Genomic DNA, 41,681 nt, shown 5'->3' with positions numbered 1-41,681 from the left:
CCGAGGTGCCCGACCGGGAGAACACCAACTTCAAGTACGCCGAATGGGACGACATCGCCGACGAACTCGACCTCGACGTCGACACCGACGGCTGGGACCCGCGCGACTAGCCGTCGCCGCCGGGGCCGGGAGACGTCCGTCTCCCGGCCCTGCCTCAGTCTTGGACCAGCAGCGTGGCCAGCAGGTCGTCGAGGGTCACCAGGCCGCGCAGCGAGCCCTCGCCGACCAGCGCCACCTGGCTGTGCGCCGCCCGCATCGTGCTCAGCGCCGCCGACACCGTCGTGCCCGGCGCCAGCACCGGCACCGGATGCACCAGCCGCCGCGCCGGGACGGCCGAGCCGCGCACCCGGGCGAGATAGGCGTCGCGCACGTGCAGCACGCCCAGCGGCCTCCCGTCCTCCCAGACGATCATCCTGGTCCGGTCCGCCTCCGCGGACAGGTCGATCACCTCCTGCGGCGAGGCCGCCGCCGGGACGCCCACGATGTCGGCCACCGGCACCACGAACTCGTCGATCGCCACCGTCGGCGCGGCCAGCGCGCGGCTGAGCACGCCGTGCTCCTCCGGCTCGATCAGCCCCAGCCGCCGTGACTCGGCCACCAGATGCCGCAACTGCGCCGGGGTGCGCGGGTTGCCGCCGTCCTCGCGCGGCCGGACCCGGAACAGCCGCAGCAGCAGGTCGCTCATCCCGTTGAGCAGCTTCAGCAGCGGCCGGACCACCACGGTGAACCCGCGGAAGGGCAACGCCAGCACCGTCGCCGAGCGCTCCGGATGGGCGATCGCCCACGACTTCGCCATCATCTCGCCGATCACCATGTGCAGGAAGGTGACCAGGCCCAGGGCGAGCACGAAGGCCACCGCGTGCGCGGCGGCCGACGGCAGGCCCAGGCCGTGGAAGAGCGGGGCCAGCGTGCCCGCGATCACCGGCTCGGACACCACGCCCAGGCCCAGCGAGCACAACGTGATGCCGAGCTGCGCGCCGGCCAGCATGAGCGACAGCTCCCTGATGCCGTTCACCGCCGCCCTGGCCGCCCGGCTGCCGCGGGCCGCCTGCTTCTCCAGCCGGTGCCGCTTGGCCGCGACCAGGGCGAACTCGGCGGCCACGAAGAAGCCGTTGCCCAGCAGGAGGGCGAGGGTGACGGCCAGGCCGGCGCCGAGGCTCATGCCTGCTCCTCCCGCCCGGACACCGGCGTCAGCCGTACCCGCTCGGGGACGTGGTGGTCGAGCGTGAGGACCTCCAGGCGCGCGTGCGTCGGCGCTTGCTCGTCCAACGTCGGCGCCAGCGCCACGGTCAGCACGTCACCCGGTACGGCGAAGCGGCCCAGCTCGTTGAGGATGAGCCCGGCCAGGGTGTCGTAGTCGTCCTCGTCCGGCAGCTCCAGGTCGGTGGCCAGGGCGATCTCGTCGATGCGCAGGGCGCCGTCCACCTCCCAGCCCTCGCCCCGCCGGACGATCGCCGGCTCGTCCACGTCGTTCTCGTCGGCGATCTCGCCCACCAGCTCTTCGGCGATGTCCTCCCAGGTCACCAGGCCGGCCAGGCCGCCGTGCTCGTCCACCACCACGGCCACCTCCTCGCCCTGCGCGTGCAGCTCGGCGACCAGGTCCGGCAGCGAGGTCGAGAACGGCACGACGATCACCGGCCTGGCCAGCTCCCGCAGCCGGGTCGTCGCGGCCCGCTCGGGCGGCAGCGGCGTCAGCTCCTTCAGCCCGACCACCCCGACGACGTCGTCCAGGCGGTCGCCCAGCACCGGGTAGTGGGTGTGGCCGTAGGTGGCGATCAGCCGGTCGAGCGCCGGGACGGTGGCCTCGGCGTTGACCGTGATCACGTCCACCCGGGGCACCATCACCTCCTCGGCGGTGTGGTCGGCGAAGGCCAGCGCGCGCTCCAGCACGTCGGCCTGGCTGCCCGGCAGGTGGCCGTGCGCCTCCGACTCGCCGATGATGTGCCCCAGCTCCTCCAGCGTCGCGCCGTGATGCAGCTCCTCGACCGGCTCGATGCCGATCGCGCGCAGCAGCCTGGTCGCCGCGCCGTCGAACAGCCGGACGACCGGCCCCGCGACGGCCAGGTAGACCAGCGTGGACCCGGCCAGCGCGCGGGCCAGCCGCTCGGGCCTGGCCAGCGCGAGGTTCTTCGGCGCCAGCTCCCCGAGCACCATCTGCACCACCGTCGCGACCACGAACCCCAGCGTCAGCGCCAGCCCGCCGACCACACCCGCCGGCACGCCCAGCGCCTCCAGCCCCGGCGCGATCAGCTCGGCCAGGGCCGGTTTCGCGATGAACCCCACCACCAGCGCGGTCACCGTGATCCCGAGCTGGGCGCCGGACAGCATGAACGACAGCCGCTCCATCACCCGGACCGCCTTGCCCGCCTTGCCGTCCCCCTCTGCCGCCCGCTGCGCCAGCAGCAGCCGATCGGCGCTCACGAAGGCGAACTCCTGCGCCACGAAGTAACCCGTGGCCAGCGTGAGGACGACCACGGCCAACAGCCCCAGGGCCACGTTCACCTCTGCCGTCCCCTCTTTCCGGCGAGTGTTCCCAGACCAGACGCTATCCGATCAGTCGGAGACCACCCGCGAAGGGCCACCTGCCCCGCCTGTCCCCCCGGAACCACCCCTGGCGGGCAGCGCACCGGGCGAAGTGTCGGTGGCGGCTGCCATGCTCGCGCCATGAGCTCGATCGCCGCCTTCTGGGACGCCGCCGCGGCCACCTTCGACGAGGAAGCCGACCACGGTCTCCGCGACCCGGCGGTCAGCGCCGCCTGGGCGGCGCGCCTGCGCTCCTGGCTGCCACCCCTGCCGGTGGACGTCCTCGACCTCGGCTGCGGCACCGGCTCCCTGACCCTGCTCCTCGCCGGGCAAGGCCACCGCCCGGTCGGCGTGGACCTGTCCCCGCGGATGGTGGCTCTGGCCAGGACCAAGCTCACCGCCGCCGGGTTCGAGGCCGGCGTGGTGGTCGGCGACGCGGCTGACCCGCCGGTCGCCGGCCCGTTCGACGTGATCCTCGCCCGCCACCTGCTGTGGACCCTCCCGGATCCGGAGGCCGCCCTGCGCCACTGGGTCACCCTCCTGCGCCCCGGCGGCCGCCTGGTCCTGATCGAGGGCCGCTGGGCGACCGGCGGTGACTACGTGGAGAGCGGGTTTCCCTGGTCGGGCGGCGTGGAGGCGGACCGTCTCGTCCCGGCGCTGCCGCCCGGGCTGGCCGACGTGTGGGTCGACCCGCTCGCCGACCCCGCGCTGTGGGGCCGGTCCGTCGATGGTGAACGGTATGCCGTCATCGCGCTCGCCCCTCCGGACTGACCTCCGTTCCGGGGAGACCGGTGGTGAGCGACAGCCGCAGCAGGCCGCGGATGGTGGCGTGCTGCGGCTCGGGCGCGGCCCGGACGGGCATGCGCAAGGCGGTGGACAGCCGCGTCACCAGCGCGCTCTCGTGGGCGCCGCCGCCGGTGACGACCAGCCCGGCCTCCCGCGCGGTGGCGCGGGCGCGGCCGGACAGGCGGTGCAGCAGCGCGGCGGTCATGGCGACGACGCTGTCCTGGGCGTAGGAGACCAGTCCGGCGGAGGTGGTGGCGGCGAGCTGGAGCGCGGTGGCGTCCTCGATCGCGCCGCCGCGCAGGGTCACGGCCTCGACGATGCCCGCGCCGACGTCCAGCAGCAGCCGCGGGCGCGGGTCGGCGAGGTCGAGCCCGGCGCCCGCCGCGGCGGCCAACGGCTCCTCGATCAGCGTGACCGGGCAGCCCGCCGCCGCCCCGACCGACTCGCGTACGGCCCGCCGGTCGTGGGAAGAGGCGGCCAGCGGGATCCCGGCCACCACGTGCGCGACCGGCCAGCCGCCCGACAGCCGGGCCTCGCGCATCACCAGCCGGGCCAGCTCCAGGCAGGAGCCCCGGTCGGCGACCATGCCGTGCCGCAGCGCCTGCCCCGAGCGTGGCGGCCTGGCGGAGAGGTGGGAGGGGAGGTGGGAGGGGCGGTCGGCGATGGCCGGGCTGGCCGAGCACAACGAGCGGGTCCGGGCGGTGCCCAGGTCGAGCGCCACGAAGCTGACCCCGCCGGGAGCGGCTCGCACGGCGCTCACGCCGCCTCCCGGGGCCGCGGCGGAGTGGCGCAGGAGACGCAGGTGGGACGGTCGGGCGTGCGCAGCAGGTGGGCGAGCGGGATGAGCGCCCCGCAGAGCCGGCACAGGCCGTAGTCGCCGTGGTCCATCCGTTCGAGGGCGGCCTCGGCGGCGCGGGCGGCGGGCGTGCCGGCGCGCAGCTCGTACAGCAGGGCGCGCAGCTCTTCCAGGCGGTTGAGGTGGCGGTCGTAGTTCTGCAGGTGGGCGTGGACTGATCTGGTTTCGGCCATGACGAGACCGGCTCCTAGCGTGGGAAAGGGACGCGGCTGGAGTGGGTCAGATCAGCGGCGGGCTGCGCGGCCCGGCGATGCGGTGGGCGAGCTGCTGCGGGTCACGCAGGGCGTCGGCGCGCAGGCCGGGGCCGGGCAGCAGGACCACGTGGGCGGGCAGGGTACGGTCACCGGCCGGCCACAGGATGACGGCGCCGGCCTGGGTGCGCGGCGGCGGCGTGGAGAGCTGGGAGTCCCAGCCGTCCCAGCTCACCGTCTCCTGCGCGTCCCGTGCCTGCTCGCCGCCGGTGCCGGCGGCGCTGCCGTACAGCAGGCCGCCGAGCAGCAGAAGCAGGCCCATCACGCACGGGAGCGCGATGGCGCCGAGCGGTCGGGTGCCGGAGCCTGCCACAAGGCCGACCATAGCCCACTTCCGGCTGATCCCGCCCGTCCAGGTCCGGGCCGAACACGAAGGTCCCGCCGGGCGAGCGTGCTCGCCCGGCGGGACCCGGATCACGAGGTCAGGGAGGAGTCCTCCCCGGAGGTACGGCTAGCCGCAGTGCTCGAAGGGGCTGGTGTAGGAGCTGCTGCCGACCGAGCCGCCCCAGCGCACGCACTGCCCGGCGGCGTGCAGGCGGACCGGGCCGGCGTAGTACCCGAAGTTCCCGGCGTCGGTCACCCGGCTCTCGCCCTGCGGCTCCAGGAAGGCCGAGACCGCGGTGTTGACGCCGAGGTTGGTCGACTTCATGGTCACGACGCAGTTGTAACCGTTGCCGGAGTTGTACAGCAGGTAGGTGGTGCCGCCGCTCAGCCCGGCCGAGTCGACGACCGCGTAGCCGCTGCCGCACGCCTCCTGCGGGGTGTACGGGTTGGTGCCGCCACCGCAGGCGTTGGTGCTGGTGATGGCCTTCTTCTGGCCGAGCGAGACGGTGACGCCCTCGACGGTCGGGCTGGTGTCCATCCCGCCGCCGGAGAACCGCTGCTCGTAGTGCAGGTGCGGGACGGAGGTGCCGGTGGCGCCCACGTTGCCGATCTGGGTGCCCTGGCTGACGCCCATCGAGGCCCCGGCCGCCCGGACCATGCTCGACATGTGCGCGTAGCGGGTGCGGGAGCCGTCGGAGTGGTGGATCTCGACCCACTTGCCGTAGCTGGTGTTGCCGTAGTCGTAGAAGTAGGCGGTCCCGGCGGCCGTGGCGCGCACGGGCTCGCCGTTGGTCTCGTCGCCGCCGTAGTTCTGCCAGTCGATGGAGCCGTTCGGGTTGTGGCCGCCGGTCCAGTTGTTGGCGTAGAAGGTCTTGCCGCAGTTGAAGGGGCTCTTGTGCGAGACCGCCAGCAGGGCCGTGGCGTCGGCCGGCTGGTCGGTGGACTGCTCGGTGGACTGCTCGGCGGCGGGGTCGGCGGGCGGGTCGCCGGCGGCGCTGGCGGGCACCGCGGGCAGGAGGGCCACCACGCAGGCGGCGAGGAAGGGGATCGCGGATCGAAGGGCCTGGGGAAGTGTCACCATGCTCGCCTCTCAGGCATGTGAGGGGGGTTTAGAGGCCGATCATGAACGTAACTCCGAAGGATCCCTTCATCAATACTGATGACGTGAAATTTTTCGCCCCTCCGGGAGGGGCCGTTAGGACAGCCAGACGTGCACGAGACCGACCAGCGCGCCCGCGGCGATGTACCAGGCGTTGTTGAGCCTGGTCCGCCAGAGCAGCACCAGGGTCACTATGGCGATGGCCGCGGTCGGCGGGTCGACGATCGAGGCGCGGCCGAGCTGGAGCGAGACCCCCGCCATCAGCGCCAGCGCGGCGGCGTTGAGCCCGTCGAGCAGCGCCGAGGTCCACTCGCTGGAGCGCAGCCGATCGGTGATCCGGGTGAGCAGGCCGACGAAGACGAAGGAGGGCAGGAAGATCGCCACCGTGGCCAGGAAGGCGCCGAGCGGCCCCGCCACGAGGTAGCCGATGAACGTCGCCGTGGTGAACACCGGCCCAGGGGTGACCTGGCCGATGGAGACGGCGTCCATGAGCTGCTGCTCGGTGATCCAGCCGAGCCGTTCCACGAAGTCGCCGCGCAGGAAGGCCAGCAGCACGTAGCCGCTGCCGTACAGCACCGAGCCGATCTTCAGCATGGTGAGGAAGAGCTGCTCGTTCACCCCAGACCCCAGCAGCGGTACGGCCAGCAGCCCGTGCGCCCCCGGCCGCCGCGCCAGCCGTACCCCTGCCGCCAGCAAAGCCCCCGCCGCGAGCACGACCAGCTCGTTGACGCCGAGCAGGTAGGCGGCCAGCGCCGCGGCGGCCAGCACGCCGAGCCAGACCGTCTTGATCACCGTGCGCAGCAGCCCGAAGAGCGCGTGCGCGATGATCGCGATCACCGCAGGGACGATCCCGTACAGCAGCCCCTCGACCGCGGGCGTCTGCCCGTAAGTGACGTACGCCCAGGCCAGGGCGGTCACGATCAGCGCCGCGGGAAGGATGAAGCAGACCCCCGCCGCCAGCAGCCCGCGCCGGCGAGCGCGGTCGTAGCCGAGGTGGATGGCCAGCTCGGTGGAGTTGGGCCCGGGGATCAGGTTGGTGGCGCCCATCAGGTCGGCGAAGCGCTCGTCGGTGACCCAGCCGCGACGGCGCACCAGCTCGTCGCGCATCATCGCGATGTGCGCCGCCGGGCCGCCGAAGGCGATGGTTCCCAGCTTGAGGAAGAGCAGCGCGACCTCGCCCACCCCGTGCGGCTTCACCCGGTCCCCTTGTCGTGCGTGTGGTTCTGCCGGGCCATCCTGTCGCAACGCGAGGGCGTGCGGAGGCCGGGGAGGGGCGCTCGGCGGGCGTGGCGGCGAATCGTCCGCTGATGTCCTTCCGGCGGTAACCCGGCGTTCAACCGCCGGGCCAGGTCGCGGGCGGGCGCCAGGCGAGCGTGGCCGCCGCCGCGGCCACGAACAGGCCGGCCAGTACGGCCCAGCTCGGCCCGCCGAGGAACTGGAGCAGGCCGGTGACCAGGATCGGCCCGAGCACGTACCGGGAGAAGGAGCGTCCCATGCCGAACACCGCCAGATGCTCGGCCCTGCCCTCCGCCGGCGCGAGGGCGTAGGACAACGTCCAGGCCGCGCTGACGGCGAGCAGCTCGCCGAGGGTGAGCAGGACCGTGGCCGCGGCGAACCAGCCGGCCCAGTAGCCAAGGCAGGCGGCGGCCAGCAGTACCGCGCCGGCCGCCTGCCGGCGGCGGGCCGCTTCGGGTGTGGCGGTCAGCCGGGCGGCGGGGAACTGCAGCAGGACGCAGAGGACCGTGTTGATCGCGTACAGCGGGCCGATCCAGGGCCGCAGGGCGGGCTCCTGGAGGGCCAGCCAGAGCGGGAAGCCCAGGTTGAGGACCGGCTGCCAGAGCTGGAGCAGGGTGTCGAGCCCGGCGAGGGTCAGCAGCCGCGGGTTCCGCCACGGGCTCGGCCTTTCCAGGTCTCCGGGCGGGCTCGGCTTCTCCAGGCCGTCGGGCGGGCTCGCACGGGGTGCGGTGCGGAGGGTGAGCAGGAGCGCGGCGACCACGACGTACGCCGCGGCGTTGGCCAGCAACACGACCTGGAAGGAGTCCCGGGTGCCCGAAGCGGTCAGCACCCCGCCCAGCAGCCCCCCGGCACTGATCGCCAGGTTCGCGACCGTGCGGTAGTGCGCCATGACCCGCTCCCGGCGGCCCGCCCCGGCGAGCTCGGCCGCCAGCGCCTGGGTCAGCGTGACGATGCCCTGGTCGGCCACGGTGACCAGGCACGCGGCGGCGAGGAAGGACGGCCAGCCGCCGACCACCATGTACCCCGCGGTCCCGGCGGCCCGGGCCAGATGCAGGGCGACCAGCACCCGCCGGGTCCCCAGCCGGTCGGCGAGCCGGCCCACGGGCGCCGAGCAGAGCAACGCGAGCGAGCCACCGAGGCCCAGCCCCGCCCCGACCTGCCAGGCGGGTAAGCCGGCGTGCTGGGTGAAGTAGACGGCCGACAGCGCGAGGAACAACCCGGAGCCCAGGTAGTCGACGAATCCGGCCCCGACCAGCAGACGTACAGAATATTGTGTCTCCGGCATACTATAATGGTCTCATGGAAGAGGTGACGCGCACTCTGGCGGCCAACGTGCGGGCGGCCCGGCAGGCCCTGGGCTGGCGGCTGGAGGACCTGGCCACCAGGTCCGGGGTGAGCCGCAACATGGTCCAGCAGATCGAGACGGCCAGGACCAATGCCAGCGTCGCCACGCTGGCCAGGCTCGCGGCCACGCTGGGCGTGCCGATCGGCGTGCTGGTCGAGCCGCCCGAGGAACTGGGGTATGTGGCGCGGGCGGCGGAGGTGCTGGAACGGCCCGCCGGCCGGGCCAGCCGGTCCAGGCTGCTGGTCAACGACGGGCAGGCGCCGTTCGTGGAGGTGTGGGACTTCGTGATCGCGGCGGGGGACGAGATCCGCTCGCCCGGGCACCCGGCGGGCACCCGGGAACTGCTGCACCTCTATGAGGGGGAGCTGCAGGTGGGGGTCGGGGGAGCGGAGTTCGAGCTGCGGGAGGGCGACGCGTTGCGGATGCGCGGTGACCGGCCGCACGTGTACCGCAACCCGGGGACGCTCGTCGCGCGGCTGGGCATGACGGTGGTGTACTCCGGTGAGCGCGACCCGCGCTACGCCTGACCCGGCGGTCCTCGGCCGGTGCGGTGTCACACTCGGGCGGCGGGCGGTGTCTGCATGGGGAGAGCAGATCCGAGGAGGAGACGCATGACCGGAAACCGGATTCCCCACGCCGAGATCACCGGCCTGTACGGAGCCGTGCTGAAGCGGGCGAGCAAGCGGATGCTGGGCGAGGTGCCCGATTCGCTCGGGGTGCTGTGGCACCATCGGCCCGTGCTCGGCGCCACCCTCGGGATGGGCCGCAAGGCCACCAGGTGGGACCGGTGCGACGAGAACCTGAAGTCCTACGCGCACCTGGCGGTGGCCGCCCTGGTCGGCTGCTCCTTCTGCCTGGACTACGGGTACTTCCGCGCGCACAACGAGGGGCTGGACATGGCCAAGGCGCGTGAGGTGCCCAGGTGGCGGGAGTCGGCGCTGTTCACGCCGCTGGAGCGGGACGTGCTGGAGTACGCCGAGGCGATGTCGCGGACGCCGCCCACGGTGACCGACGAGCTGTCGGCCCGGCTGCTGGACCGGTTGGGGCCGGCGGCGCTGCTCGAACTCACCGCCTTCGCCGCACTGGCCAACCAGACCGCCCGGATGAACGTCGCCCTCGGCATCGAGGCGCAGGGCTTCGCCGCGGCCTGCGGCCTGGAGCCACTGGCCCGGCCGAGCGGCGCCACCCCGGCCCCATGACCGAGCCCTGCGATCCCGAGCACCCCCGGCCCGCCGACGGCCCGCGTCACCAGCCAACCCCCGCCGAGGATCCGTTCGTCGGTCACCGCAGGTTGCTGTTCACCGTCGCCTACGAGGTGCTCGGTTCGGCCGCCGACGCCGAGGACGTGGTGCAGGAGACGTGGTTGCGCTGGGCCGCACTGGCCCCGGCGGCGCGGGACGAGGTGGTCGATCCGCGCGCCTACCTGGTGCGGAGCGTCACCCGGCAGGCGCTCAACCGGCTCCGCACCCTGGCCAGGCGGCGGGAGGAGTACGTGGGGGAGTGGCTGCCGGAGCCGCTGCTGGTCGGCCCCGACGTGGCCGAGGACGTGGAGCTCGCCGAGAGCGTGTCGTACGCGATGCTGACCGTACTGGAGACGCTCGGGCCGGCCGAGCGGGCGGTGTTCGTGCTGCGCGAGGTGTTCGCCACGCCGTACGAGGAGATCGCGGCGGCGGTGGGCAGGACGCCGGCGGCGGTGCGGCAGATCGCGCACCGGGCGCGGGCGCACGTGAGTGCGCGGCGGCCGAGGACCCGGGTGAGCCGGGCCGAGCAGGACGCGGTCGTCGAGCGGTTCCTGGCCGCGGTGCGCGGCGGCGACCTGGGGGAGCTGATGGAGGTGCTCGCCCCGGACGTGATCGTGGTCGCCGACGGCGGCGGCGTGGTGAACGCGTCCCGGCGGCCGGTCAGGGGCGCCGGGCGGGTGAGCACGCTGCTGGCGACCCTGACCCGGCTGGAGCTGGACTTCGAGGTGGCGCCGATGCGGCTGAACGGCGGGCCGGCGGCGCGCTTCGAGCTGGACGGGCGGCTGGACGCGGCCGTGGCGCTGGTGATCGAGGACGGGCGGGTGAGCCGGATCTACGTGATCCGCAACCCGCACAAACTGGGCCGCCTCGACCGGGAAGCGGAGCTGGGCCGCTGAAGGGCGGAAAAGCTGAGCGGCGGAAAGGCTGAGCGGCGGAAAGGCTGAAGGGCGAAAAGCTGAGCGGCGGAAAGGCTGAAGGGCGGAAAAGGAAGCGGGTGCGGCGCCCGGAGCGCCGCACCCGCCCGTCCTACTCCGGCCGAGCCCTCCTCGGATCAGAAGGGGCGGGCCGGGTCGTGCCGGCTCAGCCGAGCCCGCTCTTCATGGCCGTGATCAGCTCGCCGTTGGTGGTGTCACCGGAGAGCTCCCAGAAGAACGCGCCGCCGAGAGCCTGCTGCTTGGAGTAGCTCATCTTCCCGCCGATGGTCGCCGGGGTGTCGTAGCTCCACCACTGGTTGCCGCAGTGCGCGTAGGCGGTGCCGGCGACGGTGCCGGTGGCCGGGCAGCGGGTCTTGAGGACCTTGTAGTCCTCGTTGCCCTGCTCGTAGGTGCCGGGCGCCGGGCCGGTGGCGGTGCCGCCGGGGGCGGACTGGGTGACGCCGGTCCAGCCGCGGCCGTAGAAGCCGATGCCGAGCAGCAGCTTGCTGGCCGGGACGCCCTTGCTCTTGAGCTTCTGGATCGCGTTGTCGGAGTAGAAGCCCGGGGTCGGGATGCCGTTGTAGGTGGTCAGCGGGGAGTGCGGGGCGGTCGGGCCCTGCGCGGCCCAGGCGCCGAAGAAGTCGTAGGTCATGACGTTGTACCAGTCGAGGTACTGCGCCGCGCCGCCGTAGTCGGCCGCGTCGATCTTGCCGCCGGAGGTGCCGTCGGCGGTGATGGCCGCGGTGACCAGGTAGTTCTGGCCGAAGCGGGTGCGCAGAGCCTGCATGAGGTTCTTGAACGCCGCCGGACCGCTGGTGTCACAGGTCAGGCCGCAGGCGTTCGGGTACTCCCAGTCGATGTCGATGCCGTCGAACACGTCGGCCCAGCGCGGGTCCTCGACCAGCTTGTAGCAGGAGTCGGCGAAGGCGGCCGCGTTCTGCGCCGCCTGGCCGAAGCCGCCGGACCAGGTCCAGCCGCCGAAGGAGAACAGCACCTTGATGTGCGGGTACTTGGCCTTCAGCTTGCGGAGCTGGTTGAAGCTGCCGCGCAGCGGCTGGTCCCAGGTGTCGGCCACGCCGTCGACGCTCTCGGCGGCGCCGTAGGACTTCTCGTAGTCGGCGAAGGAGTCGCCGATGGTGCACTTGCCGCCCTGGACGTTGCCGAAGGCGTAGTTGATGTGCGTCAGCTTGGCGGCCGAGCCGCTGGTGTCGATGTTCTTGACGTGGTAGTTGCGGCCGTAGACGCCCCACTGCACGAAGTAGCCGAGCAGCTTGTTGCCGCCGCCGGTGCACCCGGTGGTGGTGCCGGAGACCGGCGCGCTGGGAGCCGACTCGCCGTTGGCGTTGTAGGCGCGCACCGTGTAGGTGTGCGAGGTGCAGGTGCCGAGCCCGGTGATCGTGGCCGAGGTGCCGGTCACCTGGGCGACCTGGGTGCTGCCCTCGTAGACCCGGTAGCCGGTGACGGTGCCGGTCGAGGCGCCCCAGGACAGGGCGATCGAGGTGCCGGTCACCGAGGAGACCGACGGGGCGCCGGGCTGGCCGGGCGCGCCGTTGCCCTGCTGGGTCGAGGCGGTCAGCGGGGCACTGTCGGCCGAGCGGTTGTTCGCGGCGTCCTTGGCGCGGACGGTGTAGGTGTAGCTCGTGCCCGCGGTCAGGCCGCTGTCGGTGTAGGCCAGCGTGGTGCCGTTGGTGGTGGTCACCAGGGTGCTGCCGCGGTAGACCTCGTAGCCGGTCACCCCGACGTTGTCGGTCGAGGCGTTCCAGGCCAGCGCGATGCTGCTGGTCGTGGTCGCCGTGCTGCGCAGGTTGCCCGGCACCGTGGGCGCCTGGGTGTCACCGCCGCCGCCACCGCCGGCCTTCCACAGCGCGGGAACGTTCGGCGGCTCCCAGCCCGGCAAGGAGGTGTGGCCCTGGACGGCGGTGTAGTCGGTCCCGTTGTAGGTGACAACCGCGCCCACGGCGTAGGTCGTGTAGGGCGCCCATGCGGGCGCCATGGTCCGCACCGCCGCGTGGGCGCTCGGCACGGTGGCGATGAAGGTGCCCCCGGGGATCAGTAAGGCCCCGAGAGCTGCGACGAGGAAACGCTTCATGAACTGCTCCGGCTGTTGGGGGGTGGGAGCTCTCTAAAGGAATCTAATAGGAAAGTTTCCTTTAAATTAAGCCGGAACGTATCTCCTGACAGAAAAGCTGTCAAGAGTCGGCGGGACCGCCCCACGTCAGGAGGGCGGCCCCGCTTCCGCGCTCAGCCCAGCGCCGCGACCGCCTCGCGGGTCTCGGACATCACCAGGTCGGCGTTGATCTGCGCCCCGGCGGCGGCCCCGGCCGCCGCCGACGCGCCGACCTGCGCCATCAGGTCGCTCACGTTGCCCGCCGCCCAGACTCCGGCGACCTCGGTACGGCCGGCGGCGTCCACCGGGATGTGCTCGCCGACTCCCATCGGGTGCTCCACGGCCTTCAGCCCGAGCCCGTCCAGGAACCCGGCCCTGGCCACCATCCGGGTCGCCACGGCCAGCGCCTCGCGGGCGACCACCCGCCCGTCGGCCAGCCGCACGCCCGACAGCCGGTCCCCGGTCACCTCCAGGCCGGTCACCTCGCCCGCCTCGACCCGGACGCCACGGGCCGCGAGCTGCGCCCGCTCCTCGTCGGTGAGCGGAGCCGCGGTGTGCGTGAAGTAGACGACGTCCGCGCTGAGCTGCCGGAACAGCAGCGCCTGGTGCATGGACATCGGCCCGCTGGCCAGGATCCCGATGGCCTGGTCGCGCACCTCCCAGCCGTGGCAGTACGGGCAGTGCAGCACGTCGCGGCCGAAGCGCTCGCGCAGCCCCGGGATGGCCGGGAGCTCGTCCGACAGCCCGGTGGTGACCAGCAGCCGGCGGGCCCGCACGGACCGGCCGTCGGCGAGGGTCACCACGAAACCGCCGGACTCCTCCTCGCGCCGGGCGCTCGCGATCTCACCCCGCACCACGTGCCCGCCGTACTGGCGCACCTCGGCCCGGCCCAGCGCCAGCAGCTCGGCCGGAGGCATGCCCTCGCGGCCCAGCAGCCCGTGCACGCCCGAGGCGGGCGTGTTGCGCGGGTCGCCGGCGTCGATCACCACGACCGAGCGCCGGGATCGGGCCAGCATCAGCGCCCCGTTCAGTCCCGCGGCGCCTCCGCCGGCCACCACCACGTCATAGCTGTTCAGCAACCTGTCGGTCATCTCGACCACCTCCGTGCCCCGACTATGCGGCACGTCTGGCCCAGGGCGCAAAGTTCGTTGCCGAAACAGCAACGCCGGTTAGCCGAGCGCCTTCTCCAACTGGGCCTTGGTCATCTTCGACCGGCCTTCGATGTTGCGCTTGCGCGCCTCGGCGTAGAGCTGCTCCTTGGTGCGGCCCTGCGAGCCGGAGTGCGAGCGCAGCCCGCCGCGCCGGCTGGAGGAGATGTCCTGGGTCGAGGTGCGGCTGGCCGTCTTGGCCTCCCCGGACCTGGCCCGCTCCTTGTTGACCGTGCGGGCGGCGATCTCCTTGGCGCGCTTCTCGCTGGTCCCGCGCTTGCGCGCGCTGTCCTTGATGTGCTCGTACTGCCGTTCCCGCTTGGGGCTGGATCCCCGAGGCATGGCACTCATCCTTTCGACGTGGACCCTTCCAGACCGACCCCTGCCCACTTTCCGCCCCAGCTCTCCCAAGCCCGGGCAAAACGCTTGCCGGGCCGTGAAGATCATGGAATACTCCTTTCTAATAGGAAACTTTCTTAAAAGAAAGTCGAGAGGACGACAGTGCTCTCCTACGGGCAGGAACGTCTCTGGTTCCTCACCAAGCTCGACCCCGAAGACCCGTCCTACAACTGCTCCTACGCCTACCTCCTGCGCGGCCCGCTCGACGTGCCGCGGCTGGAACGGGCCTTCGCCCAGGTGGCGGCCCGGCACGCGGCGCTCAGGACCAGGTTCGAGGAGGTCGAGGGGCGGCCCCGGGCCGTCGTGGAAGCGCCGGGACCGGTGGCGTTCGAGCGGCTGCGAGCCGGCGACGACCAGGAGGCCCGCCGGATCGTCCGCGAGCGCACCAACGCCGCCTTCGACCTGGCCGCCGCCCCGCCGTTCCGGGTGACGCTGGTCGAGCTCGGCCCCGATGAGCACGTGCTCTGCGTCGTCCTGCACCACATCAACGGCGACGGCTGGTCGCTGACCGTGCTGCGCGAGGAGGTGGCGGCCTGCTACGCGGGCACCCCGCCCACCGAGCCGGCGCCCAGGCCGGAGCGGCACGAGGAGGCCGACCTCGGCTGGTGGACGGCCAAGCTGGCCGGCGTCCCGGTCCTGGAACTGGCCACCGACCGTCCCCGGCCCGCCCGGCGCGGGACGCGCGGCGGGGTCGTGCGCTTCACCATCTCGCCGGAGCTGGCCGCCGAGGTGGGCGAGCGGGCGCGGCAGGCTCGCTGCACGCCGTTCATGGCCCTGCTCACCGCCTACCAGCGGCTGCTGGCCGCGCACAGCGGGCAGGACGACTTCTGCGTCGGCGTGCCGACGGCCGGGCGGTCGACGCCCGAGCTCGAACGGGCCATCGGCTACCTGTCGACCACCATGGTGCTCAGGTGCGACCTGTCCGGCGCGCCCACGCCCGAGGAGCTGCTCCGCCGTACCAGGAAGACGGTGCTGGAGGCCATGGCCAGGCCGGACGTCCCGGTCGACCGGCTGATCACCGCCCTGGGCGTCGAGCGCGACCTGAGCCGGACCCCGCTCTACCAGACCCTCTTCGCGCTGCACACGCAGGCCGAGGTCGCCGAGCCGGTGCCGGGACTGGCGGCCGAGCCGTACGAGCACGGGTGGCACCCGGCCCGCCACGACCTCACCCTCGACCTCTACCCGCAGGCCGACGGCGGGCTGCTGGGGGAGGCGATCTACAGCGAGGAGCTGTTCGACCGCGAGACGGTCGAGCGGATGGCCGAGCGCTACCTGTCGCTGCTGCGCACCGGCGAACCGCTGCCCGAGGCCGAGCGCGAGCGGCTGGCCGCCTGGAACGACACCGCCGCCGACCTGCCCGACGTGACCGTCGTCGACCTGGTGCTCCGCCAGGCCGAGGCCACCCCGGACGCCCGGGCGGTGGACCGGCTCAGCTACCGCGAGCTGGTCACCCGGGCCGGGGGAGTGGCCGCCGACCTGCGCCGGCGGGGCGTAGGCCCCGGCGACCTGGTGGCGGTACGGCTGCCGCGCGGCCCCGACATGGTCGTCGCGCTGCTCGGCGTGGCGATGGCCGGCGCGGCCTACCTGCCGGTGGACCCCGACTACCCCGAGGCCCGCGTCGCCTTCGTGCTGGAGGACTCCGGCGCGCGGCTGGTCCTGACCGAGGTGAGCGCCGAACCGGCCGAGCCCGTGGTGACCCGCGCCGACACCGCCTACGTGCTCTACACCTCCGGCTCCACCGGCCGGCCCAAGGGCGTCGTCATCCCGCACCGCGCGCTGGTCAACTTCCTGCTCGCCATGCGAGACCTGCTCGGCGCCGGGCCCCAGGACGTGTGGCTGGCACTGACCTCGCTCTCCTTCGACATCTCCGGCCTGGAGCTCTACCTGCCGCTGATCACCGGCGGCCGGCTCGTCGTCGCCGAGGACGCCTGGGACGCCGGCGCGCTGGCCGCCCTGGTGCGGGCCGAGGGCGTCACGCACGTCCAGGCCACGCCGTCCGGCTGGCGGGTGCTGCTCACCGCGGACCTGCCCCGGGTGACCGGCCTGGTCGGCGGCGAACCCCTGCCCGTCCGGCTGGCCGCCGAGCTGCGCGAGCGCACCTCCCGCCTGATCAACATGTACGGCCCCACCGAGACCACCATCTGGTCGAGTGCCTGGGAGGTCCCCGAGGCCCCCGAGCGCGTCTCGATCGGCCGCCCCCTGGCCAACACCACGCTGCACGTCGTCGGCCGGGACGGCACGCTGCTGCCCGAAGGCGTGCCCGGCGAGCTGCTCATCGGCGGCGCCGGCCTGGCCACCGGCTATCTGGGCCGCCCCGAGCTGACCGCCGAGCGCTTCGTCGAGTTCGGCGGCGAGCGGGTCTACCGCACCGGCGACCTGGTCCGCCGGCTGCCCGGCGGCGAGCTGGAGTTCCTCGGCCGCACCGACACCCAGGTGAAGCTGCGCGGCCACCGGATCGAGCTCGGCGAGATCGAGGCGGTGCTGGAGAGCGCCCCCGGCGTCCGGCAGGCGGTGGCCGCGGTGCGCGAGGAACTGCTGGTGGCCTACCTGGTCGGCGGCGACCCGGCCGAGGCCAGGGAGCACGCGGCTGCCCGGCTGCCCGGCTACATGGTCCCCGCGACGCTCATCCCGCTGGACAAGCTGCCGCTCACCCCGAACGGCAAGGTCGACCGCAACGCGCTGCCCAGGCCGCAGCCGGTCGCCGCCGGCTACCTCGCCCCGCGCGGCGACGCCGAGGCGCTGGTCGCCGAGGTCTACGCCGAGGTGCTGGAGCTGGAGAAGGTCGGCGCGCTGGACGACTTCTTCGCGCTGGGCGGCCACTCGTTGTCCGCGGTCCGGGTGATCGCCCGGCTGCGCGCGACGGTGGAGGTGGAGGTGCCCATCCGGGCGCTGTTCGCCGGACCCACGGTGGCCGAACTGGCCGCGGTGGTCGAGGACCTGCTGCTGGCCGAGCTCGGCGAGCTGTCGGACGAGGAGGCGGAGCGCCTCGCGAAGGAGCTGACATGATCAAGGAACGCCTGGCCGAGCTGGTCGCCGAGGCCTCCGACCACGCCGTCACCGCCGAGGAGGCGCTCAAGTCGGGGCTGCCGCTGACCGCGCTCGGGCTGACCTCGATCGGGCAGATGCGGCTGGTCGACGCGATCGAGGGCGAGTTCGGGGTCGAGGTGGACCTCACCGAGCAGGGCCTGGAGCTCCTGGACGACCTCGACCGCCTCGCCGCGTTCGTGTCCGCCCGATGATCGTCGAGTTCGCCGGCCCCGGCGCCGGCACCGCACCGCTGACCTGGGGACAGGCCGCGATCTGGGACGCCGTCCAGAAGACCGCCCCGGACGACCACTACTTCAACTTCGGGCGGATCGTCCGGATCCCGGCCACCGAGCCGGGCGTCGTCCTCGACGCGCTCGGCCGGCTCGTCGAGCGGCACGGCGCCTTCCGCACCCTCGTCCAGGACGGCGGCCAGCGGCAGCACGAGCGGGGCCGGTTACCGGTCCAGGCGCACGACGACCCCGACACCGCCCTGGCCGAGCTCACCGCCGCCCGCTTCGACTACGCCGCCGAGTGGCCGCTGCGCGCCTCGCTCGTCGTCCGGGACGGCCTGGTCCGCCAGGTCGTGCTCGCCTTCTGCCATCTGGCCGCCGACGGCCTGGGCGCCGAGGTCGCCGTGCGCGACCTGCGGCTGCTGGCCCTCGGCCGCGCCCCGCGCACCGCCGCCCCGCAGCAGCTCGACCTCGCCCGCTGGCAGGCCGGGCCGGAAGGCCGCCACGTCGCCGCCCGCGCCGCCGAGCACTGGGCGCAGGCGCACGAGCGCATGCCCACGACGATGTTCCCCACCCAGGTCGCCGCGCCGGACACCCCGCCCATCTGGCGGGCGCTGCTCCACTCGCCGGCGCTGGAGCTGGCCGTGCGCGCCCTGGCCGCCCGGCACGCCACCTCCACTTCGACCGTGCTGCTCAGCGCGGTCGCCAAGCTCGCCGGGACCGGCACCAGCGCGGTGCTGCCGATCGTCGCCAACCGCTTCCGCCGCGAGACGCTCGGCCTGGTCGGCACCCTGTCGCAGGAGGGCCTGCTGACCCTCGACACCGACCTGCCCTTCGCCGAGCTGCTGCGCCGGGCCGTGCCCGCCGCCATGCGCGCCTACCGCAGCGCCTTCCACGACCCGGCCGACCGCGCCCGCGTCGTCGCCGCCGAGAGCGCCCGCCGGGGCGAGCCGGTCCACCCGAACTGCTGCTTCAACGACCTGCGCTTCGCCGACCCCGGGCCCGCGCCGTGCGAGCCCGAGGAGCTGGAGCGCGCCCTGGACAAGACGACGCTGTCGTGGCCGATGAGCCAGGACAAGCTCAACTGCCGCTTCTGCGTGCACGTCACCCCGGAGGGCGTCTCGCTCACCGCCGACACCCGCTACCTGCCCAGGCCCGCCATCGAAGCCTGGCTGCGCGGCCTGGAGTCCACCCTCGTCGAGGCCGCCCTCGCCGGGGCTCCCACCGGGACGGGCCTCAGCGAGGCGGGCCGCCGATGAGCGTCGAGGCCTGGGCCGCGGCCACCTCCTGCCCGCAGGGCGGCTCCCTGCGCTTCACCGTCTCCGAGCCGTGCCCGGTCACCGTCACCGACGTCGCCACCGGCCGGACCGTCCACGAAGGGCACGCCACGGCCCCCACCTGGACCCTCGACATCCCCGCCACCTGGCCCTCCTCGCTCTACCGCGCCCGCTTCGGCCCCCCGATCCCCTGGCCGTACGGCCTGCCCGGCGCCGCCCCGTGCCCCGACAACGAGGTGCACTTCGTGGTACGGCAAGCCGTCCCGAGCGCCCCCATCCTGGTCAGCGTGCCCTTCACCACCTGGCAGGCCTACAACCGCGCCGGCCACCCCGGCGAGGGCCTCTACTGGACCGAGGCGCCGGACCGCGCCCGCCGGGTGAGCTTCGACCGCCCCGGCGGCGGCCCGCCACCCGAACGCTGGGAGGAGGGGCTGATCCGCTGGCTCCGCCCCGCCGGCTACGACGTCGCCTACTGCGCCAACCTCGACCTCGACCACGGCCTCGACCTGCTCGAACAGCACCGGCTCCTGGTGGTCAACGGGCACGACGAGTACTGGTCGGCCGGGATGCGCGACGCCGTGGAGGAGTTCGTGCGCCGGGGCGGCAACCTGGCCGTCTTCTCGGGCAACACCGCGTGGTGGCAGATCCGCCTGGAGGACGGCGGCCGGACCATGGTCTGCCACCGCGACCCGCTGGAGGACCCCACCGCCGAGTGGAGCGCCGCCGACCGGCCCGAGAACGGCCTGACCGGCACCAGCTTCCGCGCCGGGGCCGGGACCTGGGGCCCGCACATGAAGCGCATGCTGGAGGAGTCCTACACCGTGCGCTTCGCCGGGCACTGGGCCTTCGAGGGCACCGGGCTGACCGACGGCGACAAGTTCGGCCAGGGCTGCCTCGGCTACGAGACCGACGCCGCGGAGTTCGAGGAGATCGACGGGGTGCCGCGGGTCACCGCGCGGGACGGCACGCCGCCGTCCTTCGTCGTGCTCGCCACCGCCGACCTGCGCCACTGGGCCGCCTACGGGCAGGGCGGCATGGCCACCATGGGCGTCTTCACCAGCGGGCTGGGCACCGTCTTCAACGCCGCCACCGTCAACTGGGGCAACACGCTGCACGACCCGGTCGTCGAGCGGGTCACCCGCAACGTCCTGGACCGGCTGTCGGCGCCGCGCTCGCCGCGCTGGGAGGTGATCGGGCCGCCCGCCGAGCTGCAGGCCCTGGCGGTGCTGGGCCGTACCCTCTACGCGGCCGACCCGGGCGGCCGGCTGCTGGCCCGCGAGCTGTGCGGCCAGAACCTGCCCTGGCGGCCGGTCCGCCGGACGCCGCCCCTGCTCGCCCTGGCCGTCCCCCGCGAGGCCGCGGGCGGCGTCGCGGTCGGCCTCCACGCCCTCACCGCCGACTCCCGCCTGCTCGCGCTCGGCACGGCCTCCCAAGCCCGGGAGCTGGACCTCGGCCCCGCCCCCGCGGGAGCCGTGGCCCTGGCGATCGCCGACTGCACCTTCTACGTCGCCACCACCGCCGGGCGCCTGTGGTCGCGCCCGTTCGGCCGGGACGGCTGGCAGGACGCGGGCCCCTCGAACGGGGCCCGCTGCCTGGCCGGGCTGAACGGCCGGCTGTTCGCCACCGGCGAGGACGGCGAGCTGGCCACCCTGCTCCCCGGCGCGCTGTGGGAGCCGCTGGGGGTGCGGGCGCCCGGCGCGGTCTTCACGGCCGCCGCCGGGCGCCTGATCAGCGGCGGAGCGGCAGCACCTTTGCGATGGCGGCCCGTTCGCTGATCTGCTGGGCCCCGATGAGGTCGTCGGGTGGCGAGTCCGGCACCTCGGTGTCGAAGCGCGCCAGCACTCGCACGCGCAGCGCCACCCCGACCACCACCGTGATCGCCAGGGCCAGCAGCAGGTACATCAGCCCGATGCCGCGCCCCGGCCCGGTCCCGATCACCGCGCCGACCGTCCCGGCCAGCGCGCCGCCGGGCGCCAGCAGCGGCTCCACCAGTGCGGTGCCGTAGGGCGCGACCAGCCCGAACCCGATCGGCAACGTGGACCACGCGACCATGGTGTTCAGCGCGAACACCCGCCCGTGGAAGCGCCTGGGCACCTTGACCTGCACGATCGTCGCGTAGATGCCGTTGACCGTGGTCAGCGCGAACGACAGCCCGAACGCGCCGATCGCGACCACCCACAGCTCGGCCCGCAGCCCGGTGACCAGCGCCGCCGCGGCCAGCCCGAGCGTGGCCAGCAGTACCCCGCGCAGCCGCAGCCGCCTGGGCCCGCCCCAGATCGTCAGCACGAGCCCGCCGGCGAAGGCCCCGATGCCGCCGGCGAAGGCCACCCGGCCCACGTCCTGGAGCGTCGCGAAGCCCAGCACCAGCGGCGTGATCAGCACGAACAGCGGCGACAGGAAGATGTTCAGCGCCGCGAACCACAACACCATCGCGCGCAGCCCCCGGTTGCCCCAGGTGAACCGCCAGCCTCCGGCGATCTCGGCGAGCAGCGACTCGCGCCGCCGGGCGGCCATGGTGCGCGGGAAGCGCACCAGCAGCAGCGTGCCGATGGCGACGGTGTAGGAGACGACCTCGATGGTGAGGATGCCGTCCAGCCCGATGACCGCGATCAGCCCGACCGCGATGAGCGGCACGATGAGCTGCGAGGTGCCGGTGACGAGCTGCACGATGCCGTTGGCGTGCCCGAGGTAGCGCTTGGGCACGAGCTGCGGCACCGCCGACTGGTAGGCCAGCCGCTGGAAGGTCAGCGCCACCGACAACAGCGCCAGCAGCGGGTAGACGTGCCAGATCTGCAGCCGGTCGGTCCACAGCAACAATGCCAGCGCGAGCTGGGTGCCGCCCGCCGCCGTGCTGCCGGCCAGCATGACCTTGCGCCGGTCGAACCGGTCGACGATCGCCCCGGCCAGCGGCGCGACCAGCGTGCCCGGCACCAGCGCGAGCACCGAGAAGAGCGCGAAGCTGACCAGGGACCCGGTCGTGGTGTAGATCCAGATCGGGATGGCGAACTCGGTCAGCGCCCCGCCCACGATCGAGACGAGCTGCCCCGCGGCCACCGCCGAGAAACGCCGCATGCTCGGCTCAGGCCCGGTGTCGACCGCGCCCTCGGACACGTCGTGCAGCCACCACGTCGAGCCCTCGGTCCTGCGCAGCTCGCCGCTGCCGAAGGCGTGGTGCGTGCGGGTGAGGATCCCCGACAGCTCGGCCGCGCGGTACTTCAGGTAGTAGTGCCCCGCCTCGTCCAGCACCACGAGCGCGGTGGTGCCGGTGATGCGGTGCCACTCGCGGAAGCGCTCCTGGTAGAACTCGGTGGCCGGGTCGCGCTCGCCGACGACCGAGATCACCGGCGCGCGCAGCGGCTCGGGCTCCTCCTCGAACAGGCGGGTGAAGTACTCCTCGGCCTCCTTGGTGCCGCGCCGCTGGTTCTCGATGAGCAGTTGCAGCTCCTCGCGGCCCAGCCCGTCGGTGTCCAGCCCGGCCGCGCGCAGCCCGTTGGCCCAGTGCCGGTCGCCCTGCAGCTTCTCGATCGCCTCGGTGATCCGCCGCAGGCCCTTGCGCGGCCGGGCGAAGGGGAAGACGCCGCCGAGGTAGACCGCGTCCACCTCGCGCCCGGCCGCCTCCAGCCGCCGGGCGATCTCCACGGTGAGCATGACGCCCAGCCCGCAGTGCCCGTACAACGCCAGCGGCCCCTCCACCTCGGCCAGGATCTCCGCCGCGCAGCGCTCGGCGATCTCCGCGACCGGCGTGGCCTGCTCGTGCGCGCCCAGCTCGTGGCCGGGCACGGTGACCGTGTAGACGGCCTGGCCAGGCGGCATCGCGTCGGCCAGCGGCTGGTAGATCGCCGCACTGCCCCCGCTGTACGGCACGCAGACCACGCTGGCCTGCGCCCGCTGCGCGGGGGTGAGCCGGTGGACCAGCCGGTCGGAGGCCTCCCTGTCGGCCAGCGCCGCCAGCCCGCGCACGGTCGGGTTCTGGAACAGGTCGAGGATGCTGACCGGCCGGGGCAGCCTTCGCCGCAGCCGGGCGATCACCTGCGCGGCCAGCAGCGAGTGCCCGCCCAGGTCGAAGAAGTCGTCGAGCGCGCCCACCCGGCCGAGGCCGAGCACCTCGCCCCAGACCTCGGCGACCGCCTCCTCCAGCGGCCCGTCCGGCGGCTCGTACCCCGCCTCCTGCTCGGGCCGCTCCTGCTCGGGCTCGGGCAGGGCCGCCCGGTCCACCTTGCCGTGCGATTTCAGCGGCAGCTCCGGCAGCCACACGTAGTGCGTGGGCACCATGTAGTCCGGCAAGGTCCGCCCGAGCGCCGCGCGCAGCTCGCTCACGCTCAGCCGCTCGCCGACCAGGTAGGCCACCAGCCGCTCGCCCCGCAGCTCGGCCACGGCCTGGTCTACCTGCGCCAGCGCGGTCAGCGCGGCCTCGATCTCGCCCAGCTCCACGCGGTGCCCGCGGACCTTGACCTGCAGGTCGCGCCGGCCCAGGAAGCACAGTTCGCCGCCGGGCAGCCAGCGGCCCAGGTCGCCGGTGCGGTACAGGCGCTCGCCCTCGTGCTCGACGAAGCGTTCCGCGGTCAGCTCGGGCCGGCCCAGGTAGCCGCGCGCCAGCCGGTCGCCGCCGAGGTAGATCTCGCCGACCGCGCCCACCGGCACCGGCCGCCGCCGCTCGTCCAGCACCAGCACCCGGGCGCCCGGCAGCGGCCGGCCGATCGGCAGCGCGGGCTCGGTCTCGGCGCCGGTCACCTCGTGCGTGGTGATGCCCACCGTCGCCTCGGTCGGCCCGTAGTGGTTCACGACCCGGGTCCGGCGGGCCAGCTCCGCCGCCCACGCCGAGCGCGAGGCCTCGCCGCCGAGGATGAGCAGCTTGCGCGGCAGCGGTTGCGCCGGGTCGGCCGCCAGCAGCGAGGCCAGGTGTGAGGGGGTCAGCTTCAGGTAGTCGGTCTCCGGCAGCTCCTGCGTCTGCGGGTCCAGCAGCCGCAGCGTGCCGCCGGTCAGCAGCGACAGGTAGAACACGGTGATGCCGAAGTCGAAGGCGAGCGACTGCATCAGCGTGAAGTCCGAGCCGGGCTCGATCTCGAACCGCTCGCGCACCCCGGCCAGGTAGGTGAGGATCTGCCGGTGCTGGACCGCCACGCCCTTCGGCCGGCCGGTCGTGCCCGAGGTGTAGATCACGTAGGCGAGGTGCTCGGGCGTGGTGCCCGGATCGGCCAGCTCGCCCTCGGCCCGGGCGGTCACCGGGATCGCGCCCGGCACGTCGGCGCGGTCGGTCACGACGGCGACCGCGCCGCAGTCGCCGAGCAGGTAGTCCAGCCGCTCGCGCGGGGCCTTCGGGTCGAGCGGCACGTACGCGCCGCCCGCCTTGAGCACGCCCAGCAGCGCCACGGCCACCTCGGCCGACTGCTCCAGCAGCACGCCGACCCGCACGTCCGGCCCGACGCCTCGGTGCTGGAGCGCCACGGCCAGCTCGGTGGCGCGCCGGTCCAGCTCGCTGTAGCTGAGCGAGACGCCGTCGCAGGTCACCGCGATCCCGTCGCCGGTGCCGAGCACCTCGTGCAGCAGCCTGGCCGGCAGCGGCCGCACCGGCTCGCCGGTGGCGAAGGACTCCAGCAGCTCCAGCTCGCCCGGCGCCAGCAGCGACAGGTCCGACAGCCGCGCCCCGGGGTCGGCGGCGATCGAGCGCAGCAGCGTCTCGAACCGCCGGGCCAGCCGCTCCGCGCTCGCCTCGGTGAACAGGTCGGTGCTGTAGGTCAGCGTCCCGGTCAGCTCCCCGCCGGTCTCGAACAGGTACAGGCACACGTCCGAGCGCGCGCTCGTCTCGGCCACCGCCAGCGGCTCGACCGCCGGGTCGCTGTGCTGGGCGAAGTTCTGCAGCGCGAACACCGCCTGGCACAGCGGCGAGCGGCTCACGTCGCGCGGCACGTTCAGCTCGGTGACCAGCCGGTCGAACGGCACGTCCTGGTGGGCGTAGGCGTCCAGGCACGACTCGCGCACCCGGTGCAGGTACTCCTCGAAGGTCGGGTCGCCGCTCAGGTCGGCCCGCATGACCAGGGTGTTCACGAACATGCCGACCAGGCCGTCCAGCTCCGGCAGGCCGCGCCCGGCCACCGGCGTGCCGACCGCGAGGTCCTCTTGCCCGGCCAGCTTGCCGAGCAGCACCTGGAAGGCGGCCAGCATCGTCATGTACGGCGTCGCCTGCGCCCGGGCGCCCAGCTCGGCCAGCTTGCTCACCGTCTCGGCCGGGACCCGCACCGGGGTGCCCGCGCCCACGTCCCGGCGCACCGGCGGGCGCGGCAGGTCCGTCGGCAGCTCCAGCGGCGCCAGCCCGTCCAGCCGCGCCCGCCAGTAGCCGACCTCGCGGCTGTAGTCGCGGCCCGTCTCCCACAGGGCGTAGTCGCCGTAGCCGATCGGCAGCGGCTCCAGCATCTGGCCGTCGTGCAGCGCCAGCAGGTCGCGCAGCACGATCTCGGCCGACCAGCCGTCCACCACGATGTGGTGCGACTTCAGCAGCAGCACGTGGTCGTCGGGCGCCAGCCGTACCAGCAGGACCCGCAGGAGCAGGTCCGCGGCCAGGTCGAACGGCACGGCGAGCTCGGCGTGGACCAGGTCCATCGCCTCCTCCAGGCCGTCCGCCTCGCACACCGTCAGCGCCGGGTGCCCGGGGTCGTGCAGCACCAGCCCGGGGCGGCCTTCCTCGTCGGCGCGGAAGCCCATCCGCAGCGCCTCGTGCCGGGCCAGCAGCCGGGTCAGCGCGCCCCGCAGCTCGTGCTCGTCGACCGGGCGGCGCACCCGGACCACCGACGGCACCACGAACGCGGTCGAGCCCGGCTCGTACTGGTCCAGGAACCACAACCGCTCCTGCGCGTGCGCGAGCGGCGGCAGGACGCCGGCCGGGCGCGGCTCGATCGTGCGGGCCGCGCGGCGGCGTAACCGCTGGGCCAGCAGCGCCCGCTTGGCTTCGGTGAGCGTCTCCGTCACGGGGTCGTGACCTCCTGCTTGAGCGCGGTCAGGAACCGGGCGGCGTCGCGCCCGTTGATCAGCCGGTGGTCGTAGGCCAGGCCGACGTCGGCGACCGTCCTGCCGCCCTCCTCGCGGGGCGCGGTGAGCGCCAGCGCGCACACCTGGCCGGGGAAGACGAACGGCACGGCCAGGACGACGTCCGGCTCGGTGTGCAGGGTGAGCGTGATCGTCGCGCCGGCCAGGTCGGCCTCGGCGAACCGGCCGGTGCCGGCCGCCACCCGGTAGCGCATCATCGTGGTGGCCAGCTCCTTCCACGACAGGCCCGCCGGATCGTGCACCACCGGGACGAACAGCCCCTCGCCCAGGTCGAAGGTCACCCCCACGTGCGGCGTCTCGGCCAGCCAGGCGCGGTCCCCGTCGAGGGTGGCGTAGCAGAGCGGGAAGCGCTCGTGCAGCCGGGCGAGGGCGGCGACGGTCAGCTCGGCCAGCCCGATCGGCCGCCGCACGCTCCTGGTCAGCTCCTCGGCCCGGACCAGCGCCTCGCCGACGTCGAAGCGCATCACCGTGTAGGCGGCCGGGATGCTCTGGTGGGACACCGTCACCGCCCTGGCCACCGCCCGCTGCACCCGCGACAACTCGACCGCGCCACCCCTCCCCGCCTCCGGGAGAGTGGCCGCGCCCCCCAGAGCTCTCTCCGGTGGAGAGGCCGCGCCACCCAGGTCCCTCTCCGGGGGCCAGGTCCCGCCACCCGGGGTCCCTTCCGGCGCCGCGTCGGTGGGAAGAGGTACGGCGGAGCCCGGCGCCTGGTCGCGGCGGGCCACGACAGCCTCCACCTCACCCCGCCGGACAAGCGGAACCCCGAGCGCAGCCACCTCAGCCTCGGTCACCCCGAGCTCGGCCATGAGCCGGCGCGCGGGTTCGGTGATCACCGGCCCAGCCGAACCGGCACCCGCCAGGGGCACAGCCGGACCAGGCGTGGAAGCCCCCGGCAGCGTGACACGGGCCAGCACCGCCCCCGGCGCGCACCAGGTCCCCGCCGGCACGAGGTGAGCCAGCACCCCGTCCGCCACCGCCTCCAGGTCCGAGGCGGCCTTGGAGGTCTCGACCACCGCCACCGCCTCCCCGGCCCGGACCGGCGCCCCGTCGCCGACCAGCCACTCCACCAGGAGGTACTCGCTGTCGTTGTTGTTGAGCTTGGGCAGGACCACATCACCCACGAAGGGCCTCCAGCACGGCATGACGGATGGTGGACTCGCTCAGCAGCACCGTGCTCTCCAGCCGGGCCGCGGTGGGGATGACCCCGGCGCGGGAGTGCGCCAGCGTGACCGGCCGCCGCAACCGCCCCCACAGCTCCGCGTGCAGCAGGTGCGCCACCTCGCTGCCCCAGGTCCCGCCGGGACTGCTCTCCTCGGCCACGACCACCGCCGGGCCGAGATGCGGCAGCAGCGCCCCGACGTCGAGCGGGAACAGCCGGGAGGGCACGAGCAGCCGCCCGGAGATCTCCTCCTCCAGCAGCAGCCCGCGCAGCGCGGCCAGCGCCCGGTGCGCCACCCCGCCCGGCGCGATGATCACCACGTCCGGCCGGTCGTCCACGTCGACGACGGCCAGCCCGTCCTCGACGCGCAGCCGGAACACCTCGTCCACCTGGTGCATCTGCCGGGTGTAGAGGACCTTGTCCTCGAACAGGATGCCCGGCTCCCCGCGCTCCAGCATGCCGGTGAGCACGGCGGCGTTGTCGTGGAAGGGCGACAGCTCGTAGAGCGCCAGGCCGGGCATGCCGATGAAGTGCTTCTGCAGGCTCTGGCTGTGCGTGGGGCCGTAGCCGCGCCCGCCGCCCATCGGGCAGCGCACGATCATGCGCAGCGGCAGCCGCCTGCCGTACATGGAGACGGATTTCCCGGCGAAGTTGCAGAGCTGGTCGAAGGCGAGGGTGACGAAGTCGCCGAACATGATCTCGACGATCGCGGTGTCCCCGGCCAGGGCCAGCCCGCCGGCCACGCCGGTGATCGCGCCCTCGCTGATCGGGGTGCTGAGCACCCGTTCTGGAAAGCGGGTGGACAGGCCGCGGGTGGCCTTGAAGGCGCCGCCGTACGGGTCGGCGATGTCCTCGCCCAGCAGGTAGGCCCGCGGGTCCTGGGCCAGCAGGCCGTGCAGGGCCAGGTTGAGGTTCTCCACTACACGCATGGCCGCGCGGCCACCTCCTCCCGGATCGCCCGGATGCGCGCCCGCGCCGCCAGGTCGGCCTCGCCGCCCTCGAAGGGCGGGTACCAGTCGTGCTTGCGGGCCAGTTCGAGGGTCTCGGCGTCACGGGTGTCGTCGCCCTTGCTGTGCGGGCCGAGCCGGTGGGTCACGAACTCGGCCACCAGCGGCCGGCCGGCGCGCACGTGCTCCAGCCGAGGCGTGAGCTCCTCGCGGATCTCGCCGAGGTCGGCCGAGGCGGTGAGCCAGTGGTCCAGGCCGAAGGCGGCGGCCCGCCCGGCGATGCTCCCGGCCATCTGGCGGTCGGTCGGGGTGGACTGGGCGATGCCGTTGTTCTCGACCACGACCAGCAGCGGCAGCTCCCACAGCGCCGCCAGGTTGAGCGCCTCGTAGACGGCGCCCTCGCCCCAGGTGCCGTCGCCGATGTAGGCCAGGGCCAGCCGGCCGCTGCCGCGCAGGTGCAGCGCGACCCCGGCGGCGACCGGCAGGCTCTGCCCCTGGACGCCGGTGGACAGGTAGTGCTCGCGATACAGGTGCTGGCTGCCGCCGACGCCCCCGCAGACGGCGCCCTCGCGTCCCATGATCTCCGCCAGCAGCCCCTCGAAGTCGCGGTACCTCGCCAGGTAGTGGCCGTGGCCGCGGTGGTTGCTGAACACGTGGTCGTCCTCGCGCAGCAGCGGCCCGAGGGCGACCGGCACGTACTCCTGCCCCAGGCAGGTGTGCGTGGTCCCGTTGAGCTCGCCCCGGTCGAACAGCTCCAGCAGGGCGAGCTCGAAGTGCCGGATGAGCAGGAGCAGCTCCAGGTCGTCAGTCCGCACGGGAGATCGTCCCCATGACGCCGGCGATGGTCGGGTTGTCGAAGAAGTCGTCCAGCTCGACCTTCAGGCCGAGCCTGCGCTCCATCCTGGCGATGATCTGGGTGATGGTCAGCGAGTGGCCGCCCAGGTCGAACAGGTCGTCGTCGTCCAGGACGGGTGACAGGCCGAGCACCTCCTCCCAGATCTGCCGGACCTGCTCGGTCAGCTCCGATCCGGCAGGCGCGGGGGCCGCCGCCGGTGCGGCGGAGGCGGCGACCCCGGAGGTGACGGTGCCGACAGTGCCGATGGTGCCGACGGTGTCGACAGCGCCGACAGCGCCGACAGCGCCGACAGCGCCGACAGCGCCGACGGTGTCGACGGGCTCGAAGGCGACCAGGTCGCCCAGCAGCACGCCGGGCTCGCCGACCACCCGCTCCAGCAGGCGGGACAGGTCCGCGGCCAGTCGCGGACCGTCCACCTCGGGCAGGTGCCGCAGGCTGACCCGCACCCCACCGGGCCCGTCCACGCACTGCAGGTGCACCGCGCCACGCACGGCGTGGTTGAACACCGCCCAGTCCACCTCCGCCTCGACGCCCTCGAACACCGGATCCGGCTCGGAGCGGCCGCGGAAGCTCACCGACACCGGCGTCAGCGCCGCGTGCGGGCGAAGGTGCGGTACGGCTGCCGCCAGCGGCACCGCACGGAAGCGGTAGACCTCCCGCAGCCGGTCGTGCAGCTCCCGGCCGAACTCCGCGAAGCTCTGGCCGGGCCCGGGGACGGAGGCGACCGGCAGCTCGCTCACGAACGTCCCGATCTCGCCGCTCGTCTCGGGCGTGCGGGTGGACAGGTCGATCGCGGTGACCACCTCGGCGTTGCCGTACCCGCGCAGGAGCACGTGCAGCCCGGCGAGCAGCACCTCGAACCGCGACAGGCCCGGCACGTCCGGCGCGACGGTGAACTCGACGACCCGCGCCGGCCCCGCGTGCCGGGCCTTGAGCGGCACTCCCGCCACCATCGTCTCGCCGGGCTCGCGCCAGTGCTCGGCCCAGTAGGCGGCGGCCTGCGAGACCAGCAGCTCCTCGCGGTAGCGGCCGGCCAGCTCGCGCAGCAGGATCTCCTTGGAGAAGCCGTCGAAGACCAGGTGGTGCGCGACGAACAGCAGCGCGTCCCGGTAGAGGGTGAACCGCGCCAGCGGGCCCCGCTCCAGGTCGAACGGCCGGCGGACCGCCCCCTCGTCGAGCTCGGCGTCCACCTGCTCGACCAGCGGCGGCGCGCCCGGCGTCAGCACCAGGCGCTCGCCCTCCTCGCGGATCGCCGCCGACAGGGCGGGATGCCGGCGAGCCACCGCCGCGCAGGCGCGCAGCAGGGCCGGGGCGTCGAGGCCGGCGGAGAAGCGCACGACGAGCGGTACGTGGTAGGCGGACCCGGCCTCGGTCAGCTGTTCGGTGACCCACATCCCGCGCTGGGCCGGCGAAGCCTCGATCATTTGAACGCTCCCATGAGTTGACGCTTGTCGACCTTGCCGCCCCGGTTGCGGGGCAGCGCGTCGACGGTGTGCACCTGGGCGGGCACCTCGTGCGGCGCCAGCCGGTCGCGGAGGAAGAGCCGCAGCTCCTCGGCGGACAGCGGGGCGCGGGTGACGATCACCGCGGTCAGCGCCCGGCCCAGCACCGGGTGCGGCACCCCGAGCACCGCCGCCTCGGCGACCGCCGGATGCGCGTAGACGGCCTCCTCGACCCGCAGCGTGGAGACCTTGAACGCGCCCGACTTGACCACGTCGCTCTCCCGGTCGACCAGGTAGAGGTAGCCCTCCTCGTCCAGGTAGCCCAGGTCGCCCATGCGCACCCAGCCGTCGCGGAAGACGTCGCTGGCCGGGTCGCCGTAGTAGGCGCGCGGGGCGGCGGGGGAGCGCATCCACACCTCGCCGGTCTCGCCCGGCGGCAGCGGCGTGCCGTCCTGGCCGCAGATCCGCACGCTCCCGCCGGCCACGGCCCGGCCCACGCTGCCCGGCCGGTCGGGGTCGACCATCATGATCGTCTGAGCGGGGGCGGCCTCGGTCGAGGTGTAGTAGTTGGTGATCGCCGCCTTCGGGAAGGCGGTCGCGAGCCGCTGGGCCACCGGGCCGGGCAGCGGCGCGGCGGCCGAGCCGAGCAGCAGCACGCTGGACAGGTCGTGCCGCTCGTGCGCGCCGGCGTTGAGCAGTTCGATCGCCATGGCGGGCACCAGGAATACGGTGCCGGCGCGGTAGCTCTCGATCAGCGCGGCGAACCGGCCCGGCGTGAAGTGCGGCAGCGTGACCACCGCCGGGGCGGCGTCGATCGCGGTCAGCAGCATGGTCTGGGCGGCGTTCGTGCCGATCGGGAAGGCATGGACCAGGTGCTTGGAGTGCGCGAACGGCCGCCGCCGCCCGCCGAGCCCGTAGGCGAGGTTGGCGTGCGTGGCCAGCACGCCCTTGGGGCGGCCGGTCGTGCCGGAGGTGTAGAGGATCTGCGCCGGATCTTGAGGCCGTACGGCAGGCAGCCCGCCCACACCGGCCATCGCCGGGTCCGGGCTCGGCCCGCCCGGTCCGGCCGCTGCCTCGCCCGCCCCCGTGGGCGGTCCGGTCATGACCTCGCCGAGCCCCCACTGTCGTCCGGCCCAGCCGGTCGCGGCGCCCGTGTCCTTCGACGGGGTGGGCTCGGTGCCGTGCACCAGGCAGGTCGCGGTGCAGTCGGCCAGGACGTGGGCCCGGTCCTGGGCGGTGGCCCGGTCCGACAGCGGCACCGCCACCGCGCCCGCCTGCAGGACACCGCAGAAGGCGACCGCGTAGTCGGTCCACTCGGCGGCCGGGAACAGCAGCCCCACCCGGTCCCCGCGCCGCACCCCCCGGGCGGCGAGCCCGGCGGCCACCCTCGCCGCCCCGTCGGCCCACGCGCCGAAGGTGAGCTCGGCCGCCACCCGCCCCCGCTCGGAGGAACCGGACGGTTGACCGGCCGCCTCGGCGGACCCGGCTGGACGGCCGGACGCCTCGGGGGAGCTGCGGCCGGCCGCCTGGACGATGAGCGCGACCCGGTCCGGCTCGCTGCGCGCGCGGGCGGCGAGTAACTCGGGAATGGTCGGAAACACCCGGAGAACCCCCGATCGTTTCGTGGGCCAGGCAAGAACAGACAGGAAACTTTCCTATTTATTTCGGCTTCAGTGTTACATGATCACGAAGTCGCCCGCAACCCTTCCGGCGCAAGCCGCACCCCTGGATGCGGCCCGTCTCGCCCCTCCCGTGACGGCTGGGGCATCATGTCCGAAATATCCCCTGCTCTGGCTTGGCGAAGAAGGTTCGGCCGGCGACTCCTTCACCGAGCGCTACATCGCGGCCGTCGGCACCCACCGCGTCCACGACCGCGACCTGTCCGCCTTCCCCGCCTGACCGCCCCATCGCCCTTCCCCGCCCCCGCCGGCCCGCCCCGCCGTACCGGACACCTTCCAGGTACGGCGGAGCGGGAGGACGAAGCGGTGCCCTCCGCTGCCGTGGAAATGGTTGGCGGCCCGGCGGCCCGGCTGAGTAGCCTCGCGCGATGACCTACGAGCATCCCCTGGCCTACCTCGTGGCCATGGAGGGCCTGGCCCTGCTGCGCGCCTTCACCGGTGAGCACGCGGACGGCGAGGGGCGGCGGTTCACCGAGGAGCGGCTGGCCGAGATCCGCCGCCTGCTGGACGACGAGCGGCTGGCCGGGCCAGGCGTGGAGGTGGAGCGGGTCGACCCCGGCACCGGCTACCGGATCTGGTCGGCCGGCTACGACGGCCCGAACGCCGCCTTCGCCGCCGACACCCCGGCGGTGGCCGCGATCCTCGACAAGATCCCTCCAGGCGACGCCCTGGACGCCGCCTGCGGGACCGGCCGGGTGGCCGCCGCGCTGGCCGGGCGCGGGCACCGGGTGATCGGAGTGGACGGCTCGCCGGACATGCTGGCCCTGGCCCGCGACCGGGTGCCCGGCGTGGAGTTCCGGCGGGGCGACCTCACCGCGCTGCCCCTGCCCGACGGCTCGGTCGACCTGGTGACCTGCTCGCTGGCGCTGACCCACCTGCCCGCGCTGGGGCCGCCGCTGGCCGAGTTCGCCCGGGGTGCTGCGGCCGGGCGGGCATGTGGTGATCTCGGACATGCATCCAGAGAGCCTGGCCCGCGGCTTCGTCCCCACGATCCGGGACGCCGCGGGGCGGCCGGGGCGGATCGCCAGCCACCGGCACCCGCTCGGCGACTACCTGCGCGCCGCGCTCGCCGCCGGCCTGGAGCTGCGGGCCTGCGAGGAGCCTCGGGTCGCCAAGGAGGGCCCGCCGGTGACCGTGGCGGAGGTGCTGGAGAAGTGGGAGGTGTGGCCGTGGGCCCTGGCCGCCCTGGTCCCCGAGGCGACCCGAGTGGCCGACGCGGGCGTGCCCTCCATCGTCGTCTGGCACTTCCAGGCCCCCTGACCGCCCCCGCCGAGGCGACCGGTCCGGAAGTTAGGCCAGGGCGAGGCGGCCGACCGTCTCGCCCTCGCTCTGCTCCCCGGTCGGCTCGAAGCCGAGCTTGAGGTAGAAGGCCTCGGGCCCGTCGTCGCCGGGGTGCCAGGTGACGAACATCTCCCGCCCGCCCCGCGCACGAACCTCCGCGGCCACCGACTCCACGGCGAAACGGCCGTAACCCCGGCCCTGGACGGCGGCGTCGATGTTCAGCCGCCACAGGCCCGAGCGGATGTCGCCCTCGCCCCTGCCGGTCCAGTCGATGTCGAGGAAGGCCATCAGGAAGCCGACCGGCCGCTCGCCGTCCAGGATCAGCCGCGGCCAGGCCTTGTCGCCGTGCACGTACGCCTCGGCCAGCGACTTCACCACCGGGGCCACGAGCCGCTCCTGGGCGGGGTGCACCTGGACGGCCAGCGCGGCGTCGAGGTTGGCCGGGGTCACCGGTTCGAGTCGAAGGGAGGAGGTCATGGGCTCCACCCTAGTGACCCCGGCCGGGGAGGTCGTCGCCGCAGGAGGAGGTCGTGGGGGAGTCGGTGAGGTGGGTGAGGAGGGTGGCGAGGCGGTTGAGGTCGGCGGCCATGTCGATGCCGGGCTCCAGCAGCCACTGCACCTGGAGCCCGTCGGTGGCGGCCAGGAGGATGCGCGCGGCCCAGTCGGCGTCGCCCTCCGGGACGCCGTCGCGCACGAGCTTGCCGGCCACCCGCCGCCGGTAGCGGGCGTAGCGTTCGGTGAAGTAGCCGTGCGCGGGGTGGCTGGGCTCGGCGGCCGCGGCGGCGACGTCCATGAACAGCTTGACCAGCCCCGGCGTGGCCGCGTTCCGGGCCAGGGTCTCGGCGGGATCGCCCCCGGCGGCGGCCTCGTCGCGGGCCTCCAGGACGGCGGTGAGCAGCGCCTCGCGGCTGCCGAAGTGGTGCAGCACGCCCGCGTCGGTCATCCCGACCCGCTGGGCGATCTCGCGCACCGACACCTTCCGGCTGCCCGCCTCGGCGTAGACGGCCAGGGCGGCATCGAGGATCTGCCGCCGCTTGGCGGAGCTCTTGGCGTAGGGACCTCGGACCATGGGGGCAGCCTACCCAAAACCTTGAGTTGCTAGGTTTTTGGGGCTACGGTCAGGCCTCATGCCGAACGCTTTCCCCCTGCCCGAAGGCTTCCTGTGGGGCGCCTCCACCGCCGCCCACCAGACCGAGGGCGGCAACACCAACAGCGACTGGTGGGCGCTGGAGCACGGCGCCCTGGGCGAGTACGTCAAGGAGCCCAGCGGCGACGCCTGCGACAGCTACCACCGCTGGCGCGAGGACATGGACCTGCTGGCCGGGCTCGGCTTCACCGACTACCGCTTCAGCGTCGAGTGGGCCCGGATCGAGCCGGCGCCGGGCGAGTTCTCCCGCGCGGCGATCGCGCACTACCGCCGCATGGTGGACGGCGCGCTGGAGCGCGGGCTGCGGCCGATGGTGACGTTGCACCACTTCACCTGCCCGCTGTGGTTCAGCCGGCGGGGCGGCTGGGCGGCGGCCGACTCGGGGGAACTGTTCGCCCGCTACGTCGAGGCCGCCGCGCCGATCTTCGCCGCCGGGGTGGACCACGTGTGCACGATCAACGAGCCCAACATGGTCGCGATCATGGCCGGAATCCGCGAGTCCGGCTTCGACCTGCCCGCCGCCGGGCTGCCCGAGCCGGACGCCCGCACCGCCGAGGCGCTGGTCCGGGCGCACGGGCTCGCGGTCGCCGCCGTCCGCGCCCTGGCGCCCGGCGTACGGGCCGGCTGGTCGGTGGCCAGCCAGGTCTACCAGGCGCTTCCCGGCGCCGAGGAGGTCACCGCCGCCTACCGCCGCCCGCGCGAGGACGTCTACCTGGAGGCGGCGCGCGGCGACGACTGGCTCGGCGTGCAGTCCTACACCCGCACCCGCGTCGGCCCCGACGGCCCGCTGCCCGCGCCGGAGACGACCGAGCGCACGCTGACCGGCTGGGAGTTCTACCCCGAAGCCCTGGGCCACGCGGTACGGCACGCCGCCGCCACCGCCCCCGGCGTGCCGATCATCGTGACCGAGAACGGCATCGCGACCGCCGACGACGAGCGCCGCGTCGCCTACACCACCGGGGCGCTCGCCGCGTTGCGCGAGGCGATGGCCGACGGCGTGGACGTGCGCGGCTACTTCCACTGGAGCGCGCTGGACAATTACGAGTGGGGCAGCTACGGGCCGACCTTCGGGCTGATCGCGGTCGACCGGGCCACCTTCGCCCGCACCCCGAAGCCGTCCGCCGCCTGGCTCGGGGCGGCGGGCCGTACCAGAGAAGTCACCGGCAGGTCCTGAGCATGTTGCGCAGCGCGACCCGCTCGCTGCGGGTGACGAACAGCCGGTAGTGGTGCTTGACGGTGATCCACGAGGTCGCGTAGCGGCACCAGTAGGCCCGGCGCGGCGGCCGCCAGCTCTGCGGGCCCTGGCCGCCCTTGGCGATGTTCATCGAGTGGCTGACGGTGACGAGCTCGGGGCGGGTGAGGTCGTTGGCGAAGGCGCGGCGCTTGGCCTGGCTCCACCGGCGGGCCCCCGAGCGCCAGGCGTAGGCGAGCGGCACCACGTGGTCGACGTCGAGCAGCCGCTCGCTCCTGAACCACTTGCCCTCGTAGGGGCTGTACCAGCGGCCGCGGATCGCCCGGCACTTGCGGTCGCGCCGTACGCCGCGGCCGTCGCGGGCCAGCACCATCTCGCGGGCGTCGCAGGCGCCCTTGTGGTGCGCCCACCGGGGCTGGAAACGCCGGTGGCTGTAGCCGCGGATGGACAGCGGGCGGGCCACCTTGAGCTGGCCCAGCATCCGCCGGGCCCGGGCGGCCGCGGCGTCGGTCCCTGTGTCGGTCTGCGAGCGTTCGCGGGGGTCGGCCGAGGCGGGGGCGGCGGTGAGGGTGAGGGCGACCGGCACGGACAGCAGGGCCAGGGCGGCGGAGCGGACCGCCCGTCTCAACGGGATCATGCCGCACCCGTACCCATGATCGAGCGCGCCTAGCGGAAGACTCGGCGCGCGAAAGGGTGAGGCAAGAGTGCCTCCGGGGGCCCTTGAAGCACGGACCCCCGGAAGCCGGACGATCAGCAGCCGAAGCCGCCGGAAACCCGAGGGTCAGCCGAGGGTGTTGAGGTAGGCCCGGTGGTTGCGGGAGAACTCGAAGGAGTTGTACCGGTCCCAGTTGATCGACCAGGTCATCAGCCCGCGCAGGTTCGGGTAGACCCCGCGCGGCTTGTAGCTGCCGCAGTTGCTGCCCTTGGCCAGGCAGTCGAAGGCCTTCTGCACCTCGGCGACGGTGGTGAAGCCGTTGCCGGCCCAGGGGGCGGCGGGCAGGCCGATGGCGACCTGGTTCTGCCGCAGCGGCGGGAAGACGTTGTTCGCGTCGCCCCGGATCGGGAAGCCGGCCAGCAGCATGTCGGTCATCGCGACGTGGAAGTCGTGCCCGCCCATGGTGTGGTACTGGTTGTCCAGCCCCATGATCGGCCCGGAGTTGTAGTCCTGGACGTGCAGCAGGGTCAGGTCGTTGCGCATGGCGTGGATGACCGGCAGGTAGGAGGCCGAGCGGGCGTCCGCGCCGCCGGTGCCGGGGCCGTAGAACTGGTAGCCGAGCTGGACGAAGAAGGTCTCGGGCGCCATGGTGAGCACGAACCGCGAGCCGTACTTCGCCTTGAGGGTCTTCAGCGCCGAGATGAGGTTGACGATCACCGGGGTGGTCGGGGCGGCGAGGTTGGTGTCGCCCTGGTTGAGGTAGAGCGAGTGGCCCTCGAAGTCGATGTCGAGCCCGTCCAGGCCGTACCGGTCGATGATCGCCGACACCGAGCTGACGAAGGCGTCGCGGGCGGCGGTGGTGGTGAGCTGCACCTGGCCGTTCTGGCCGCCGATGGAGATGAGCACCTTCTTGCCGGCCGCCTGCTTGGCGCGGATGGCGGCGATGAAGTCGGCCTCGGGCTCGACGTTCGGGCACTCGGCGGCCGGGCACTGGCGGAAGCGGATGTCGCCGGAGGTGACCGAGGTGGGCTCGCCGAAGGCGAGGTTGATCACGTCCCACTCGGCGGGCACGTCGGCCATCCGCGTGTAGCCGGAGCCGTTGGCGAAGGAGGCGTGCAGGTAGCCGACGAGCACCCGGTTGGGCAGGCCGTCGCCGGGCGGGACCTCCGGCACGACCGCGGTGACGGTGGCGGAGGCCGCGCCCTCGACGCCGGAGGTGTGGAAGGCGCGCACGTGGTAGCGCTTGCTGCCCGGTCCGGGGGTGTCGAGGTGCGTGGTCGCGGAGACCGTGGCGATCTTGACGTTGTCCCGGTAGACGGTGTAGCCGGTGGCGGTGGGCGCGGCGGTCCAGCGCAACGTCACGCTCGGGCCGTTGACGGTCGCGCTCAGCCCGGTGGGCGCGGGCGGGGGCGGCGGCACGTCGTTGCCGACGGTGACCGGGACCGCCGCCGACAGCGGCGACTCCCCGGCCGCGTTGACCGCGCTGACCTGGTAGGAGTAGCTGCCCGGGCTGGGGTTCTCGGCGTAGGTGGTGCCGGTGGCCGTGCCGACCTTCGAGCCGTTGCGGTAGACGTTGTAGCCGGTGGCCCCGGCCGAGGCGGTCCACGACAGGGTGGCGGTGGTGACCGTGCCGCTGCCGGTCAGGCCGGTCGGCGCGGCCGGCGGCTGGCCCTGGCCGGGCGGGCCGTCCAGCACCAGGTCGTCGGCCTGGTAGGCGCCCTGGCCGTACCAGCCGTTGACGTGCACGGTGACGCTCGTGGTGCTCGCGCCGGCGGTGAAGCTGGTGCTGAGCTGCGTCCAGGTGGTCCCGGGCGAGCCCCAGGTGGAGGCGTTGACGCCGGTGCCGCTCGCGCCGAGGAAGACGTAGGAGCCGCGCACCCAGGCGGTCAGGGTGTAGGCCTTGCCCGGCTGGACGGTGACCGTCTGCTGGCAGCGGGCCACCTCGCTGCCGGCGGGGGTGGCCTGCAGGGCCTTGCTCCCGCCGTGCACCGGGCTGCTGACCGCCTGGCCGGCCGGGCAGGTCCAGCCGGTGAGGCCGTCCTCGAAGCCGGGGTTGGCGAGGATGTTGGCGGCGTGGGCGGCGGGCGCGGCCAGGACCGTCCCGCCCAGGACGAGGGCGGCCAAGGCCGCCAGCTTCCGCAATCTCATGGGGGCCTCGCGTGGGGGGTGTTTCTTTTAGGAAAGTTTCCTAAGAGTTGCGGTGATCGTAACCGCGGGTCCCGCCCCCAGCAAGGCCCAAAACCGCCCTACTCCGGCCGCTCCGCCCGCACGTAGCCGAGCAGGACCGGCAGGTCGCCCGAGTCCACCGGGCGCAGCCCGGCCTGCTCGATCAGCCCGCCGAGCTCGTCGCGGACGCCGTGCCGCAGCGCGGGGAAGAACGTGGCGGCCACCCGGCCCGGCAGCCGTCCCGCCGGGGGGCGGGCCTCGGCGATCAGCAGCCGCCCGCCCGGCCGCAGCACCCGGGCCATCTCGTGCAGGGCCGTCGCGCGCTCGCCCTCCGGGATGTGGTGCACGGCCAGCGTGGAGACCACGACGTCGAAGGCGGCGTCCGGCAGCCCGAGCGACTGGCCCCCGGCCACGCGGTAGTCGCAGTTGCGCGGGGCGCGCTCGCGGGCGTAGCCGATCATCGCCTCGGACGGGTCCACGCCGGTCACCCGGCCGGACGGGCCCGCCACCGGGGCCAGGAGCCGGGTGAGGTAGCCGGTGCCGCACCCGACGTCCAGCACGCTCGCGCCGGGCCGTACCCCCGACAGCGCGGCCAGCCGGGTGAAGATCTCACGCCGCCGGCCCAGGAAGCCGAGCGCGGAGAACACCTCGTAGGCGCGCGGCCGGTCGATCGTGTGGTCACCGTCGTGAGCGTGGCGCCGGTGTTCGGTCTTCATGGTGGTGCTCCTCCCGTTTCCCCGCCTTCCACGGTGCCATACCGGGCCGCGGCGTGATCCTTGGATACGTTGGGGCACATGCCTGCCATGCCGACCCCGCCGACCTCGCTCCGCCCGGACTCCGCCGCGGCGCGGCTCGCCTGGCTCGACGCGCTGCGTGGCCTGGGCGCGCTGGCCGTCGTCGCCGAGCACCTGCTCACCTGGGCGATGCCCGCGCTGCGGCCCACCTGGTTCAACATCGGCATGTACGGCGTGCTGGTCTTCTTCCTGGTCAGCGGCTACATCATCCCGGTCTCGCTGGAGCGCCGAGGCGACCTGCGGGCGTTCTGGATCGGCCGGCTCTTCCGGCTGTACCCGCTCTACCTGCTGGTCATCGTGATCGCCCTGGCGTTGTCGTGGTGGATCCCGATCCGCCGGGAGGTGCCGGCCGACGCCTCGGCGCTCGCCTCGCACGCCACCATGCTGCTCGACGCGGTCGGCGCGGGCGGGGTGGTCAACACGATGTGGACGCTCTCCTACGAGATGGTCTTCTACCTCATGGCCGGCGCGTTGTTCGCCGCCGGGCTGCACCGCGGCCGTGGCCTGCTGGCCGCCGGGTTCGCCGCGGCGGCGGTGCTGGCCGGGATCCTGCTGGCCGCCTCGCCCTGGACCGGACCGTGGCCGGCGTGGGTGTCGCTGGCCGGGTTCGCGCTCGGCCTGGCCGGCATGCTGTCCGGGCGGCTGCGCACCGCCTCGGCGATCGGGCTCGGCCTGATGGCCCTGGCGCTGCTGGTGCTGAGCAGCCGGGTGCCGTGGTTCGGGCTCGCGGTGGTGGCGGTGCTGTTCGCCGGGACCGCGATCCAGCGCTGGGAGCGCGGCGAGGGCTCGCTCTGGCCGCTCGTCCCGGCCGGGGTGCTGGTCGCCCTGGCGCCGGTGTGGGCGATCGACGCCGGCTGGTGGTGGGTGCAGCCGGGCGTGTGGATCACCACGATCGTGCTGGCCGCCGCCACCTTCGCCGGGGCCATGGCGTTGCGCGGGCGGCGCGTGCCGTACGCGCTGACCTGGCTCGGGACGGTCAGCTACTCGCTCTACCTGCTGCACCTGCCGCTGCTCACCGTGCTGTTGCGGCCGGTGGGCGACCTGCGCTGGGCGCACCCGGCCGTGCAGGCCGGCTTCGCGCTGGCCTTCCTGGTGGTGCTGTTGCCGGTGGCGGGCCTGTGCCACCGCTACGTCGAGGAGCCGATGCAGCGGCTCGGCCGGCGGCTGGCCGCGCCGCGCGCGCAGGCCGGAAGCCTGGCCCGCTCCGGCTAGAGCCGGCGGAGGGCGGTCAGTCCCGGCCGACGCCGAGGCCGAGCTGGGTCAGGAAGACCTCCACCGCGCGGCGCATGTCCACCTGGTCGGGATCGAGCAGCCACTGCGTCTGCAGGCCGTCCACCAGCGCCAGGAGCTGCTGCGCGACCGCGTCCGGGTCGTGCGAGACCGGCGGGTCGGCCTGCTCGAAGAGCTGCGCCAGCAGCCAGGCCGTGCGCCGCCGCAGCCGCCGGTAGCGCTCGACGAAGTACTCGTGCGCCGGATGGCCGGGATCGGCCGCCTCGCCGGAGATCTTGACGAACAGCCCGACCAGCCCGGGCGTGTGCATGTTCCGGGTGATCTGGTCGAGATGCCGGATGAGCACCTTCTCCGGCTCGCGCGAGGAGTCGGCCGACAGCGCCTGCTGCGCCGCCTCGTCCTCGCGCCGGGTCAGCACCTGGATGAGCAGCTCGTCCTTGCCCGGGAAGTGGTGCAGCAGCCCGGCGTGGGTGAGCCCGGCGTGGGCGGCGATGTCGCGCAGCGAGACGGCGTGGAAGCCCGAGCGCGAGAACAGCTCCATCGCGGAGTCGAGGATGCGCTCGCGGGTGCGCTCGCCTTTGGTGCCCCGGCGGGGGATCGGTGCGTTCACCGGGCGGCCTCTCTTCGGGTCAGGGGCACCGCAAGTGCCGCTGTACAGGGAGATTAGCCCGCCTCCCGACCGGCCGGCACTAAACCTACCACGTGGTTAGTTTGGGGTGTATGCTCGCCGAAAATCTCGGACGGAGTGTGCGTGATGAAGAAATCCGCGGCGCTGGCCGCCCTCCTGACCTCGGCCGTCGTCCTCGCGGGCTGCTCGGGCGGCCAGGCCGGCCCGGCCACCGGCTCGGCCGCCCCGGCGACCCTGAGCCTCGCCACGATGACCCTGCCGATGAGCCTCGACAGCAAGGACGCCAACGGCAGCGCCCTGCCGTTCTTCCAGGCGGTCTACGACACCCTGGTCAAGCGCGAGCCGGACGGCGCGTTCAGCCCGATGCTGGCCACCGAATGGGCCTACGACGAGGCCAGAACCACGCTCACCCTCACCCTGCGCACCGGCGTGAAGTTCGACGACGGCACCCCCTTCGACGCCCAGGCGGTCAAGGCCAACCTGGAGCGCTTCGCCAAGGGCGGCGGCGGCCAGGCCGGCACCCTCGCCGACCTGGAGAGCGTCGAGGTCGTCGACGATAGCCACGTCAAGCTGAAGCTCAAGCAGCCCAACCCCGCGCTGCTGTACTACCTCAGCGACGCCGCCGGGCTGATGGCCAACCCGGCCGAGTTCGCCAAGGGCGAGGCGCTCAAGACCGCCCCGAGCGGCACCGGCCCCTACGA

The 41,681-nt window shown here is 73.8% G+C and carries 36 protein-coding genes and 1 pseudogene (1 of these 37 cut by a window edge); 14 read left to right on the top strand and 23 right to left on the bottom strand.

Translation table 11 applies throughout. The features are described from left to right. Nucleotides 1-154: 154 nt before the first annotated feature. Together ACIBG7_RS16115 and ACIBG7_RS16110 are read right to left on the bottom strand one after the other, a co-directional pair. Nucleotides 155-1,162, bottom strand: coding sequence for a hemolysin family protein (locus ACIBG7_RS16115; protein ID WP_397336694.1), 1,008 nt, complete (start codon nucleotides 1,160-1,162; stop codon nucleotides 155-157). After that, nucleotides 1,159-2,502 (bottom strand): hemolysin family protein, encoded by a 1,344-nt coding sequence (locus ACIBG7_RS16110; RefSeq protein WP_397336693.1) that lies wholly within the window; start codon nucleotides 2,500-2,502, stop codon nucleotides 1,159-1,161. Before ACIBG7_RS16110 ends, ACIBG7_RS16115 begins: the two co-directional genes overlap by 4 nt. Before the next feature lie 162 nt (nucleotides 2,503-2,664). On the opposite strand from ACIBG7_RS16110, the gene ACIBG7_RS16105 reads away from it, so the two are divergent. After that, a complete protein-coding gene (locus ACIBG7_RS16105) occupies nucleotides 2,665-3,294 on the top strand; it encodes a class I SAM-dependent methyltransferase (RefSeq protein WP_397336692.1) in 630 nt (209 codons plus the stop codon). Here ACIBG7_RS16105 and ACIBG7_RS16100 read toward each other — a convergent pair. From ACIBG7_RS16100 to ACIBG7_RS16075, 6 genes are all read right to left on the bottom strand, one after another. Continuing rightward, nucleotides 3,269-4,069 (bottom strand): rod shape-determining protein, encoded by an 801-nt coding sequence (locus ACIBG7_RS16100; RefSeq protein ID WP_357925625.1) that lies wholly within the window; start codon nucleotides 4,067-4,069, stop codon nucleotides 3,269-3,271. The genes ACIBG7_RS16105 and ACIBG7_RS16100 overlap by 26 nt on opposite strands. Continuing rightward, on the bottom strand, nucleotides 4,066-4,338 hold the full coding sequence (locus tag ACIBG7_RS16095; protein ID WP_397336691.1) for a TraR/DksA C4-type zinc finger protein: 273 nt from the start codon (nucleotides 4,336-4,338) through the stop codon (nucleotides 4,066-4,068). Before ACIBG7_RS16095 ends, ACIBG7_RS16100 begins: the two co-directional genes overlap by 4 nt. A 46-nt stretch (nucleotides 4,339-4,384) precedes the next feature. Continuing rightward, entirely contained in the window at nucleotides 4,385-4,729 is a 345-nt protein-coding gene (locus ACIBG7_RS16090; RefSeq protein ID WP_397336690.1) for a hypothetical protein, read from the bottom strand. Between the two features lie 138 nt (nucleotides 4,730-4,867). Beyond that, complete coding sequence (locus ACIBG7_RS16085; protein WP_397336688.1) at nucleotides 4,868-5,821, bottom strand: M23 family metallopeptidase; 954 nt, start codon at nucleotides 5,819-5,821, stop codon at nucleotides 4,868-4,870. 114 nt (nucleotides 5,822-5,935) lie between these two features. Continuing rightward, nucleotides 5,936-7,036 (bottom strand): chromate efflux transporter, encoded by a 1,101-nt coding sequence (chrA, locus tag ACIBG7_RS16080; RefSeq protein WP_397336687.1) that lies wholly within the window; start codon nucleotides 7,034-7,036, stop codon nucleotides 5,936-5,938. 136 nt (nucleotides 7,037-7,172) lie between these two features. Then, a complete protein-coding gene (locus ACIBG7_RS16075; RefSeq protein ID WP_397336686.1) occupies nucleotides 7,173-8,360 on the bottom strand; it encodes an MFS transporter in 1,188 nt (395 codons plus the stop codon). Between the two features lie 14 nt (nucleotides 8,361-8,374). On the opposite strand from ACIBG7_RS16075, the gene ACIBG7_RS16070 reads away from it, so the two are divergent. The 3 genes from ACIBG7_RS16070 (at nucleotide 8,375) to ACIBG7_RS16060 (ending at nucleotide 10,557) form a co-directional block, all read left to right on the top strand. Next, entirely contained in the window at nucleotides 8,375-8,947 is a 573-nt protein-coding gene (locus ACIBG7_RS16070; RefSeq protein WP_397336685.1) for a helix-turn-helix domain-containing protein, read from the top strand. An 84-nt stretch (nucleotides 8,948-9,031) separates the two neighbouring features. Beyond that, nucleotides 9,032-9,619, top strand: coding sequence for a carboxymuconolactone decarboxylase family protein (locus tag ACIBG7_RS16065; RefSeq protein ID WP_357933281.1), 588 nt, complete (start codon nucleotides 9,032-9,034; stop codon nucleotides 9,617-9,619). Beyond that, nucleotides 9,616-10,557: an RNA polymerase sigma-70 factor gene (locus tag ACIBG7_RS16060; protein WP_397336684.1), complete on the top strand. Its 942-nt coding sequence runs from the start codon at nucleotides 9,616-9,618 to the stop codon at nucleotides 10,555-10,557. Before ACIBG7_RS16065 ends, ACIBG7_RS16060 begins: the two co-directional genes overlap by 4 nt. A gap of 184 nt (nucleotides 10,558-10,741) precedes the next feature. Here ACIBG7_RS16060 and ACIBG7_RS16055 read toward each other — a convergent pair whose 3' ends face one another. From ACIBG7_RS16055 to ACIBG7_RS16045, 3 genes are all read right to left on the bottom strand, one after another. Continuing rightward, entirely contained in the window at nucleotides 10,742-12,664 is a 1,923-nt protein-coding gene (locus ACIBG7_RS16055) for a glycosyl hydrolase family 18 protein (protein ID WP_397336683.1), read from the bottom strand. A gap of 152 nt (nucleotides 12,665-12,816) precedes the next feature. Then, nucleotides 12,817-13,773 (bottom strand): NAD(P)/FAD-dependent oxidoreductase, encoded by a 957-nt coding sequence (locus ACIBG7_RS16050; RefSeq protein WP_397336682.1) that lies wholly within the window; start codon nucleotides 13,771-13,773, stop codon nucleotides 12,817-12,819. Nucleotides 13,774-13,851: 78 nt separating this feature from the next. Next, the gene (locus ACIBG7_RS16045) at nucleotides 13,852-14,172 is read right to left on the bottom strand and encodes a plasmid stabilization protein (RefSeq protein WP_357933269.1); all 321 of its coding nucleotides are present in this window, start codon (nucleotides 14,170-14,172) and stop codon (nucleotides 13,852-13,854) included. 159 nt (nucleotides 14,173-14,331) lie between these two features. On the opposite strand from ACIBG7_RS16045, the gene ACIBG7_RS16040 reads away from it, so the two are divergent. Genes ACIBG7_RS16040 through ACIBG7_RS16025 form a run of 4 tightly spaced genes read left to right on the top strand, consistent with a single transcriptional unit; the run spans nucleotide 14,332 to nucleotide 20,538 of the window. Further along, nucleotides 14,332-17,235, top strand: a complete 2,904-nt coding sequence (locus ACIBG7_RS16040) for an amino acid adenylation domain-containing protein (protein ID WP_397336681.1) — start codon at nucleotides 14,332-14,334, stop codon at nucleotides 17,233-17,235. Next, entirely contained in the window at nucleotides 17,232-17,468 is a 237-nt protein-coding gene (locus ACIBG7_RS16035) for an acyl carrier protein (RefSeq protein WP_397336680.1), read from the top strand. Before ACIBG7_RS16040 ends, ACIBG7_RS16035 begins: the two co-directional genes overlap by 4 nt. Beyond that, the gene (locus ACIBG7_RS16030; protein ID WP_397336679.1) at nucleotides 17,465-18,745 is read left to right on the top strand and encodes a condensation domain-containing protein; all 1,281 of its coding nucleotides are present in this window, start codon (nucleotides 17,465-17,467) and stop codon (nucleotides 18,743-18,745) included. The genes ACIBG7_RS16035 and ACIBG7_RS16030 overlap by 4 nt, the downstream gene beginning before the upstream one ends. Further along, complete coding sequence (locus ACIBG7_RS16025; protein WP_397336678.1) at nucleotides 18,742-20,538, top strand: N,N-dimethylformamidase beta subunit family domain-containing protein; 1,797 nt, start codon at nucleotides 18,742-18,744, stop codon at nucleotides 20,536-20,538. The genes ACIBG7_RS16030 and ACIBG7_RS16025 overlap by 4 nt, the downstream gene beginning before the upstream one ends. Here the strand turns inward: ACIBG7_RS16025 and ACIBG7_RS16020 are convergent. From ACIBG7_RS16020 to ACIBG7_RS15995, 6 genes are read right to left on the bottom strand one after another with little or no spacing between them, the layout of a single operon-like run. Beyond that, nucleotides 20,492-25,726: an amino acid adenylation domain-containing protein gene (locus ACIBG7_RS16020; protein ID WP_397336677.1), complete on the bottom strand. Its 5,235-nt coding sequence runs from the start codon at nucleotides 25,724-25,726 to the stop codon at nucleotides 20,492-20,494. The two genes, ACIBG7_RS16025 and ACIBG7_RS16020, sit on opposite strands and share 47 nt — an antisense overlap. Continuing rightward, nucleotides 25,723-26,925 (bottom strand): 2-oxo acid dehydrogenase subunit E2, encoded by a 1,203-nt coding sequence (locus ACIBG7_RS16015; RefSeq protein WP_357933251.1) that lies wholly within the window; start codon nucleotides 26,923-26,925, stop codon nucleotides 25,723-25,725. The genes ACIBG7_RS16020 and ACIBG7_RS16015 overlap by 4 nt, the downstream gene beginning before the upstream one ends. Beyond that, entirely contained in the window at nucleotides 26,918-27,892 is a 975-nt protein-coding gene (locus tag ACIBG7_RS16010; RefSeq protein WP_397336676.1) for an alpha-ketoacid dehydrogenase subunit beta, read from the bottom strand. Before ACIBG7_RS16010 ends, ACIBG7_RS16015 begins: the two co-directional genes overlap by 8 nt. Continuing rightward, nucleotides 27,883-28,725: a thiamine pyrophosphate-dependent dehydrogenase E1 component subunit alpha gene (locus tag ACIBG7_RS16005; RefSeq protein ID WP_357933245.1), complete on the bottom strand. Its 843-nt coding sequence runs from the start codon at nucleotides 28,723-28,725 to the stop codon at nucleotides 27,883-27,885. Before ACIBG7_RS16005 ends, ACIBG7_RS16010 begins: the two co-directional genes overlap by 10 nt. Beyond that, nucleotides 28,715-30,190: a condensation domain-containing protein gene (locus ACIBG7_RS16000; protein WP_397336675.1), complete on the bottom strand. Its 1,476-nt coding sequence runs from the start codon at nucleotides 30,188-30,190 to the stop codon at nucleotides 28,715-28,717. Before ACIBG7_RS16000 ends, ACIBG7_RS16005 begins: the two co-directional genes overlap by 11 nt. Beyond that, complete coding sequence (locus tag ACIBG7_RS15995; RefSeq protein WP_397336674.1) at nucleotides 30,187-31,809, bottom strand: class I adenylate-forming enzyme family protein; 1,623 nt, start codon at nucleotides 31,807-31,809, stop codon at nucleotides 30,187-30,189. The genes ACIBG7_RS16000 and ACIBG7_RS15995 overlap by 4 nt, the downstream gene beginning before the upstream one ends. Before the next feature lie 151 nt (nucleotides 31,810-31,960). Between ACIBG7_RS15995 and ACIBG7_RS15990 the strand changes: the two genes are divergently transcribed. From ACIBG7_RS15990 to ACIBG7_RS15980, 3 genes and pseudogenes are all read left to right on the top strand, one after another. Further along, nucleotides 31,961-32,107 carry a hypothetical protein gene (locus ACIBG7_RS15990; RefSeq protein WP_397336673.1) on the top strand — a complete coding sequence of 49 codons (147 nt, stop codon included), beginning with the start codon at nucleotides 31,961-31,963 and terminating at the stop codon, nucleotides 32,105-32,107. A gap of 148 nt (nucleotides 32,108-32,255) precedes the next feature. Continuing rightward, nucleotides 32,256-32,741: pseudogene (locus ACIBG7_RS15985) on the top strand (class I SAM-dependent methyltransferase); the annotation flags it as partial. Nucleotides 32,742-32,838: 97 nt separating this feature from the next. Then, nucleotides 32,839-33,147, top strand: coding sequence for a hypothetical protein (locus ACIBG7_RS15980; RefSeq protein WP_397336706.1), 309 nt, complete (start codon nucleotides 32,839-32,841; stop codon nucleotides 33,145-33,147). Nucleotides 33,148-33,177: 30 nt separating this feature from the next. Here the strand turns inward: ACIBG7_RS15980 and ACIBG7_RS15975 are convergent, their stop codons facing one another. Both ACIBG7_RS15975 and ACIBG7_RS15970 read right to left on the bottom strand, forming a co-directional pair. After that, complete coding sequence (locus tag ACIBG7_RS15975) at nucleotides 33,178-33,645, bottom strand: GNAT family N-acetyltransferase (RefSeq protein WP_357933234.1); 468 nt, start codon at nucleotides 33,643-33,645, stop codon at nucleotides 33,178-33,180. 10 nt (nucleotides 33,646-33,655) lie between these two features. Then, nucleotides 33,656-34,237: a TetR/AcrR family transcriptional regulator gene (locus ACIBG7_RS15970; RefSeq protein ID WP_397336672.1), complete on the bottom strand. Its 582-nt coding sequence runs from the start codon at nucleotides 34,235-34,237 to the stop codon at nucleotides 33,656-33,658. A gap of 58 nt (nucleotides 34,238-34,295) precedes the next feature. On the opposite strand from ACIBG7_RS15970, the gene ACIBG7_RS15965 reads away from it, so the two are divergent. After that, nucleotides 34,296-35,489 carry a glycoside hydrolase family 1 protein gene (locus tag ACIBG7_RS15965; RefSeq protein ID WP_397336671.1) on the top strand — a complete coding sequence of 398 codons (1,194 nt, stop codon included), beginning with the start codon at nucleotides 34,296-34,298 and terminating at the stop codon, nucleotides 35,487-35,489. Here ACIBG7_RS15965 and ACIBG7_RS15960 read toward each other — a convergent pair. From ACIBG7_RS15960 to ACIBG7_RS15950, 3 genes are all read right to left on the bottom strand, one after another. Next, nucleotides 35,473-36,144 (bottom strand): HNH endonuclease family protein, encoded by a 672-nt coding sequence (locus ACIBG7_RS15960; RefSeq protein ID WP_397336670.1) that lies wholly within the window; start codon nucleotides 36,142-36,144, stop codon nucleotides 35,473-35,475. The genes ACIBG7_RS15965 and ACIBG7_RS15960 overlap by 17 nt on opposite strands. Nucleotides 36,145-36,288: 144 nt before the next feature. Then, nucleotides 36,289-38,310, bottom strand: a complete 2,022-nt coding sequence (locus tag ACIBG7_RS15955; protein WP_397336669.1) for a carbohydrate binding domain-containing protein — start codon at nucleotides 38,308-38,310, stop codon at nucleotides 36,289-36,291. A 98-nt stretch (nucleotides 38,311-38,408) separates the two neighbouring features. Then, the gene (locus ACIBG7_RS15950) at nucleotides 38,409-39,044 is read right to left on the bottom strand and encodes a methyltransferase domain-containing protein (protein ID WP_397336668.1); all 636 of its coding nucleotides are present in this window, start codon (nucleotides 39,042-39,044) and stop codon (nucleotides 38,409-38,411) included. Between the two features lie 78 nt (nucleotides 39,045-39,122). Between ACIBG7_RS15950 and ACIBG7_RS15945 the strand changes: the two genes are divergently transcribed. After that, nucleotides 39,123-40,334, top strand: coding sequence for an acyltransferase (locus ACIBG7_RS15945; protein WP_357933218.1), 1,212 nt, complete (start codon nucleotides 39,123-39,125; stop codon nucleotides 40,332-40,334). A 16-nt stretch (nucleotides 40,335-40,350) separates the two neighbouring features. Here the strand turns inward: ACIBG7_RS15945 and ACIBG7_RS15940 are convergent, their stop codons facing one another. Further along, nucleotides 40,351-40,893: a TetR/AcrR family transcriptional regulator gene (locus ACIBG7_RS15940; protein WP_397336704.1), complete on the bottom strand. Its 543-nt coding sequence runs from the start codon at nucleotides 40,891-40,893 to the stop codon at nucleotides 40,351-40,353. Nucleotides 40,894-41,106: 213 nt separating this feature from the next. Here ACIBG7_RS15940 and ACIBG7_RS15935 point away from each other — a divergent pair, with 213 nt between their 5' ends. Beyond that, nucleotides 41,107-41,681: the 5' portion of an ABC transporter substrate-binding protein gene (locus ACIBG7_RS15935; protein WP_397336703.1), read on the top strand. 949 nt of this gene lie beyond the right edge of the window; only the first 575 of its 1,524 coding nucleotides appear in the window; the start codon lies at nucleotides 41,107-41,109; the stop codon falls past the right edge of the window.

The sequence above is a fragment of the Nonomuraea sp. NPDC050328 genome, from assembly GCF_044459405.1.
Taxonomy (GTDB): Bacteria; Actinomycetota; Actinomycetes; order Streptosporangiales; family Streptosporangiaceae; genus Nonomuraea.
This window is presented reverse-complemented; position numbering and strand designations above follow the sequence as displayed.

Bases quoted from the DNA above. Each gene is read 5' to 3' on its own strand.
- ACIBG7_RS15945 (WP_357933218.1), top strand. From the start codon at position 39,123: ATGCCTGCCATGCCGACCCCGCCGACCTCGCTCCGCCCGGACTCCGCC.
- ACIBG7_RS16070 (WP_397336685.1), top strand. From the start codon at position 8,375: ATGGAAGAGGTGACGCGCACTCTGGCGGCCAACGTGCGGGCGGCCCGG.
- ACIBG7_RS16035 (WP_397336680.1), top strand. From the start codon at position 17,232: ATGATCAAGGAACGCCTGGCCGAGCTGGTCGCCGAGGCCTCCGACCAC.
- ACIBG7_RS16055 (WP_397336683.1), bottom strand. From the start codon at position 12,664: ATGAAGCGTTTCCTCGTCGCAGCTCTCGGGGCCTTACTGATCCCCGGG.
- ACIBG7_RS16075 (WP_397336686.1), bottom strand. From the start codon at position 8,360: ATGCCGGAGACACAATATTCTGTACGTCTGCTGGTCGGGGCCGGATTC.
- ACIBG7_RS16115 (WP_397336694.1), bottom strand. From the start codon at position 1,162: ATGAGCCTCGGCGCCGGCCTGGCCGTCACCCTCGCCCTCCTGCTGGGC.
- ACIBG7_RS15975 (WP_357933234.1), bottom strand. From the start codon at position 33,645: ATGACCTCCTCCCTTCGACTCGAACCGGTGACCCCGGCCAACCTCGAC.
- ACIBG7_RS16065 (WP_357933281.1), top strand. From the start codon at position 9,032: ATGACCGGAAACCGGATTCCCCACGCCGAGATCACCGGCCTGTACGGA.
- ACIBG7_RS16095 (WP_397336691.1), bottom strand. From the start codon at position 4,338: ATGGCCGAAACCAGATCAGTCCACGCCCACCTGCAGAACTACGACCGC.
- ACIBG7_RS15955 (WP_397336669.1), bottom strand. From the start codon at position 38,310: ATGAGATTGCGGAAGCTGGCGGCCTTGGCCGCCCTCGTCCTGGGCGGG.
- ACIBG7_RS16105 (WP_397336692.1), top strand. From the start codon at position 2,665: ATGAGCTCGATCGCCGCCTTCTGGGACGCCGCCGCGGCCACCTTCGAC.
- ACIBG7_RS16085 (WP_397336688.1), bottom strand. From the start codon at position 5,821: ATGGTGACACTTCCCCAGGCCCTTCGATCCGCGATCCCCTTCCTCGCC.
- ACIBG7_RS16010 (WP_397336676.1), bottom strand. From the start codon at position 27,892: ATGCGTGTAGTGGAGAACCTCAACCTGGCCCTGCACGGCCTGCTGGCC.
- ACIBG7_RS15965 (WP_397336671.1), top strand. From the start codon at position 34,296: ATGCCGAACGCTTTCCCCCTGCCCGAAGGCTTCCTGTGGGGCGCCTCC.
- ACIBG7_RS16045 (WP_357933269.1), bottom strand. From the start codon at position 14,172: ATGCCTCGGGGATCCAGCCCCAAGCGGGAACGGCAGTACGAGCACATC.
- ACIBG7_RS16030 (WP_397336679.1), top strand. From the start codon at position 17,465: ATGATCGTCGAGTTCGCCGGCCCCGGCGCCGGCACCGCACCGCTGACC.
- ACIBG7_RS16060 (WP_397336684.1), top strand. From the start codon at position 9,616: ATGACCGAGCCCTGCGATCCCGAGCACCCCCGGCCCGCCGACGGCCCG.
- ACIBG7_RS15940 (WP_397336704.1), bottom strand. From the start codon at position 40,893: ATGGAGCTGTTCTCGCGCTCGGGCTTCCACGCCGTCTCGCTGCGCGAC.
- ACIBG7_RS15970 (WP_397336672.1), bottom strand. From the start codon at position 34,237: ATGGTCCGAGGTCCCTACGCCAAGAGCTCCGCCAAGCGGCGGCAGATC.
- ACIBG7_RS15960 (WP_397336670.1), bottom strand. From the start codon at position 36,144: ATGATCCCGTTGAGACGGGCGGTCCGCTCCGCCGCCCTGGCCCTGCTG.
- ACIBG7_RS16025 (WP_397336678.1), top strand. From the start codon at position 18,742: ATGAGCGTCGAGGCCTGGGCCGCGGCCACCTCCTGCCCGCAGGGCGGC.
- ACIBG7_RS16000 (WP_397336675.1), bottom strand. From the start codon at position 30,190: ATGATCGAGGCTTCGCCGGCCCAGCGCGGGATGTGGGTCACCGAACAG.
- ACIBG7_RS15980 (WP_397336706.1), top strand. From the start codon at position 32,839: ATGCATCCAGAGAGCCTGGCCCGCGGCTTCGTCCCCACGATCCGGGAC.
- ACIBG7_RS15950 (WP_397336668.1), bottom strand. From the start codon at position 39,044: ATGAAGACCGAACACCGGCGCCACGCTCACGACGGTGACCACACGATC.
- ACIBG7_RS16050 (WP_397336682.1), bottom strand. From the start codon at position 13,773: ATGACCGACAGGTTGCTGAACAGCTATGACGTGGTGGTGGCCGGCGGA.